Here is a 57,671-nt window from a genome sequence, read left to right as displayed (position 1 = left end):
ATACTCCGGGTCAATGAATTCCGGGCGACCCCAGCCCCAGCCGAATTGCCAGTGGTGCGCCATTTGGCTGGGAAACACCCTCAAGGCGTCCGCACGCGCGAGCGAGCCGACGTCGCGGCCGGCGAAGGCCGACGTCAGGCGTTCGCGGACGGCGGGTGTGAGCAGCGCGCCCGCAGCAACCAGCAGACCAAGGCCGATGGTCGCCGCACGATCACGCGTCCGCATTGCGCCGAACACCAGCACCAAGATGACGCCTGCGGCGACGCTGAAGATGGAGGCGCGGCTCAGCGTCAGGAGCAGTGCTGCCGTGAGGACCAGGATCAGCACGGTGCGTCGCCAGCCTGCGAACAGAAGAATGGCGAGACCCAATGCCAGCGCGAGGTTGAGGCCCGCCGTGTTGGCGTTGACCCACGTGCCGCCAAGTCGGATGGTCCCCGTCACCCCGTCGGCGCCCTGGGCGTAGATGGGGGTGATGGCCTCCGGCAGATAGCCGAACGGCTGGAAGATGCGCAGCGCGGTGTTGTTCTGGTCGAACGCCACCATGTACATGCCGAAGAGACCGTTGCCCGCGGCGACGACCGTGAAGACCTGGCCGAAGCGCTTCAAGTTCTCGCGGGGCAGCTGAACGAGGGCGAGCAATACCATCGAGGCAATCAGCCAGCGAATGTAAAGCGAATAGTCGACGAACCCGTGTGCATTTATCGCCATGGTCAAGCCGCTGGTCACGATCAACGCAATCCAGGCGAATTCCAACGGGTGCATGGACCGTGCGAGTCGCGGATGAAAGTACGACGCGACCACGGCTCCGAATGCCAGCGGCAGATAGATGGGGAGACTAATCCCCGGAATTCGTCCGAATTGCAGGCCAGCCATGATGGCGGCAAGCCCATAAAATAGCCACAGCGGGTGCCGGACGCCGATGTAGGCGCCGATCAACAGTCCGATGAGCCCGACGATGCCGATGAATGAAAGCTTTCCAAATGAAATAGCCACCCAGACCACCGCCAGGGTCACTGCAACAATCAGGACGGACACCGTGATGTTGCGAATGGTTTCCCTGCTGGGGTTCACGATGACCATGGTCGCAGGTCGACCAGCTAAGCTCAACACGCGGGTCCGGCCGCGTTCCATGGCTCGTGCGTGGAGGGCGGCGACTAGCCTCTTGACACGTTGCATGGCAATTACCGAGGAGTCCGACGTTGGAGATCAAGGAATACCTGCGAATCTTTAGCAGGTACTGGTGGGTCATCGTGGTCCTCGCCGTGATCGGTGGTGCCATCGGATGGGCGACATGGCAGTTCGGCACCCGCGAATACCAGTCCACGGCAACGTTGTTCGTGGCAACGCAGAACGGCACCACGGTGACCGAGGCGTATCAGAACAATCTCTTCTCCACCGACCGCGCGAACTCCTACGCCAGTCTCGCGACCAGTGAACAGGTGGCCGCCAGGGCGGTCGACCAGTTGAAGGGCACGATCACGCCCGAGGAGCTCAAGAGCAAGATCACCGCGGTAGCCGCGCCCAAGACCGTCCTCTTCAACGTCGCCGTCACCGACGCCGATCCCGCCATGGCGCAGACCTACGCCAACGCCGTGACCGATCAGCTCGTCGGGCTGATCAGCGAACTCGAAACTTCGCGCAGGGGCGGCACTCCGGCCGCCGGGGCCGTGGTGGTCGACGAAGCGGACTACCCGGTCAAGCCCGTGGGAATGTCAATGGTCGTCAGGATCGGCCTCGGTGTCGCGGGAGGGTTGCTGCTCGGCATTCTCGCGGCCGTCCTCGTCGGGGCGCTCGACCGGCGGGTGCGTGGCCGCGAACCGGTGGCCGACAGCACCGACGCCGCGGTGATCGGCGGGCTGCCCGCAGACCCGTCGCGAGCCAAGGTGGGCGTCGTCGACCTCGACAAGGACGGTCTCTACGCCGAGCGTCTTCGCGAGCTGCGCACGAATCTGCGCTTCGCCAGGTTGACCGACGGTCCCGAGCCGCCAAAGGTCATAGCCGTTACCAGCCCGGCGGCAGGGGAGGGACGCACCACGCTGGCGGTCGACCTCGCGGCCGCGCTGGCCGAGGCCGGGCGTTCGGTGGTCCTCGTCGACGGCGACTTCCGGGGTTCCACACTCGCCGAACGACTTCCGCTCGAAGGCCCCATGAAGAAGGCCGCCGCAACCCGCGGCCTGAGCACCACGATCGCCGGGGAAACCACCGTCGTCGAAGCAATCATCCCCGACGTACCGGTCGGTCATCACCGCGTCTCGTTCCTGCCGACCGGACCCATCCCGACGCGGCCAGGCGAACTCTGGGCGAGCGACCGTGCGACGGACCTCCTCGACGAACTGGGCGACTCCTTCGACTACGTCGTGATCGACACTCCTCCACTGGAGCAGTACAACGACGGCGCGCTCGTCGCGGCCCTGTCGGACGGCGCCTTGCTCCTGGCCAGGATCCGCCGCACGACGAGCGCGAAGTTGCGGCGTGGCGTACAGACGCTGCACGCCGCGAACGCCATCCTCATCGGCACCGTCGCGACGTTCGAACCCGGGCACCGTCGTCGCCTGAACTCGGGAAAGCCTGCCCCCGCGAAGGCGGCACCACCGAAGTCGCCCGCCGCCGGCGAGGGTGACGCACCCACCGAGGGCCTGGTGGGAACGTCCGAGCCTGCAGCGTCCAGGCACGGGTCCGACTGACCGTGCGGTCGCGACTTCTGACCGCCCTGGTCACGTCGGCGGTCGTGTCGGCAGCCGTTCTCTCGGGCTGCGCACCGTCGCCGCGGGCACCGTCAGTCGCACGTGACCTTCCGGCGCGGTCTGACGTGTCGCCCGATTTCCCTGGGGCCCCTGAAATTCCGCCGCCGGACCTGTCGGACACCGGTCCCGGGTCGCTCGTCGACTCCACACCGGTCACCGGAATGTTGGCCTTCGACGACGCCGGCGCCTCCGCGGTCAAGGTGACGTACCGATCGACGAGTCGCACCGGAGCACCGAGTCAGGCCACCGGCGTCGTCGTCGTTCCGCCGGGTCAACCTCCGAAGGACGGTTGGCCGATCATCGCGTTCGGCCATGCCATGACGGGCACCCAGCCGAAGTGCGGCCCAACCCTGGCCGACAAGTACTACGGCTACTCCTCGGCGATCGCCAACCTGCTGGGTCGAGGGTTCGTCGTCGTGTTCCCCGACTATCAGGGGCTTGGTCTCGACGGTCAGGCCCCGCATTCGGCGGTGGACGCGACGACGTTGGGCTACACCATGATCGACGCTGCCAGGGCAGCACACCGGGTGTTGCCGTCGAGCAGCACCCAATGGGCTGCCTACGGACTCGGTGAAGGCGGACTGGCGGCATGGGCGGCGGCCGAACGTGCCGGAACGTACGGCGGCGGCATGACCATGGTCGGCGCCGTGGCTCTGTCACCGTTCGCCGACATGTCGCCGCTGGTGGACGCCGCCGAGAGCGGTGAGCTGTCTGGCGTCGTCGACCTGCGGAACTACATTTGGTCCCTGCAGAGCCTCGCGAACCAGGATCCCAGCCTGGACTTAGACCTGTACCGGTCCGGGCTGGCCCGCGAGCAGTGGGACGTCCTGGCCGACTGCGTTCCCCCCGACCCCGACGCGGCCAAGAAGATCTTCGACGACCTCAAGCCGAGCGATCTGAAACCTCGCGACCGTGCCGCGGCGGACGACTTGCGCCAACGACTTTCGGCCGCAGGCGTGCCCGCGCGGTATCCGACGCCAGGGGCGGCGCCGGTGCTGGTGACCTTCGGAAGCCTGGACGCCAGCTCACCGCCCGCGGGTATCCGCCGCGCGATCGACGCCGCCTGTGCCAAGGGCGAACAGATCGAGGTGCTCGAGCGCGCCGGAAGCACCGAGGCATCCAATGACCAGGTGATCGAGAGCGCCATCGGCTGGTTGTACGCCCGGTTCGGCGGCCAGCGGTTGGGCAACGTCTGTGTGGGGGCGTCGTGATCTCGCCCCCGGACGCGCCCCGCCTTGGGGACTACCTACAGATCGTGCGCAGGGGATGGCTGGTCCTCGTGTGTGCGACGGTTCTCTCGATCGGGACGGGGTGGGTGGCGTGGCACACCAACACACCGGTGTACGACTCGACCTCGCGGGTCATCGTCAAGTCCACCGGAGACGCGACCACACTCGACGCGTTCTACGGGCAGGTCAACTCCAAGACCCGCGTGCTGACCTACCAATACCTCGCACGAAGTGAGCGGGTGACGGGACCGACCGTCGACCAGCTGGAACTCCCGCAGACCGGGCAGGATCTCGCAGGCCGCATCAGCATCGCCCCGTCGTCGACTCCGGTGCTGGACATCGTGGTCAAGGGCACCAATCCCGACGAGACGCGCGAGGTGGCCACCGCTGTCACCGCCAACCTGATCGCCGCGTCGGGCGAGCTGGCGAAGGTCGACGGCGGTGGAACGGAGTTGGTGCTCGTCGACGAGGCGGGGCCCGCGAAGCGAGAAGGCTCGCTGACGCGGAACCTCGTCCAGGCTGGCGGGCTCGGATTCTTCGTCTCGCTGGTGCTGGTTCTGGCATGGGGTCTGCTTCAGGACCAACTTCTTGGACGGCGCCAGCTCGGCCGAGTGATTCACGGTGCCGGGCGATCTCGATGACCGGCGATCTGGATGACTGAGGCCAGGGGCCACTCGACGTCGAGGTGGGTGCTCGTCCTGTTGGTGGTGATCGCCATCGTGTCGTCGGCCTGCGGATCGACCGGCAACGTCGCGGTCGGCGAACAGCCGACTGCCATCCCGTCGGCCGACCTCACCGGTTCCGGCCCGGGGTCGCTGATCAGCGCGACGTCCATGCCCGCATTCAGTCGCTCGCCGGAGGGACAACTCGTCGACGCGGCCCGGGTCGTCTACCGGTCGACCAACGGTGACACCGGCCAGCAGACCGAGGTCTCCGGATCGGTGTTCACCCCGAAGGGGGACGCGCCCGAGGGCGGTTGGCCGGTGATTTCGTTCGGCCACGGCACCACTGGTCTCGACGAGCCCTGTGGGCCTTCGGTTTCCAACACGCTCCTGGGGTTCTCCTCGATCATCGTCGGGTACGTGAGCAAGGGGTACGCGGTCGCCCTCGCCGACTATCAGGGTCTCGGCTCGCCGGGCGTCCATCCCTACACCGACGCGAAGACCGCTGGTCTCAACATGATCGACGCCGTCCGCGCGCTGCGGCACACCTTCGACGGCGTCTCGGCGCGCTGGGCCGCCGTCGGTGGCTCGCAAGGCGGCGGTGCGGCGTGGGCCGCCGACGAGCAGGCCGGCTCGTACGCCCCGGACTTGGATCTGGTCGGTGCCGTGGCGTACGTGCCGGCGGCCGACGTCACCGGTCTGGTCGACAAGGCCGTCGCGGGAACGATGTCGAAGGATCAATCACTCGCATTCCAAGCCGTTGTGGAGTCCCTGGCACGGCTGCACCCCGACGTCGTCCGAGACGACTATCGGCGCGGTGCGGCCGTCACCTACTGGGACGTGTTGTCGGCGTGCTCCGGGCCGAAGGCGGCCAGTCGGGCGACGGCTGCCGAAGCCGTCGGATCCCGAGACTTCACCCCCGCCACGCCTGCCGCGGCCGATCGCCTGCGCTCGTTCTTGCGCGCGTGGGCACTGCCACAGCAACGGCTGACCGCCCCGCTGTCGGTCACCTACGCGGGGCGCGACGAGTTCATCGACGCGCAGTGGACCACCGATGCAATCGCGCGGGCCTGTGCGCTCGGCGGCAACGTCGAGTGGGAATTGCAGCCGGACAAGGGACATGGCAACGTCGACCTCGCGTCCCGATTCGATTGGATCGCAGACAGATTCGCGGGCAAGCCGGCGACCAACCAGTGTCCGCCGGGTGGCGGCGGATAGGGTGGCTCGACATGAACTCGACCACGCGGGCTGCCTCGTCGGGCGCGGAAAGCTAGCGTGACCGGCGTGCTGAAGCGAGTCGTCCTGCCGGTGGTCATCGTGGTGCTCGTTCTGGGAATTGCCTACGCGGCGTTTCCGTTCGTGCCAGTCATCGGGGTCTGGGCGTACGACCAGGTCGCGCCGTCGGCTGGACCGCCAGAGAAGGTCGCATCGGCGGAACTGAACGGCTCGGAGCCGGGTTCGGTGCTGCAGGCGACGACATTGCCCTTGGTGACGCGCAAGTGGGAGGGCCGCGGATTACGGGCCGCGCGGGTCGTCTACCGGTCGACCTCGGGTGACGACATGTCACCGACGATCGTGTCCGGGTCGGTGTTCGTGCCGAACGGGGACGCCCCCGACGGCGGCTGGCCGGTGGTGTCCCTCGGACACGCGACCCTCGGCATCGACACTCCGTGCGCACCGTCACTCGATTCGGGCCTGCTCGGCTTCCTCAGGTACGTCAACGTCTTCACCGGCATGGGCTACGCGGTGGCCCTCGCCGACTTTCAAGGTTTGGGCGCCAAGGGGATTCATCCATATTCGGATTCCCGCACCGCCGGGCTGAACATGATCGACGCGGTACGCGCGCTGCGGCACACCTTTCCCGACGTGTCAGACAGGTGGGTTGCCTTCGGGGACTCGCAGGGCGCAGGCGCGTCGTGGGCGGCCGACGAGCAGGCCAAGGACTACGCACCCGAGCTCAAACTGCTTGGTGCGTTGGCCGCTTCGCCGCCAGCCGACATGACGGGGATCGTCCAGAAGGCCCAAGACGGCACCCTCACCTCGGAGCAGCGCGGTGTCATCCAGGCGATGATCGAGTCGCTGGCCCGGCTGCACCCCGACCTGAACCGCGACGACTTCCGCACAGCTGGGGCCAAGCACTACTGGAACGTCCTCACCGATTGCACCCCCGCCAACGCCTACGCCCGCAGCCAGGCCGTCAACGGCGTCGGGCCGCGGGACTTCGCGCCCAAGACCCCTGCGGCCGCCGACCGCCTGCGGGGGTTCTTGAAGGACTGGGCGCTGCCGCAGAAACCGCTGTCGGAGCCGCTGTACGTCTACTACGGCGGCAAGGACCCGTTCATCGACGCCGCGTGGACCACGGCAGCGATCCAACGGGCCTGCGCACTCGGCGGGAGCATCACCATCCAGTACGACCCCGCCGGCGGACACAATCCGAGCGACGCCCTGGACGCAATCCAGTGGATGACCGACCGATTCGATGGGAAGCCCGCCAAGAATGACTGCTGACTCCACCCGCCGCCCGCTCGACGAAGCGGCCCTGCGCGCCGCCGTCGTGAATCCGGCAGGCTGGCGCAGGCTCGACGTCGTCGCCGAAACCGGGTCGACCAACGCCGACCTCGTCGCCCGGGTCGCCGCCGGTCAGGACATCACCTGGTCGGTGCTCGTCGCGGAGGACCAGACCGCGGGCCGCGGCCGTAACGGCCGCAACTGGTCGGCGGTGCCGCGCGCGCAGATCAGCATGTCGGTGGGGGTGCCCACCGACGGATTGCCCGCCACCGCATGGGGATGGGTACCGCTTGTCACCGGCCTCGCCGTCGTGGAAGCCGTCGCCGAGGTGACCGGAGTCGACGTGGGCCTGAAGTGGCCCAACGACGTCCTCGCCCGGCACGACGGTCGCAAGCTCGCAGGCATCCTCGCCGAGGTGGCGTCCCCGGCCGCGGCGATCGTCGTCGGGGTTGGAGTCAACGTCTCGCTCGGTGCAGACGAACTTCCCGAGCCCACGGCCACCTCGCTGCGGGTTCTCGGCGTCGAGGACCCCGACCGCGGCGCACTGGTGGTCGCACTGTTGCGGCAGTTGCGGCGACGAGTCGACGGTCTGACGGCGGCGGGCGGGGCGGATGCCGGTCTCGTCGCCGACTACCTGGCCAACAGCCTGACCGTCGCTTCCCGGGTGCGGGCGACGTTGCCCGGCGGCCGGGAGGTGGTGGGCGAGGCCGTGTCGGTCGACGATCAGGGTCGTCTGCGCATCGACACCGGCGGCGACGTCACCGTCGTTTCCGCAGGCGACATCGTGCATCTTCGACCCGTTTAGCCGATCGCGGCTGGGTAGAGTCTGCCCCGTGGGATACCCCGACAACGTGCTTGCCGGCGACGAACGCGTCGTCCTGCACCGTCATCCGCACTGGAAGCGGCTGATCGGTCCGGTCTTCGTGCTGCTGCTGGCCACTGCGGTCGCGGGTTTCGGGCTCGGCGTGGTCAACCGCATGACCTGGGATCAGACGGCGAAGAACATCGTCATGATCGTCATCGGGGTGATTTGGCTGATCCTCGTCGGATGGCTGGTGGCATGGCCGTTGCTGAACTGGCGCTCGACGCACTTCGTCATCACCGACCGACGGGTGATGTTCCGCCACGGCGTCATGACGCGTTCCGGCATCGACATCCCGCTGGCACGTATCAACAGCGTTGAATTCCGTCACGGCCTCGTCGACCGGGTACTCCGCACCGGAACGTTGATCATCGAGTCGGCGTCGCAAGATCCCCTGGAATTCCACGACATTCCGCGCGTGGAGCAGGTTCACTCACTGCTGTATCACGAAGTCTTCGACACTCTCGGGTCGGAGGAGTCGCCAAGCTGATCGTCGCGGCGGGCGCGTCGGCCCCGTAGCGAGGCGACCGAGCCCGCGTCGTGCGCCTTCTCGGCCACGTCCTCGAGCGCCTCGGCGATGCCGCCTGCGGTGATGGACGCCTCAACGGCCTTGTCCGGGTTGCGGCCGAACTCGTCGGGGAAGACCCAGCGCCGGAACGCCCAGAACCGGAACGCCATCTGCAACAGGTTGCCGATGACGTAGGCGGAGATGAAGTCGGCGATGTTCTCCATGGTGAGGCTGACCATGGGCACGCGGAGTTCCAGCACGTAGCTGGACACCCACAGCGGCACCATGCAGATCAGCACGCCGATGCCGCTGACACCAAAGAACAGCAGGGCTTCGTGGTGGCGTTCGCGGCCACCTCGATCGCGGAAGCTCCACTCGCGGTTCAGTATGTAGGAGGCGATGACGGCGACGATGCCGGAGATGATCTTCGCCGTCACCGGCTTGGGCTCGAGGATCGTCAGCTTCAGCGTGTAGAAGATCGCGGAGTCGATGATGAAGGTCGTGCCGCCGACGATCGCGAACTTGATGAGCTCGTGATGCTGTTCGAAGAACGGCCGAATCGCGCGCGGCAGGCGCGCAATGGTGGCATCGGTAAAGGACACGGGAGCCGATTCTACGTAAACGGGCCATGCTACGCGTAGCCGTGCAGGTCGCGACGGGTGCGGCCGGTACCTGAGGCCGTGACAACATAGGGGCCGTGAGCGCTTCTCCAGTCGTAGCCATGGTCGGCGGCGGACAGTTGGCCAGGATGACCCACCAAGCCGCGATCGCCCTCGGCCAGACGCTGCGCGTGCTGGCCGCCTCCCCGGATGATCCCGCAGCTCTGGTGACCCGCGACGTGGTCATCGGTTCGCACACCGACGCCGACGCACTGGCCAGGGTCGCCGAGGGGGCCGCGGCCCTGACGTTCGACCACGAACACGTCCCCACCGAGCTGTTGCAGGCACTGGTCGACGCCGGCGTGAACGTCGCACCGCCGCCGCAGGCGCTGATCCACGCGCAGGACAAGTTGGTGATGCGCCGCCGGCTCGAGGAGCTGGGCGCCCCCGTTCCCCGGTTCGCCGAAGCGCTGGACCCATCCGACGTGGACGCCTTCGCGGCTCGGATCGACGGACCGATCGTCGTCAAGACCGCCCGCGGCGGGTACGACGGCCGGGGCGTGACGCTGGCCAAGGACGTCGCCGAGGCACGTGCGGTGACCGAGCGCTACCTGGCCGACGGCGCGTCGGTGCTGCTCGAGGAGCGGGTGAACATGCGGCGCGAACTGTCGGCGCTGGTGGCCCGGTCACCCTTCGGGCAGGGTGCGGCGTGGCCGGTGGTGCAGTCGGTGCAGCGCGACGGCATCTGCGTCGAGGTGATGGCCCCGGCGCCCAACCTGGGCCGCGACCTGGGTGCCGCGGCCGAGCAACTGGGTCTGCGGCTGGCCGGTGAGCTGGGTGTCGTCGGTGTGCTCGCCGTGGAACTGTTCGAGACCGTCGACGGCGCACTTCTGGTCAACGAGTTGGCGATGCGACCGCACAACACCGGCCACTGGACCATGAACGGCGCCGTCACCAGCCAGTTCGAGCAGCACCTCCGCGCGGTTCTCGACTACCCGCTCGGGTCCACCGCCCCCATTGCCCCGGTCACGGTGATGGCCAACGTGCTCGGTGCGCCCCAGGCGCCCGCGATGACCATGGACGAGCGCCTACATCACCTGTTCGCGCGACTGCCCGAGGCGAAGGTGCACCTCTACGGCAAGTCGGAACGGCCGGGCCGCAAGATCGGCCACGTGAACGTGCTCGGCGCGGCGGGTGGTTCGGTCGACGACGCGGAGTACGTCGCGGAGGTCCGGGAACGGGCGGTACGTGCCGCGCACTGGTTGTCGCATGGTGAATGGACGGATGGATGGGATGAACATGCCGAGTAGCACGCCCCGGGTTGGCGTCATCATGGGCAGTGACAGCGACTGGTCGGTGATGGAGGACGCCGTCACCGCGTTGGCGGAGTTCGAGGTGCCTTTCGAAGTCGGTGTGGTGTCCGCCCATCGCACGCCCGGCCGGATGCTGGACTACGCCCGCGGTGCCGCAGGCAGGGGTATCGAGGTCGTCATCGCAGGCGCGGGTGGCGCAGCGCACCTGCCAGGCATGGTCGCCGCGGCAACCCCGCTGCCGGTGATCGGCGTGCCGGTGCCGCTCGCGCGACTGGACGGCTTGGACTCGCTGCTGTCGATCGTGCAGATGCCGGCCGGGGTGCCCGTCGCGACGGTGTCCATCGGCGGCGCCCGCAACGCGGGCCTCCTGGCGGTTCGCATCCTCGGCGCTTCCGACCCGACTCTGCGCGAGCGGATGGAGGCCTTCCAGGCGGGCCTGGAAGAGATGGTGCTTCAGAAGGATGCAGCGCTGCGGGATCGGCTGCTGGGAACGTAGGATCAGCGTCGATGAAGCGCACATTCGAGCGGTACAGCAACGTTGGCTATCGGTTCGTCAGTGGCTTTCTCGAGCCAGGAAACCTCCCGGTCCTGAAGGTTCTCGACGACGCCCAGCGGGCACGCAACGTCGCGGGCGCCGTCGCCGAGATCGGGGTGCACCACGGCAGGCTCTTCATCCCGCTGCACCTGCTGCAGCGGGGGACGGGCAAGTCGGTGGCCATCGACCTGTTCGGTGACCAAGAGCTGAACATCGACAAGTCCGGCAACGGCAACCTCGACAAGTTCACCGACAACGTGGCGCTCTGGTCGACGACCGACGGCCTCGTGCTGCATCAGGGTGACTCGACCAAGCTCGAGGCCGCGGTGCTGACGGAGAAGGCCGGCGGCCCGATCCGGTTCTTCAGCGTCGACGGCGGCCACACCGCCGAGATCGTCTACAGCGACATGCGGCTGGCCGAGGAGACCCTCTCCGAGGGCGGCATCGTCATCGCCGACGACATCTTCAACCAGCAGTGGCCCGGCGTCGCGGTCGGCACGCTGAAATACCTCGACGACGGCGCCAAGCTGGCCCCGTTCGCCATCGGGTTCAACAAGGTCTACTTCACCCAGCCCGAGTTCTGCGACGCCTACCGGGCCGAGCTCGAAGCGGCGTTCGTGGGCAGCCTGCGCATCCAGACGGATTCGACGGTGTTCGCCGGTCATTCGGTGCTCTACCTGGCGCCCGTGACGGCCGTCGACCTGTTGCGCCGCAGCGAGACCGCGCGGTCGGTCTACCACGCGTCGTACAAGCAGTTGGTGCGTGGAATGCAGCTCGTCTCGGGCAAGGCCACACCGGACCGATAGCGGGTTTCGCGCGCCTCGCAGGTAAAGTTACCGGTGAGTAGCGAGGAGTGGAACATGTCCATCGGTAACCCGTCCTTCGACGTCTTTCAGCTGTCCGACGAGCACGTCGAGATGCGCAAGGTCCTTCGTGACCTGTGCGACAAGGAGATTGCGCCGTACGCGGCCGACGTCGACGAGAAGGCCCGTTATACGGACGAAGCGCTCAAGGCGCTGAACTCGTCGGGGTTCTCGGCGATCCACATTCCCGAGGAGTACGGCGGGCAGGGCGGTGACTCGGTCGCCGCGTGCATCGTGATCGAAGAGGTCGCCCGCGTCTGCGCCTCGTCGTCGCTGATCCCGATCTGCAACAAGCTGGGCACCATGGGCATGTTGTTGCGCGGTTCGGAGGAACTCAAGAAGCAGGTGCTTCCGTCGATCGGGTCGGGGGAGGCCACCGCCTCCTACGCGCTGTCCGAGCGCGAGGCAGGCAGCGACGCCGCCGCGATGCGCACCAGGGCCAAGGCCGACGGTGACGACTGGGTGCTCAACGGTTCCAAGTGCTGGATCTCCAACGGCGGCAAGTCGACCTGGTACACCGTGATGGCGGTGACCGACCCGGACAAGGGTGCCAACGGCATCTCGGCGTTCGTCGTGCACGCCGAGGACCCGGGGTTCAGCGTCGGAGCCAAGGAACGCAAGATGGGCATCAAGGGGTCTCCGACCACCGACCTCTATTTCGAGGACTGCCGCATTCCGGGTGATCGGATCATCGGTGAGCCGGGGACGGGTTTCAAGACCGCGCTGGCCACGTTGGACCACACCCGTCCGACGATCGGCGCGCAAGCCGTCGGCATCGCCCAGGGCGCGCTGGAGGCGTCGATCGCCTACACCAAGGAACGCAAGCAGTTCGGCAAGTCCATCAGCGACTTCCAGAACACCCAGTTCATGCTCGCCGACATGGCGATGAAGATCGAGGCCGCCCGGCTGATGGTGTACTCGGCGGCCGCTCGCGCCGAGCGCGGCGAGCCGAATCTCGGCTTCATTTCCTCGGCCGCGAAGTGCTACGCCTCCGACGTCGCGATGGAGGTCACCACCAACGCGGTCCAGCTGTTCGGCGGGTACGGCTACACCGTCGACTTCCCGGTGGAGCGGTACATGCGCGACGCCAAGATCACCCAGATCTACGAGGGCACCAACCAGATTCAGCGTGTCGTGATGTCCCGCGCCCTGCTGCGCTGAGGCACTTCGGTGGCCGGGAGACCGGCGTCACGTTCTAGTAGTGTGATGCCGGCTACCCGACTCCCGAGCACTGGAGGCCTCGATGCCCCGAGCGCGACCGCCGGGTCTTCGTCGCCTCGGTGCCGCGGTCGCCGTGTGCGTGATGCTGGTGGCCGGTTGCAGTCCCGCGTCGGAAGCGCCTCCCTCGGCGGTTGACCCCGGGACGTCGGCCGCCGCACCGCCGATCGCTCAGCGCCCCACCACGGTCGGCATTGCGGACTCCGATCTGCTTGGGCTGCCCGAGGACCAGGTGGTGAAGGCCGTCGGGCTGATGAAGCAATTGGGCGTCACGACCGTCCGCCTGCTCGTCCCGTGGGCGGCAATCCAGCGCACTCCGGATTCCTACGACTGGACCATGGTCGACAAGACGGTGGACGCCGTTGTCGCGCAACGCATGTCGATCCTTGCCACGTTGAACTCGCCGCCGGAATGGGCGGTGGTCCCCGGGCAACCGGCCATCGTCGGACGGCCTGCGTCGCCCGCGGCGTTCGGGTCCTTCGCAGGCAAGGTCGCCGAGCACTTTCACGGCAAGGTCTCGGCCTACGAGATCTGGAACGAGCCGAACGGGGCGGCGTTCTTCGCACCGGCCCCCGATCCGGCCGGCTACACCGAACTGCTCAAGGCGGCGTACCCCTCGATCAAGGCGGCTGACCCGTCGGCGGTGGTCGTGGCTGCGGGTCTTGGCTCGGTCGTGGACCATTCGACGATCACCATGGATCCGGTGAAGTTCGTCTCGACCATGTACGCATCCGGGGCGAGGGACTTCTTCGACGCGTTGGCGTTCCACCCGTACCAGTACACGATGAAGTTCTCCGAGAGCTTGCATCCCGACGCACCGATCAACCAGTTGAGCGGAATTCGTCAGCTGATGCTCGGCAACGGTGACGCGCAGAAGAAGATCTGGGCCACCGAGTACGGCGAACCCTCCTCCGAGGTTGGCGAAGCAGCGCAGGCGGACTTTCTCGAGGACATGCTTGGCAAGTGGCGCAACCTGCCCTATGCCGGTCCGGTGTACGTCTACACGATGCGGGACCGAAACTCTCAGAGCCGCGAGCCGGACGACACCCTCGGCATCTTCCGGTCCGACGGCACCGCCAAGCCCGCCGAACGCGTGGTGACGTCCTACTTCGGCATGCGGGGGTCTCGCCGCGACGGAGCTAGTCCAGCTCCGCGGTGATCTTCTCGGCCTCGCGCCGACGTACCTGCGCGGACGCGTCGGGATGGGCTACCTGGACCAGGGACCCGCCCGCCACCAACACCGCGAGCACGCGGTCGACGACGGCGTCTGCGGTGTCCCAGGATGCCGAGGACAGCACCCTGCTTGTCGAATCCAGACCACGTGCGGTGGCGGATGTGGTTGCGGCCGAGAGTATTTCGGCGGCGGACAGTTCGTTCAGCGCCGGCCCGGGTTGGCGCTCGGGGGCAATTTGGTCGCCGTGCGCCCGGACCGAGGTCGCGTAGTCGGTGATGCCGAAGGGGACGTCGGGTACCGGTTTGCCGAAGGCGTCGAGGGAGAACACGACGACGTCGCCCATCGGCCCGACGGCGGCGTCCGCCTCGTCCAGTCGGTCGACCGTGCAGCAGGCGATGTCGCAGCCGTCCTGTCCGAAAACGACTTCCGCGCCGATGAACCAGATGCCGAGTAGCACGCCGAGGGTCTGCCAGTGGGCGGGTAACTGGACGGCCACCCGGCTCCCCGGCCCGGCGCCGAGCTCGTCGCGCAGCAGGTTGCCCGTCTTCGCCGCCCAGTTGGCCAGGGTCACCGTCGAGAGCTCGATGCGCTCGCCCGTCGCGTCGTCGTAGTAGGTGATGCGGGGCGCGGAGGGAAGGGCAAGTAGCGGATCCAGCACCGCCGAGCCAAGATTCGTCAGTTTACGCACTCCGGTCCATCCGAGCCCGCGGTGATGATGGGCGGTGCGGGCAGGGGAACGTCGGTGGACGAAGCGGCGGCCGGGTCGACGGAATCGGTGGAATCGCCGCTGGCGACCTCGTTCCCGAGGCCTGACCCGGGGCCGGTGTAGTCGCTGGCGAGAACCACCTTGACCGAACCGGGAACCATCGACGGGTCCTCGACCACGGGGAGATTGCCGAGTTCCTTCGAGACCGCTTGAGCGCCAAGGTCGTCGACCTTGGCGGCTCGGATCTGGCTGCTCGCCACGCGTTCGGCTTCGTTGTTGCCGACGTTGCCCTCGACGAACCCCTTGGCGGTGAGCACCTCCGACACCGAGGCGGCCAGACCGTTGATGTCTGAGTCGTTCACCACGTCTGCGGTGGTCTTGCTCGGCGAGTACGCGAGCACTTCGGTCTTACCCTCGTCCTGGTCGTGCAGCAGGCCTGAGACGAAGTCCTGGACCTGCGTGGGGTCAACGCGCACGACGCTCTGCATGCCGTCGTCACTCCACCCGTCCTCCTGCAGGACGGGAATGGTCGCGAAGGCGACGTTTCCGCCTGCCAGCTTCTGCATCTGGGTGACGAAGTCCATGATGTCCCATCCGGCGGACAGCACCACCGAGCGCTGCACCGCGTCCTGCAGCCGGTTGAGCGTCGCGGGGCTCGACAACGTCTTGCTCGAGATGACCTGGTGGGCCAATGCCGCCATCACGGCCTGCTGACGCGTCACCCGGTCGAGGTCACCCCGGGGCAGGTCGTGGCGCTGCCGGACGAAGCTCAGCGCCTGCGGGCCGTCCAGTTTCTGCGGGCCTGCGGGGAAGTCGGCGCCCGAGAGTGGCTCGTAGACGGGGTCCTTGAGGCAGACGTCGACGCCGCCGAGTGCGTCGGTGATCAGCGCGAAGCCGAGCAGCCCGATCTCGGCGTAGTGGTCGACGGTGACGCCGGTGAGGTTCGCCACGGTGTGGATCAGGGCCTCGCGGGCGGCTTCGGTCGCCTTCGGTTCGGCGACGGCGGCGTCCTCTCCCTGCTGTTCGACGAGCTCCTTCATCTTCTCCAGCTTGACCTGGCCGAAGACGCCGTTGATCTTCGTCTTTCCAAGGTCTCCGGGCGCCTCGACGTAGGAGTCGCGCGGGATCGAGATCGCGGTCGCGGACCGGCCGTTGTTCGGGATGCGGACGAGGATGATCGTGTCGGTGTTGGTCGAGACGTCGTCGCCAGCGCGCAGCGTGGCGAGTTCCTCGGCCGACAGGGGGTTGCCGTGTGCGTCGGTTCTGCTGTCCATGCCGACGAGCAGGATGTCGATGGCGCCGTCCTCGCCGCCACCGCCCAGCGACGCAGCCGTCACGTGGTTGATGCCGTTCTCGAAGGACCGGATCTTGCCCCACGCCACCCCGGTACCGATGACGATCACCGCTGCCGCGACTACGGCAACGATGCGGGATAGGCGACCTGGCATCAGCCCAGGCTACTGGCGAGTCGCCCGAAAGCGGGGTAACGCGGGTCCGCGTGCCAGACTCTTCAGACATGTCTGAGCGTTTGGTGATCACTGGTGCCGGAGGTCTCGTCGGGCGAGCACTGGCTGCCGAGGCGCGACGGCGGGGGCATCGGGTGCTGGCGTTGAGCTCGGCGGAATGCGACATCACCGACCCCGCGGCCCCGGAACGGCACTTCGCCCCCGGCGACGTGGTGGTCAACTGTGCCGCCTACACCAAGGTGGACCAGGCCGAGGCCGACGAGGCCAGGGCCCGCGCCGTGAACGCCGCCGGCGCGGAGAACGTCGCACACGCTTGCGCCAGGGCGGGAACCGAACTCGTCCACGTCTCGACCGACTACGTGTTCAGCGGCGACTTCGGAGGAGGTCAGCCGCGCCCGTACGAGATCGGGGACGAGACCGGCCCGACCAGCGTGTACGGCCGCACCAAGCTCGAGGGCGAATTCGAGGTGCTGTCCGCGATGCCCAACGCGCACGTGGTCCGCACCGCCTGGATCTACGCGGGCAGCGAGAGCGGAAGCGACTTCGTCTCCGTCATGCGGAGGTTGGCCGCCGGCGACGAAACCGTCGAGGTCGTGGCCGACCAGATCGGGTCGCCGACCTACGTCGGGGACCTCGTCGGTGCGCTGCTTCAGGTGGCCGGGGGAGCGATCGAAGAATCGGTTCTCCACGCCGCCAACGAGGGCGCGGTCAGCCGGTTTGACCAGGCCCGCGCGGTGTTCGATCTGGTGGGCGCCGACCCCGAGCGCGTCAGGCCGGTCGGAACGGACCGGCATCCCCGCCCCGCCCCACGGCCGACCTACTCGGCGCTTGGGTCCGAGCAATCGGCGGTCGCCGGCCTGACCCCGTTGCGCCCCTGGCGCGACGCTCTCGCCGAAGCCCTGTCGGACGGCCCGCTACCCTCTACGCCGTGACTCCGAGCCTGATCGTGGTGACGGTGACCTATTCACCGGGCCCTCACCTCGACCGGTTCCTCGCCTCACTTGGCCATGCCACGGAGCGGCCGGTGACTGTGGTGATGGCCGACAACGGGTCCACCGACGGGGTTCCGGAGGAGGCGCTGGAGAGGTACCCGAACGCCCGGCTGCTGCATACCGGCGCGAACCTGGGGTACGGGTCGGCGGTCAACTTGGCGGTGCGCAAGTACGTCGCGGATGGCGCCGAGGACGGTTCGGCGGACTGCGATCCCGAGTTCTTCATCGTCGCCAACCCCGACGTGGTCTGGGGCCCCGGCAGCATCGACGTCCTTCTCGAGGCGGCGCAGCGGTGGCCGCGGGCTGGCTCGCTGGGTCCGCTCATCCGCGATCCCGACGGGTCGGTGTACCCGTCGGCGCGTCATCAACCGAGTTTGGTCCGCGGTGGCATGCACGCCGTGGTCGGTCCGGTCTGGAAGTCGAACCCGTGGACGGCCGCCTACCGCCAGGAGCGACTGGAGCCCAGCGAACGTCCCGTCGGCTGGTTGTCCGGCTCGTGTCTGCTGCTGCGCAGGCAGGCGTACGACGCGATAGCCGGGTTCGACGAGCGCTATTTCATGTACATGGAAGACGTTGACCTCGGAGATCGTCTCGCCGCGTCGGGTTGGCAGAACGTATACGTGCCGTCGGCGGAGGTGCTCCACGACAAGGGGCACTCGACGGGCCGCGACCCTGCCCGCAACTTGGCTGCCCACCACACCAGCACCTACACTTTCCTGGCCGACCGACATCCTCACCGGTGGCAGGCTCCGCTTCGGTGGGCCATCAGGTCGGCCCTCGCAGCTCGGGCGGCGCTGGTGGTCGGCAACTCTCGGCGGAACACCAGAAGACGATGAAGAGATGGGGCTGGCGATGGGAAGTTCGGTCAATCCGGCAGAGGTCGACGCCGTCGTGCTCGTCGGCGGGCAGGGCACGCGCCTCCGTCCGCTGACGCTGTCGGCGCCGAAGCCGATGCTGCCAACGGCGGGGCTTCCGTTCCTGACTCACCTGTTGTCGCGGATCGCCGCGGCTGGCATCCAGCACGTCGTGCTGGGAACGTCGTACAAGGCCGAGGTGTTCGAGGCCGAGTTCGGTGACGGGTCCAAGCTCGGTCTGCAGATCGACTACGTCGTCGAGGACGAACCGCGCGGCACGGGCGGCGGCATCGCGAACGTGGCGTCGAAGCTGCGGTACGACACCGCCTTGGTGTTCAACGGCGACGTGCTCTCCGGTGCGGACCTCAACGCCCTGCTGGACAGCCACCACGACCGCGACGCAGACCTGACGTTGCACCTCGTCCGGGTCGGCGACCCCCGCGCATTTGGCTGTGTGCCAACCAATTCCGACGGTGTGGTCACCGCGTTCCTCGAGAAGACCCAGGATCCGCCGACCGACCAGATCAACGCCGGCTGCTACGTGTTCAAGCGTGAGGTCATCGAACGGATCCCGAAGGGACGCCCGGTCTCGGTGGAGCGGGAGGTGTTCCCGGCCCTGCTGTCCGACGGGCTCAAGGTGTGCGGTTACGTCGACGCCACCTACTGGCGTGACATGGGCACGCCGGATGACTTCGTGCGCGGCTCGGCCGACCTGGTCCGTGGCATTGCACCCTCACCCGCGCTGAACGGTCACCGCGGTGAGGAACTCGTTCACGACGGTGCCTCCGTGGCGCCGGGCGCCCTTCTGATCGGCGGAACGGTCGTCGGTCGAGGCGCCGAGATCGGTCCCGGCGCACGACTCGACGGCGCGGTGATCTTCGACGGAGCGAAGATCGAGGCCGGGTCGGTCATCGAGCGTTCCATCATCGGCTTCGGGGCACGGATCGGCCCGCGGGCGTTGATCCGCGACGGCGTCATCGGCGACGGCGCGGACATCGGTGCGCGGTGCGAACTGCTCCGCGGGGCCAGGGTGTGGCCGGGGGTGCGCATCCCCGACGGCGGCATTCGCTACTCGACGGACGTCTGAGACGCCGCTCGCGCCAATTGCCGCAGGCCGAAGTCGGACCCTTCCGGCAGGGCGTCGAGTGGCCACCAGCGAAGGTCGAGCGACTCGTCGCTGATCGCAATGTGTGCGTCCACGGGCGCACGGGCGACGAACTGTAGGTCGAGGTGGTGGGTCGGCACGCCCAGCGAACAGGTCAGCGCGTGCACGTGCAGGGCCACGGGCAGATCGCCGACGATCAGACCCTCGATCCCGGACTCCTCCGTGGCTTCGCGCGACGCGGCGGCTGCGACGTCGACGTCGGATTCCTCGCAGTGACCGCCGAGCTGGACCCAGCGGCCGATCCGCGGATGCAGGGTCAACAGCGCGTGGGTGCCGGTGTGGTCCAGCACCATGGTCGACGCGGTGACGTGGCCTGGGGCACATGACCTCCGACAGGCGTCGTCTCTGGCGAGGACGAAGGCGAGCACCGCGTGGCGCAGCGAATCCTGAGCGGGATCGCCGGGTTGCCAACGGGTCAACGCGTCGACGACGGATGCGTGCAGGCTCATCGGATCGTCAGCAGGCCCTCGGTCGGCACGGGGTCGCGCGGGGCAGGGGGCTCCTCGGGGTGGCCGATCGCGATGGCGCCCAACGGTTGCCAGTCCGAGGGCAGGTCAAGAACCTCGCGCGCCAACTCCGCGGCGAAGATCGTCGAGCCGATCCAGCAGCTTCCGACGTCACGGACTGCGAGCGCGACCAGGAGCGCCTGTACGGCCGCGCCTGCGGCGACGGTGAACATCGTGGTCTCGGCGGCCGTTCTGGTGGCGTCTGGGTAGGAGTGCGCCCCGTCGGGCACCATGAATGGGATCACCAACTCCGGGGCGTCGTAGAGGATTTGGCCGCGGCTGACGCGTCGTTCGACGGCGTCGGGGGATCGGCCGTCGCCGAGCAGATCGGCGCGCCACCGGTCCGACATCGCGTCGAGCAGACGTAGGCGCACCTCGGGGTCGCGGACCCACACGAAGCGGACGGGGCGGGTGTGATGTGGGGCTGGCGCGGTAAGTGCCTCGGCCACAGCAGCTTCCACCACTGCGGGGTCGACGGGCTCGGCGGTGAAGGAGCGAACGGATCGGCGGAGCAGCTGCGCTTGCCGCCGTCCCATCGCGGTCGCCTCTTCGGTGCCGAGCCAGAACAGGTCCTCTTCGCCGGCTCGAACCAGGGTGTGGCCGTTGGAGCCGTCGTCGTGCAGCGTCAGCCCGCGCACGACGGCCACCGGGATGCCGGTCAGCTTGCCCTTCACCAGATCCGCTGCGGCGGCAATCTCGTCGGCGACCGCGACCTCGGTCACCACCAGTTCGTTGCCGTGGTCGTCGTGTGCACCGCCGTACCCGTGCAGCACGGCCAGGCCCGCTGCTCCGATGGCAGCGTCGGTCTGGCCGTTGCGCCAGGCTCGCCCCATCGTGTCGGTGACGACGACGCCGACGGTGACGCCGAGCATCGTCGCGAGTCGATTTCGAAGTAGCGCGGCGCTGCCGTCGGGATCGACTGGCAGCAGTGCCAATTCGGCCGTGTCGACGTTGGATCCGTCGACCCCGGCTGCGGCCTGGATCAATCCGATCGCGTTCTCGGTGATCAGCGTTCGTCCCTTGCGAGCCAGCACCCGGACGGCTTCGGAGTCGACGAGCCTGCGGCGCAGGGCGTCTCGCTCCTCCGGGTCCGTCGGTGCCGCGACGATGCGTCCTTCGCTCTTGGAGAGCACCTTGCTGGTGACCACGACGACGTCGTCGTCGCGTAGCCACGGCGCGGCGGAGGCGATCGCGGCGGCCACGTCGTCGCCGGGCCGGAACTCGGGCAGGCCGGGCACGGGCAGGATCTCGACGGCGGCGGCGGCCCCGTGCTCGGTGGTCCGATCGGAGCCCGTCACGAGCTCGTCTCGAGACCCGCGAGTTCGATTCCGTGGCGCACCATTTCGGCGGTTGCCTTCGGGTCGGTCATGAGCAGCGGGACGGAACGGACGGCGACGCCGTCGACGGTGGCGGTGTCACCGTCGTCGACGAGCCAACCGTCGAGTAGCCCGGTGCCCGATCGTGCTCCGAAGTGTGCGCCGACGGCTTGCGACGAGGTCTCGACCCCGATGACGGTGAGGCACTCGTCGGCCATTCCGCGCAATGCTCGACCGGCGACGATCGGGGAGTAGCCGATTACCGGTGCGGCCGTCGACCGAAGTGCGCCACGGATTCCCGGCACGGCGAGAATCGCGCCGACGCTGACGACCGGATTCGACGGGGCGAGGAACACGACGTCTGCCTCGGCGATGGCCTCCAGCACGCCCGGTGCGGCCGTTGCCTTGTCGGCGCCGACGAACGCGAAGTCATGGGTGGGGATTTGGGCGCGGTAGCGGACCCACCACTCCTGGAAGTGGATGGCGCGCCGGCTGCTTTGATCCCCGGGTCGCTCCGCTCCTGCCCGCCGGTCCGCTTCCGCTTCCACGTCGGGATCGGTGACGACGACGTGGGTTTCGCTGCGGTCGTCGGTGGCCGGAATCAGCAGGGCTCCCGGCTTCCATCGCGCGCACAGCGCCTCGGTGACTTGCGACAGTGGGTAGCCGGCTCTGAGCATCTGGCTGCGGACCAAGTGGGTGGCGAGGTCGCGGTCGCCGAGTCCGAACCAGTCGGGTTGCACGCCGTAGGCGGCGAGTTCCTCCTTGGCGTGCCAAGTTTCGTTGGCGTGGCCCCAACCCCGCTCGGGGTCTATACCTCCACCTAACGTGTACATGCAGGTGTCGAGATCGGGGCAAATGCGCACACCGTGCATCCATGCGTCGTCGCCCACGTTGACGATCGCGGTGAGATCGTGCTCACCGGAGGGCCCCGTTGCGGTACCGGCGAATTGGCCGAGACCTAGGTACTGCTGGACGCCGAGCAGAAAGCGCGCGCCGCCGACGCCGCCCACCAGAACAGTGACTTTCACATCGATCGACACTAGGCGCTTCGGAGCGGACGTGGCCCACCGGACTTTCTTTTTGGCGCCGACTTAGTCACTTTCGCGACACGCCAGGTATCCGACGCGCCGACATTTGATCACGGGATGGTATGAAATCCGCCCCCTGCGCTTGACCCTCGCAGCTAACGCGTGTCTAATCACATCAGTGTCATTTCCCGGTTGGCTTCCGGTTCCAGTGTCGCAGACCGAGATTCGATCACTTGTTCGAATTACTGGGGCCACTAGGGTGCGTGGTGGGGATGAAGCAGGGAATTTCTAAGACAGGTGAGGAGGCGGAAGATGTCTTATGAGCACGTAGATTTCGATCGTGTCATCCGATTCGACAATCGGATGCTCGGCTCAGTAGGCAACGAACCGCGTACCAATACCGGGCCGTCGCAGGGTGGGGTGATCGGCCGTCCGCAGTTGAGTGTCGTGCCCGAGCAGGCAGGCGTCTTCGGCGATCAGGAACTCGACGACGAGCAATGGCAGGAGCGCGCGCTGTGTGCGCAGACTGACCCCGAGGCATTCTTCCCGGAGAAGGGTGGCTCGACACGCGAGGCGAAGCGGATCTGCCTCGGCTGCGAGGTGAAGGACCGGTGCCTCGACTACGCCCTCGCCCACGACGAACGCTTCGGCATCTGGGGCGGTCTGTCGGAGCGCGAGCGTCGACGCCTCAAGCGCGGCATCATCTGACCCAGCGCTGACCCCTAGTGGGTCAGTCGTCCTCGATCGTCGGGTCGATGACGGAGGGTTCGACGCCGAGATAGGTGGCCACTTGGGCCACCAGGACGTCGTGGAGCAGGTCCGACAAGTCGAGGGTGTCCTTGGCTCGTCGTTCAATAGGCTTGCGGAACAACACGATTCGCGCGCGAGTGCTGTTTCCTCGCACGTCCACCCCGGCAGGTATCAGCCGGGCAAGGGCGATCGGCCCGTCGGCGATCACCTCGGGTGGCCACTGGATGTTGTCCGGGTCCTTGGGGGAGAGTCGCGGAATCTCGTCGACTGCGACGTCGAGCCCGGACAGCCTGTCCTGCCATTGCCGTTCGATCGGTTCGTAGGCCTCGAGCACCGCCATGTCGAACCGTTCGGCCCGGCTGCGCCATCCGGGCACCGTGGGAGGAAGTAGTGGACCCCGCATCTCTCGACGTCCGCGACGCGCACGTGCGGGTTGCCGGTCGACCATGCGGCGATCGTAACGGTTGGAGATCGACGCGTTGCGTACTGCGCGTGTCGCGGACCCGAGACGTCCCCGCGCGATAGCCTCGTGTCCGTGAACGTTCCCCGTCGCTGCTGCAGGCCCGGGTGCCCGCACTACGCCGTGGCGACGCTGACCTTCGTCTACAAGGACTCGACTGCCGTCGTAGGACCGCTCGCCACCGCCTCCGAACCCCATTCCTGGGATTTGTGCGTGATCCATGCCGGACGGATCACCGCGCCACGCGGCTGGGAGCTGGTCAGACACGCGGGTCCGCTGCCGTCGCACTCCGACGACGACGACTTGGTGGCGCTCGCCGACGCAGTGCGGGAAGGGCTCCCCGCGGTGTCGGCCGCACCCGCCGGGTTCTCCGACCCGGTGACCGGTGTGCGCGGAGGCGCGCTGATGGCGCCCCCGGTGCAACGCGCCGAACAGAACGGCCGTCGGCGTGGCCACCTGCGTGTCTTGCCGGACCCCCTGGACTGAACGAGTCCGTCGTGACGCTCGCCTCCGAATGATTTGCGCGAGCGCGGATGACCGTCGGCGGGACGGAAGCTCAGCCGATAGGCTTGTGCCAAGTGTTCCCTGTGCGAGGAGATCAATGTCGAGGCCTGCTGCGGCTGTCAACCGCGTCATCAAGGCGTATGACGTCCGTGGACTGGTCGGCGAAGAGATCGACGAACAGTTCGTCGCCGAGGTCGGCGGAGCGTTCGCCAGGCTGGTCCGGGACGAGGGCGCCGACCGGGTGACGATCGGCTACGACATGCGCGACAGCTCGCCGTCGCTGGCGGCGGCGTTCGCCGACGGCGTCGTGGCGCAGGGTCTGAACGTCACCAGGATCGGGTTGGCGTCGACCGACCAGCTGTACTTTGCCTCCGGTCTTCTCGACTGCCCCGGCGCGATGTTCACCGCGAGCCACAATCCGGCGGCGTACAACGGGATCAAACTCTGCCGAGCCGGCGCCAAGCCCGTCGGCAAGGACAGCGGACTGACCACCATCAGCGACGAGGTCATCACCGGCGTGCCCACCTTCGACGGCGCACCAGGAACGATCGACGACCGCGACGTGCTCGGCGACTACGGCGACTTCCTGAGGTCTCTGGTGGACATCTCCGCGCTGCGACCGCTGCGGGTTGCCGTCGACGCGGGCAACGGCATGGGTGGCCACACCACGCCTGCCGTGCTGGGGCCCCTGACGTCGATCACGCTGTTGCCGTTGTTCTTCGAACTCGACGGCACGTTCCCCAACCACGAGGCCAACCCGCTCGATCCGGCCAATCTCGTCGACCTGCAGCGCCACGTCGTCGACTCCAAGGCGGACATCGGGCTCGCCTTCGACGGCGACGCCGACCGGTGCTTCGTCGTCGACGAACGCGGCCGTCCGGTATCGCCGTCGGCGGTCACCGCGCTGGTGGCGGGTCGCGAACTCGGGCGTGAGATCGGCGCCACCGTCATCCACAATCTGATTACGTCGCGGGCGGTACCCGAACTCATCGTCGAGCGCGGTGGCACCGCCCTGCGCTCACGGGTCGGGCACTCCTACATCAAGGCGTTGATGGCCGAATCGGGTGCGATCTTCGGCGGTGAGCATTCTGCGCACTATTACTTCCGCGACTTCTGGGGTGCCGACTCGGGAATGCTCGCCGCGCTCCACGTGCTCGCCGCGCTCGGCGAGCAGGACCGACCACTGTCGGAGATGATGGCCGACTACCAGCGGTACGAGGAGTCGGGCGAGATCAACTTCACCGTGGCCGACGCCCCGGCATGCGTCGACGCGGTGCTCAAGTCCTTCGGCAGCCGCATCCAGGCGATCGACCACCTCGACGGCGTCACCGTCGACCTCGGCGACGGCACCTGGTTCAACCTGCGCACGTCCAACACCGAGCCGTTGCTACGGCTCAACGTGGAGGCGCGGAGTTCCGAGGACGTCGCGGCGCTCGTCGACGACATCGGCGCCCAGATCGCCGCCCAGACAACCGAAGGCGGGACCACGAGGTGAGCGCTCCGCACGCGACCATCGACCTCGACGACGTCGAGGGTCTGCTCGCGGCTGACCGAGAGGGTTTGCTGCGTGCGGCGTCTATGGCGGGTGCACAAATGCGGGCCACCGCAGCCGCCCTCGAGGAGGGGGCTCTGGCGTCGCTCCACGGGGATCACCCACCGCGCACCGTGATCTGGGTGGCCACCCGGGGCGCTGCGGAGGGTGCTGGCGCGATGCTCGCCGCCGCATTCGGTGGCTCGACGGGAGCGCCGATCGTGGTTGCCTCCGAGGTGCCACCGTGGATCGGTGCGCTCGACGTCATGATCGTCGCGGGTGACGACGCCGCCGATCCGGTGCTGGTGGCGACCGCCGCAAGTGGAATCCGGCGTGGCGCAAGAGTTGTCGTGGCGGCCCCCGACGAGGGACCGCTCCGCGAGGTGGCGGCGGGCAAGGCGGTGGTGTTGGCGCCACGGCTTCTGGTGTCCGACGAGTTCGCGCTGGTTCGCTATCTTGCCGTCGGGTTGGCCGTTCTGCACGTCGTGCTCCCGGGGATGAGCGTCGACCTCGCCGAGTTGGCCGACGCGCTGGACGCCGAGACCCTGCGCAACAGCGCGGGCCGCGACCTGTTCACCAACCCGGCCAAGTCGCTGGCCGAGCGGATGTCGGCCCGCGACGTCGTCCTGGCCGGTGGCAATGCGGCAAGCGTGGCGCTCGCCAGGCATGCCGCGTCGATCTTGCTTCGCGTCGCTCAACTGCCCGCGGCCGCAGTCGGCCTCGCCGACGTCATGACGGCGCTGAGACGTGGGTTGTCAAGCGGCTCAGCCACCTACGAATCGTCGATCTTCCACGACGACGAGATCGACGGTCCGCAGGCCAAGCGGGTGCGCACCATGGTGCTCGCCACCGACGAAGAACGACCTGCGATGGTGGCGGCACTCAGTGGTTATGACGACGTGGACGTGGTCAGCGCCGACGACGTCGGTGAGGACGTGGTGTCCCGACCGAGTGGCCGCCGTGAACAGCAACTCGTGATCTTGGCCGTGCGCTTCGAGATGGCTGCGGTCTACCTGCGATTGGTCCGAGGTTAGCCAGTGGACGTGTTACGTGGTGCGCTGCGCACCTACGCATGGGGCTCCCACACCGCCATTGCCGAATTCACCGGAAGGCCCAGCCCCACACCGCATCCCGAGGCCGAACTCTGGTTGGGTGCCCACCCGGGCGACCCGGCCCGGCTCGAAGGCGACGGCGGCGAGCGGTCGCTGCTCGACACCATCACCGCAGATCCCGAGGGCCAACTGGGAGCCGCCACTCGGAAGAGGTTCGGCGACGCACTGCCGTTCCTCGCCAAGGTGCTCGCAGCTGAGGAGCCGCTGTCGCTGCAGGCGCATCCCAGTGCCGAGCAGGCAATGGAGGGCTTCGCCAGGGAGGATCGCCTCCACATCCCGATTTCGGCGCCCATCAGGAACTACCGCGACCGAAGCCACAAGCCCGAGCTGCTGGTGGCCCTCGGTCCCTTCGAAGCGCTGGCGGGATTCCGTCCGGTCGCACGCAGCATCGAGCTGCTGCGCGCGCTTACGGTGGCGGACCTTGACCCCTTCGTCAACCTGCTGTCCGGCCAGGCCGACGCGGACGGGCTGCGCGCACTGTTCACGACCTGGATCACCGCGCCGCAGGCTGACCTCGACGTGCTGGTGCCGATGGTGCTGGACGGCGCCGTCACCTATCTGCGTTCCGGTGCAACGGAATTCGCCGGTGAGGCGAAGACCGCGCTGCAGCTGGGTGAGCTGTACCCTGGCGACGCCGGCGTGTTGGCCGCCCTGCTGCTCAACCGGATCAGTCTCGCGGCGGGGGAGGGCATCTACCTGCCCGCCGGCAATCTTCATGCCTATCTGCACGGCGTCGGCTTCGAGGTGATGGCGAACTCCGACAACGTGTTGCGTGGTGGTTTGACACCAAAGCACGTCGACGTGCCGGAGCTGCTCCGCGTCCTCGACTTCACCCCGACCGACGAATCCGCGTTGCGCCCGCGGTCCACGCGCGAGGGAATCGAGATCGTCTACGACACACCGGCACCCGAGTTCGCGGTCACGTTGCTGCGCCTCGACGGTGCCGATCTCGGGCACGAGATCGACGCACCTTCGCGTCATGACGGCCCGCAAGTGTTGTTGTGTACCGAGGGCTCGGTGCAGGTGCACGGGAAGTCGAGTGTGCTGACCCTCGATCGCGGCGCCGCAGCCTGGGTGGCCGCCGATGACGGGCCCATTCGCCTGGTGGCCGATCAGCCGGCGGCGTTGTTCCGTGCCACCGTGGGCATCTGAGGAAGGTCGACGATGTCGGCGTCGGGAAGCAAGCGCGCGATCGTCGCCGCCCTGCTCGCCAACGCGGGCATCGCGGCGGCCAAGTTCGTCGGGTTCCTCATCACCGGCAGCTCGTCGATGCTCGCGGAGGCCGTGCACTCCGTCGCTGACACGTCCAACCAGGGCCTGCTGCTGTGGGGACAGCGGGAGGCTGCCAAGAAGCCCGATGCGTTGCACCAGTTCGGGTACGGCAGAAGCCGTTACTTCTACTCGTTCGTGGTGGCGTTGGTGTTGTTCTCCCTGGGAGCTGCCTTCGCGATGTACGAGGGCTACGAGAAGATCGTCCACCCCCACGAGCTGACGTCACCCGTGGTGGCCATCGTCATCTTGGGGGTCGCAATCTGCTTGGAGTCCTACAGCTTTCGGACGGCAATGGTGGAGTCGCGGCCGCTCAAGGGGTCCGGCAGTTGGTGGCGGTTCATCCGGAGCTCGCGCAACCCCGAGCTGCCGGTCGTGCTCTTGGAGGACACCGGCGCGCTCATCGGCCTCGCGTTCGCCCTGGCCGGGGTCGGCCTGACGGTCCTCACCGGCAACCCGGTCTGGGATGGCGTCGGCACGCTTTGCATCGGTGGGCTGCTGGCGGTGATCGCCGTCATCCTGATGGTCGAGATGCACAGCGCTCTCATCGGTGAGGGCGCAACGCCTCGGGAGGACGAGGCGATCAGGTCCGCCCTGGAGCAGACCACCCACGTCGACCGCGTGATCCATCTGAGGACGCAGTACATGGGTCCGGACGACATGCTGGTCGGTGCGAAGATTTCGCTTGCTCCGAAGACCGACCTGGCCACCGTGGCCGCGACGATCGACGCCGCCGAGGCGGCGATCCGTGCCGCGGTGCCCGCGGCTACGGTCATCTACTTGGAGCCGGATCTCGATCGCGCACTGAGGAGTTAGCCCTCTTGGTCCGGACATACGTCTTGGCCCGGCCGTACTTCTCGGACAGCAGCAAGCCCATGTTGTGTCGCACCGTCCGGCCCAGCGTCCTGGCATTCGGCACCATGTAGAGACTGTCCAGCAGGCTGAACCGTCGTAGGAACCACTCGGCAAGGTCGGCGTCCGTCTCCGCCGCGCTGAGGAACTGTTCGAAGAGATTTCCGACCGTCATGTACCACCACGGCGCGTGGTCGGCGGTGGCGTTGTGCATCGCCACGTCGCCGATGGCGTTCATCGTCCACACCGGCCAGGTGGTCTTCTTCGTCGCACGCGACAGCTCGCCGGCGATGTCGGGTTTCGCGGACTGCAGCACCGACCTCAGGTTGCGCGCCTGAATCGACGTCATCGTCATGCCTTGGCCGTAGGTCGGGTTGAAACTGACCACGGCGTCGCCGAACGGGATGACGCCGGCGGGGAAGCGGTCCATCTGGTCGTAGCGGCGCCACCTGCTCGCGGGGTACTTGTGAAAGGCCATGTCGCCCACGGGTTCCCCAGCGCGGAGCGCACCGCTGAGGTGGGGCGGCAGCAGAACGTCGGCCACGTCGCAGATGTCGACGAAGCTCTGCGGCGGAGCCACCTTGCCGGTGCCGAACGACGTGGCACTCCACAATCCGTCCTCGTACAGGAGCATGCCGAGGCCGACGGGCTGCTCTCGTGATGCGCCGGCGACCACGACCTTCTCCACGATGGCGTCGGCGGGGATGCGCACCCGATGCGTCGCATAGTCGATGCCGACGTCGACGGTGTCCTCCGTCGGCCGTCCGAAGCCCCACTGGTCCAGCCATGCCGGCAACCGGGTGCCACGGCCTGTGGCGTCGACCACCAGGTCGGCGGCGACCGCACTGGCGGGGTCTCCGGCGTCGAGGAGGACGCCCGTGACGCGTTGCTCGTGGGGGACGTATCGCAACTCGGCGACGCTGGCATGCACCAGGTCGACGTTCGGGATGGCCAGCGCGCGTTCGCGGATCTGCCATTCCAGGTGGGGTCTGCTGGGCACGTAGGCGGTGAACTCCCGCTTGAGCGTGGTGGTGGTGCCCAGCACGTGCCCTGCGGCGCCGAAGTGGATGCAGTCGGGTCGGTTCGCCAGTTTCGGGACCCCCGCGGCCACCATGTCGTCGAGCAGGCCGGGAAACAGTTCTTCGAATTCCGCCGCACCACGGGCCATCAACAGATGCACGTGTCGACCCTGCGGCACCGCGGTGCGATTGTTCGGCTGGTCGGGGAGTGCGTCGCGTTCGTAGATCGTGACCCGGTCGTAGAAGTCCGACAGCACCCTGGCCGCGCAGAGCCCGGCGAGGCTGCCACCGATGACTATCGCGTGATCGCCCATGGTTTGGACGGTAGTGGGTATGTTCCCGGTCACACGACCAGAAGAGGGTGACCAAATATGACGGATCGGTGGCGTATCAAGTCGGTCGAACAGTCGATCGCCGACACCGACGAACCGGACACGCGTCTCCGAAAGGACTTGACCTGGCGTGATCTGACCGTCTTCGGCGTCTCCGTCGTCATCGGCGCGGGCATCTTCACCATTACGGCGTCCACCGCCGGTGACCTGACCGGCCCTGCCATCTCGGTGTCGTTCGTCATCGCCGCCGTCACCTGCGGCCTCGCGGCGCTGTGCTACGCCGAGTTCGCCTCGACGGTGCCGGTGGCCGGCAGCGCGTACACCTTCTCCTACGCCACCTTTGGCGAGTTCACGGCGTGGATCATCGGCTGGGACCTGATTCTGGAGTTTGCGGTGGCGGGGGCCGTGGTGGCCAAGGGGTGGTCGTCGTATCTGGGCACCGTGTTCGGGTTCTCCGGCGGCACCGTCGACCTCGGTCCCGTCACGTTGGACTGGGGCGCCCTGCTGATCATCGGCGTGATCTGTCTGTTGTTGGCGCGGGGGACGAAGCTGTCGTCGAACGTCAGCGCCGTCATCACCGCCGTGAAGGTGGCCGTCGTGCTGTTGGTCATCGTCGTCGGTGCGTTCTATGTCAAGGCGGCCAACTACACGCCCTACATTCCGCCTGCCGAGTCCGGCGGCGAGGCGGGCTCTGGCATCGACCAGTCGGTGTTCTCGTTGATCACCGGCGCCGAGGGCAGCACCTACGGCTGGTACGGCCTGCTGGCGGGCGCGTCGATCGTGTTCTTCGCTTTCATCGGCTTCGACATCGTGGCCACCACCGCGGAGGAGACGAAGAATCCGCAGCGCGACGTGCCGCGCGGCATCCTCTATTCGCTCGGGATCGTGACGACGCTCTACGTCGCGGTGACGGTGGTGCTGTCGGGAATGGTGTCCTACACCGATCTCAAGACGGGCCCCGACGGACAGGCCAACCTGGCGTCCGCCTTCTCCGCCAACGGCGTCGACTGGGCGGCGACCGTGATTTCGATCGGCGCCTTGGCGGGCTTGACCACCGTGGTGATGGTGCTGCTGCTCGGCCAGATCAGGGTGCTGTTCGCGATGTCGCGGGACGGACTGCTGCCGCGGCAGCTCGCCAAGACCGGTCCGCGCGGTACGCCGGTGCGCATCACGGTGCTCGTCGGGGTGGTGGTCGCGCTCGCTGCCTCGGTGTTTCCGATCGACCGTCTGGAAGAGATGGTCAACGTCGGCACCCTCTTCGCGTTCGTGCTGGTGTCGGCAGGGGTGATCGTGCTGCGCAGGACTCGGCCCGACCTGGAGCGCGGCTTCCGGGCGCCGCTGGTGCCACTGTTGCCGATCGTGTCGATCGTGGCGTGCGTGTGGCTGATGTTGAACCTCACCGGGTTGACGTGGATTCGCTTCGGCATCTGGATGGTCGTCGGTGTGGCGGTGTACCTGCTGTACGGCCGCCGCAAGTCGGTGCTCGGTCAACGGGATTCCGCCGACGCTCAGAGCTGACCCAGCTTCGCCGACTTCTGCGGGACGGCTGCGCCCGCACTCGATTCACGACCCGACGGCAGATCTCGGCGACCGCGTGCGCATCGATACTTTACAAAACATGGCTCCGTGTCTAGACGTGAGACAAAATTGCGCCTACAGTCAACCGCAGTTGGTGATGGCACTCACATGGAGGTGAAGCGGTGACGACACACGTGGAATCGGCGGACGGCACGGTTCCGGTCGATCGATGGCGGGACAAGAAGCGGTACCTGTGGCTGATGGGGCTGATCGTGCCCACCGCGGTGTTGGTGATGCTCCCGGTGGTGTGGGCGCTCAACCAGCTCGGCTGGCACGCGGCCGCGCAGGTGCCCTTCTGGATCGGCCCGATCCTGGTCTACGTCGTCCTGCCGTTGCTGGATCGGCGCTTCGGCCCCGACGGAGAAAACCCGCCCGACGCGGTGATGGAGCGGTTGGAGAACGACAAGTACTACCGCTACTGCACCTACAGCTTCATCCCCTTCCAGTACGTGACCGTCGTCCTCGGGGCCTATCTGTTCACGGCGTCCGACCTCGGTTGGCTCGGTTTCGACGGCTCGTTGGGATGGCCGGCCAAGATCGGTCTGGCGCTGTCAGTCGGAATGATGGGCGGCGTCGGCATCAACACCGCGCACGAATTGGGGCACAAGAAGGACACTCTCGAACGCTGGCTGAGCAAGATCACTCTGGCGCAGACGTGCTACGGCCACTTCTTCATCGAGCACAACCGAGGCCACCACGTGCGGGTGGCGACACCGGAAGACCCGGCGTCGGCCCGGTTTGGTGAGACGTTCTGGGAGTTCCTGCCGCGCAGCGTGTGGGGGAGTCTGAAGTCGTCGTGGGAACTCGAGGCACAGCGGATGCGGCGGTTGAACCGGAGCCCGTGGCATCCGTCCAACGACGTCCTGAATGCCTGGGCGATGTCGGTGGTGCTCTACGGCGCGCTGATCGCGTTCTTCGGCGTTGCGCTCATTCCGTACGTGGTGATCTCGGCGGTGTTCGGCTTCGCGTTGCTCGAGACCGTCAACTACCTCGAGCACTACGGGCTGCTCCGGCAGAAGACCGCGAGCGGACGCTACGAGCGGTGCGCGCCCGAACACAGTTGGAACTCAGATCATTTGGTGACCAACCTGTTCCTCTATCACCTGCAGCGGCACAGCGATCACCACGCCAACCCGACGCGCCGCTACCAGACCCTGCGCAGCATGGACGGTGCGCCGAACCTGCCAAGCGGCTACGCCTCGATGATCGGGCTCACCTACTTTCCGCCCTTGTGGCGCAAGGTCATGGACCACCGCGTGCTGGCGCACTACGGCGGCGACCTGAGCCGGGTCAACATCCATCCGCGGGTGCGGGCCAAGGTGATGGCGAAGTACGGGGCGGCCCAATGAGCGCCTTTCGCTGCCCCGGTTGCGATTACGTCTACGACGAAGTGAAAGGTGCTCCCCGCGAGGGCTTTCCGGCGGGAACGTCGTGGAGCGACGTGCCCGACGACTGGTGCTGCCCGGACTGTGCGGTTCGGGAAAAGGTCGACTTCGAACCCGGGGCGAGCGAAGCGACGGGAAATGACACAGTGAGGGTGACGCCATGAATTTCAAGTTGTTCGTCTGCGTGCAGTGCGGATTCGAGTACGACGAAGAGAAGGGATGGCCCGAGGACGGCATCGCCCCGGGCACCCGTTGGGACGACATCCCCGAGGACTGGAGTTGCCCGGACTGTGGCGCGGCGAAGTCGGACTTCGAGATGGTCGAGGTTGCACGGGGTTGACCGCCCCTCGAACCGATAGTCTCGCGCGTATGAACAGTCCGACCGACCGGCGTACGGCCGCACGCGTGCCGTACGCCGAGGCGTCGCGAGTTCTGCTCCGCGGGTCGATCCTCGACGGCATGCGGGACATGCTCCTGGTCCGGGACTGGTCCTCCATCACGCTCACCGACGTCGCCAAGGCGGCCGGCATCAGCCGTCAGACCATCTACAACGAATTCGGATCACGCCAGGGCCTGGCCGAGGGCTACGCGCTGCGGTTGGCCGATCGTCTGGTGGACGCGGTCGCCATCGCCATCGAGGCCAACGTCGGCAACGTCTACACCGCGTTCCTGGAGGGCTTCCGGGCCTTCTTCGCCGAGTCGGCATCCGACCCCCTGGTCATCTCGCTTCTGACCGGTGCGGCGAAGCCCGACCTCCTTCAGATCATCACCACCGATAGTGCGCCCATCATCACGAGGTGTTCGCAGCGACTCACCTCGACCTTCATGCACAGCTGGGTCCGCGCGAGCGAAGAGGACGCGGGAGTGCTGGCCAGAGCCATCGTGCGGCTCGCGATGAGCTACGTCTCGATGCCGCCGGAAGCCGATCACGACGTTGCCCGTGACCTGGCCCGTTTGATGACACCGTTCGCCGAGCGATACGGTGTCATAGACACCTCCTAGCCGGCAGTGCGCCATAGCGCCTGTCCCGCGAGTCCGCAGGCTTCGGGTGTCGCCGGCGCACCGTGCGTGCGCGCATGGCATTTGACGACCCGAGATGACCAACGAAGTAAGGGCTCTACATGACTGCACCAGCACTGACCGCCGATGTCCGCAACGGCGTCGACTACAAGGTCGCCGACTTGGAACTGGCCGAATTCGGCCGCAAGGAGATCCGCCTCGCCGAGCACGAGATGCCCGGCCTGATGGCGCTGCGCCGCGAATACGCCGACGTCGCACCGCTCAAGGGCGCCCGGGTATCCGGCTCGCTGCACATGACCATTCAGACTGCGGTGCTGATCGAGACCCTGGTGTCTCTCGGCGCTGAAGTCCGCTGGGCGTCGTGCAACATCTTCTCCACCCAGGACCACGCCGCCGCGGCCGTCGTCGTCGGCCCGCACGGCACCGTCGAGGAGCCCAAGGGCGTCCCCGTCTTCGCCTGGAAGGGCGAGAGCCTCGAGGACTACTGGTGGTGCGCCGACCAGATGCTGACGTGGCCGGGTGAGCCCGCCAACATGATCCTCGACGACGGTGGCGACGCAACCATGCTGGTGCTGCGCGGCGCGCAGTTCGAGAAGGCCGGCGTCGTGCCGCCCGAGGAGGACGAGCACTCCGACGAATACAAGGTGTTCCTGAACCTGCTGCGTCGTTCGCTCGAGGCCGACAAGACCAAGTGGACCAAGGTCGCGGAGTCGGTCAAGGGCGTCACCGAGGAGACCACCACCGGCGTGCTGCGGCTGTACCAGTTCGCCGCCTCCGGCGAGCTGTCGTTCCCTGCCATCAACGTCAACGACTCGGTCACCAAGAGCAAGTTCGACAACAAGTACGGCACCCGTCACTCGCTGATCGACGGCATCAACCGCGGCACCGACGTCCTCATCGGCGGCAAGGCCGCGCTGGTGTGTGGCTACGGCGACGTCGGCAAGGGTTGCGCCGAGGCGCTCAAGGCGCAGGGCGCCCGCGTCGCGGTCACCGAGATCGACCCGATCAACGCCCTGCAGGCGCTGATGGACGGCTTCGAGGTCAAGACCGTCGAAGAGGCCATCGGCTGGGCCGACATCGTCATCACCGCCACGGGCAACCAGGGCATCATCACCCTCGACCACATGCGGTCGATGAAGCACCAGGCCATCCTTGGCAACATCGGTCACTTCGACGACGAGATCGAAATGGCTCGCCTGGAGCGCGACAAGGACATCCGCCGGATCAACATCAAGCCGCAGGTCGACGAGTTCATCTTCCCCGACGGCCACTCGATCATCGTGCTGTCCGAGGGACGTCTGCTGAACCTGGGCAACGCGACCGGACACCCGTCCTTCGTGATGAGCAACAGCTTCTCCAACCAGGTCATCGCCCAGATCGAGCTGTGGACCAAGAACGACGAGTACGACAACGAGGTCTACCGCCTCGCCAAGCACCTCGACGAGAAGGTCGCCAAGATCCACGTCGAGGCACTCGGCGGCTCGCTGACCAAGCTCACCAAGGAGCAGGCGGAGTACATCGGCGTCGACGTCGACGGCCCGTACAAGCCGGAGCACTACCGCTACTAAGGTAGCCGCGTCGAACGAGAGCCCCTGGCACCCCGTGTGCCAGGGGCTCTTTGCGCTGTTGATAATCCCTTTTCAGTCATCGGAGTTGGCCGCAGGCACTAGCCTCTGGGGACGCCTGAGACTGGGGAGATTCATGGCATCGCTCGCTCCGTTCAAGGTCGCCGCCGTCGAGTTCAATCCCGAGCTGTTCGAGCTGGAACGAAACATCAAGCGAGCGTGTGCAGTCGTCGACGAAGCGGCGGCTGCCGGAGCGAAGCTCATCGTGCTGCCGGAGGCAGCCCTCTCGGGGTACATCTATCGCGATCTCGAGCAGTTCCTGCCCTACATGGACTCCGTGCCAGGCGCCGGCACCGATGCGGTTGCGTCGGTCTGCGCCAAGTACGGCTGCCACGTGGCCATCGGTATCGCCGAGATCGACCCCGCGACGACGCTGACCTACAACACCGGTGCGCTCATCGGACCCGACGGTTACATCGGCAAGTACCGCAAGAATGGGCTGAACCCCAGCGACGTCATGTGGTTCACCCCCGGCAACACCGGCTACCCGGTGTTCGACACCGAGCTCGGCCGAATCGCCATGGTCATCTGCTATGACGACACCTACTGGGAACCGGGCCGATTGGCCGCACTCAAGGGTGCCGATCTGATCGCCTACATCTGCTCCAGCGATCGGGTACTCACTCAGCTCACTGCGGAGTCGGCAGGCAACCACTCCACGATCGCCGCCGTCCAACAGCTGGCGGCGTGGAACGGTCTGGCGATGGTGGCCGCCGATCGCAACAACGTGGAAAGCAATCCCACGACTGGGATTTCGGTGGTCTACGGTGGTTCGGCATCGATCTGGCAGGGTGACGGCCGGCGGACGGGACACCTGCCCGCGACCCAGCAGAACCTCACTGCGGCCAACCCGGGCGCCATCCTCTACGGCGAGATCGACCCCTCCCTCTACGTCAACGACCAGAAGGCCACGCTGACCCGGCGTCGACCGGAGCTCTACGGCGATCTCGCATTCTTCAAGTCGCCCAGCGACACTCGGGCATCCCGGGAGTCCCACGCGATCACCGTCACGGCCGTGCAATATGCCGTCGTCGCCGGCGACGGTGACGGCAACATCGCCCGGGCGAACGAGCAGGTTCTCGCGCTGCAGTCGGTCGAGACCACCGGTGGGCTGGTGGTGTTCCCCGCATTCACCATCCACGGCGTCCCGAAGGATGCCGCTGCGGCGGCGGACGTGGCCGAATCTGGATTCGGACGCACTGTGCAGGTGTTGTCGGACTTCGCAGTTCGGCTTGGCAGCTTCGTGGTGGGTAGTCACGTGGAGCGCGCCGACGGCCAACTCTTCCACACCGCGCTGCTCGTCCAGCCAGACGGCAAACTGGCGGGAACCTATCGCCAATGCCATCTCGACGCGTCCTACGGATGGGCCAATCCTGGCGACGACCTACCGGTCTTTGAGACCGACATCGGACGGATCGGCCTGCTGCTGTGCGAAGACCTACGGTTTCCCGAGGCGAGCGGCGTGCTCAGCGTCCGTCGGGCTGATCTGATCGCGGCTCCGACGAACTGGACCGGTAATTACGGCGGACCCCTGCAGGAATCGGAAGGCCTCTTCGCACACGGCTTTCCGGCCAACACCATGTGCCTGTGGTACGCCGCGGCCAAGACCAGTCAGGCCTACTGCATAGTCGCCAACGCGGTGGGCAACGGGGCCCAAGGCTCCAGTGGGGTGTTCACCGTCAACCCGGTCGACGCCGAGGCCCCGGTCGTCGCATCCGTCGACGCGGCGGAGGTGGTGAGCTTGGACATCGTGACCGGCGCCCACCCGCAGTGGTGGATGGATCAGCAACGGCTCGTCGCCGGCCGACGTAGCGATCTGGCCGTTCCACTGATGCTGCGCACCGATTCCGCCGTATTCGCCGAATGGCAAACCAATGCCGGTTACGCCCAGACCTGGGCGGCGTACTCACGATGACCGCAGTGTGCTGGGTGAGAAAGGGATGACACATGACCGCGAGGCTCGACCGCAACGCACATTCGCTCTCGCTGCTCGACGGCGAGATCGTGGAGGAATCGGATCTGGGATCCATGCGCCGCGTCACCGCCAACGAACTGCCCATCCTGGCGGGGATGTCGATCAAGCATTTGGTGATCAACCCCGGTGCCATGCGCACCCCGCACTGGCATGCCAACGCAAATGAGTTGACCTACTGCATTTCCGGCACGTCACTGGTGTCGGTGCTCGACAGCGGCAGCCAGTTCTCCCCGTTCGTCGTCGGCCCGGGGGAGATGTTCCACGTCGACTCGGGCTCACTGCACCACATCGAGAACATCGGAGACGACCCGGCCGAATTCGTCCTCGCGTTCCGGCACGAGCGCCCGGAGGACTTCGGTTTGGGGGCCGCATTCGGTGCGATGACCGATGCCGTACTCGGCAACACCTACGACCTCCCGGCGTCTGACTTCGCCACCATGCGTCGCGACACCGGCGACCGACGCCTGGCGGCACGCGTCGGCGACCCGGTGATACCGCCCAACGCCCACTTCAACGACCCGCACAAGTTCGCGGTCGAAGCGCAAAGCCCGCCGGTGGGAAGCGCCGTCGGTTCGGCCCGGCTGGCTCGCGTGCAGTTCTGGCCGGCCCTCAAGGACCTCTCGATGTACTCCCTGAGGATCCGCGAAGACGGCATGCGCGAGCCGCACTGGCACCCGTCGACGGCCGAGATGGGCTACGTCGCAACCGGAAGCTCGCGGATGACGCTGATGAATCCCGATGGCTCACTTGACACCTGGTATCTCAAAGAGGGGGACATGTACTTCATTCCCCGCGCCTACCCGCACCACATCGAGGTGTTCGACGCCCCGGACCTGCACTTCGCGATCTTCTTCGACCAGCCGACGCCGGCCGACATCGGTTACCGCGCGTCTGCCAGTGCGTACTCGAGGGAAGTGCTGGCCGCCACGTTCAACATGCACGTCGACGACTTGCCGCGGTTCCCGTTCACCAATGCCGACCCGCTTATCGTCAACCGGATCAATCCCGTCGATCCGCGCGACTGAGGTGCTGCCCTGCTCGTCCGGGGCGATCGGCGCACGCGGGGCATCCGGCGTACCGGCTTCGCCCGCCGCGCTGACGACGGCGCCGGGCAGGACCGTTGTCCGCCCCCGGCCGCGCGGACGCCAAGCCCGAGTACTGCGACGAGTACTACCGCTTATGTGTGCGGTTGCTCTGTAGCAGCTCCTGAAGGCCTTGCCCCACTTCGGTGGGTCGGGGCCGTTCGTCCGTCTCGACTGGTGTCGGCCAATGCCGTTTTGTCATAGGCATTTTCGCGCGGTGGCTCGTTGAACGCCGGACGAAAGCACACCAAGTGTTACGGTACGGCCATCATGCACCGGGTAGCGGGAGTTCTGCTTGTCCTCTTGTCGATGGCAACCCTGGTGGCGGCGCCCTCGTCGCATGCGGATCCCACCAACGACGTGCGTGATCCGAAGTACAACGAAGACGAGTACACCGCGTTCTACACTCCGCCCGAACCGTTGCCGCCCGGGCAGCCCGGCGACCTGATTCGCACCGAGCCCTCACGGCTGGTGCTCGAGCCCTCCGGGCAACTGGGTGCCATCATGGCGACCGGTACGCGAATCATGTACCGCAGCACCGATGCTCGCGGCAATCCGATGGCCGTCACCGGAACGTACTTCGAGCCGTTCAACGACTGGCCGGGGCGCGGCCCACGTCCGCTGATCGTCTACGGACCCGGCACGCAGGGGCAGGGTGACCAGTGCGCGCCGTCGCGACAGTTCAACCAGGGCATTCACTTCGCCCCGTATCTGGACTTCTCCTTCAACTACGAAGAGCTGTTCGTCGCGACGATGGTGGCCCGTGGTTTCGCCATCGTCATGACCGACTACCAAGGACTCGGTACGCCCGGCCTGGACGCGGGCCGGGCGGCGATGCGCTTACCCGATACGTCCTTGGATCCCCATGGCCCGACTGCCTTTTGGGGATATTCGCAGGGCGGGGGAGCGGCGGCGTCGGCGGCAGAACTCGCACCGACCTACGCTCCCGATCTCACGATCGTGGGAACCTACGCGGGTGCGCCACCCGCCGACCTCAAGGAACTCTTCCCGTACGCCGACGGCAGCGCGTTGGTCGGGGTGGTCGGCTACGCACTCAACTCGGTCATCACGACCTATCCGGAATTCGGCGACGCGATCCGGTCGAAGATGACGCCGCGCGGCGCCGATCTGCTGCAGAAGGTGCAGGACCAGTGCATCGCGGAGACAGCCTCCAAGTTCATGTTCCGGCACCTACAGCCGTACTTCACCGAGGACATCACTGCGCTGGTCGCCGAGGAGCCGTTCAAATCCCTGTTCGACATGCAACGCCTCGGATATCTGAGGCCGACGACACCAGTGTTGATCAACAGCAACCGCTTCGACCCGTTGGTGCCGTGGACCGCGGCGAACCAGCTCGGCCGGGATTGGTGCGCCAAGGGCGCCGACGTCGAGTTCCGCACCAACGAGCAGCCACCATTCCTCAACAAGATGGTGATCAACCACGCCCTACCGATGCTCGTCGACGGCGAATCCGCGATGCAGTGGATCGCCGACCGGTTCAACGGCGTGCCGACTGCGCCCAATTGTGGGACGTTCTAACTCTCGGCGGAGATGAGCTGTGCTGTATGGGCTTTGGCGTCGTCGACCTGCTCTGGTAGGGCCGTCGTAAGAGACCGACCGGGACATCTGCATCAGCTGCTTCAGTGGGAGTCGCCGATCTGGATCCTGCAGTCGGGCCCTTGGTGAAGCCATGGTGGCGCGTAGGCGGAGGCAGCCGCGCCCTTCCATCCCGCGCCCAGCAACTGCGTGGTCTCGTCGTTCACGCTCGACAACCCGTCGCGCAGGCTCTGCGCGGCAGCTTTCCGTCGCGCAGATGCCGAGGCCAACTCCGACACCACGACTTCCACCGACTGCCCCACTCGTCCGAGCCTATCGGCGCACGAGGGGCGTCAACCGCACCAGTTACGCTCGCCCCGTGCTCATCGCGATCGAGGGGGTCGACGGCGCCGGGAAGCGGACGCTGACCGACGGCCTGCAGGCGTCCTTCGAGTCGACGGGCAAGACCGTCGCCCGCCTCGCATTTCCGCGCTACCACCAATCCGTGCACGCGGACATCGCAGCCGAGGCGTTGCACGGCCAGCACGGCGACCTGTCGTCCTCGGTGTACGCCATGGCGACGTTGTTCGCCCTCGACCGCGCGGACGCCAAGCCCGAGATCGAACGGCTCTGCGCCGGACACGACGTCGTGATCCTGGATCGCTACGTCGCGTCCAACGCCGCGTACAGCGCGGCGCGGTTGCACCAGGAGGTGGACGGAAGCGTCGTCGCCTGGGTCGCCGAACTCGAGTTCGCGCGGTTCGCCATGCCGCAGCCCGATTGGCAGGTGTTGCTCGCCGTACCGACCGAGTTGGCCGCCGAACGGGCGTTGCGTCGCGAGGCGGCCGACGCCGATCGCACGCGCGACGCATACGAGCGCGACGACGGCCTTCAGCGTCGAACCAGCGCTGCCTACGCCGCGCTGGCCGCCGCGAATTGGCAGGGGCGCTGGGCCGTCGCCGGACCCGACGTGGTCCCCCAGAAATTGGCGCAGGCGCTCACTGCCTGATCTGCGGGCAAAACGCCCGGTGTGGTAACTCAGGTTTGTCGCGTTTCGGTGACACGATGGGCACCATGAGGCAAAGGATTCTGGTCGTCGACGACGATCCGTCGCTCGCCGAGATGCTCACCATCGTCTTGAGGGGCGAGGGCTTCGACACCGCGGTGGTCGCTGACGGCAGCCAAGCGTTGACGGCGGTTCGCGAACTGCGGCCGGACTTGGTCTTGCTCGACCTCATGTTGCCCGGCATGAACGGCATCGACGTATGCCGCGTGCTGCGCGCCGACTCCGGTGTTCCGATCGTCATGCTGACGGCCAAGACGGACACCGTCGACGTGGTGCTCGGCCTGGAATCCGGGGCCGACGACTACGTGATGAAGCCCTTCAAGCAGAAGGAGCTCGTCGCGCGGGTCCGCGCCCGGCTGCGCCGCAACGACGACGGTCCGGCCGAGATGCTGTCGATCGCAGACGTCGAGATCGACGTGCCCGCGCACAAGGTCACCCGCGGCGGAGAGCAGATTTCCCTGACGCCGCTGGAGTTCGACCTGTTGGTGGCGCTGGCACGTAAACCGCGGCAGGTGTTTACTCGGGATGTGCTGCTCGAACAGGTCTGGGGTTACCGGCATCCCGCCGACACCCGGCTGGTGAACGTGCACGTCCAGCGGTTGCGCGCCAAGGTCGAGACGGATCCGGAGAACCCGCAGGTGGTGCTCACCGTTCGAGGAGTGGGGTACAAGGCCGGACCCCCGTGATCTGGGGTTCCCGCCGACGCATTCGGAGCCGCTCGGCTCCGATGCTGCGGGGTCTCGGCACGTTGGGCCGAGCACTCGGCTTCGCGTGGCGACGCTCCCTCCAACTTCGGGTGGTGACGCTCACCATCGGGCTGTCGCTGGCCGTCATCATGGTGCTCGGCTTCGTGCTGACCAGTCAGATCACCGATCGCATCCTCGAGATCAAGGTGCGTGCAGCCACCGAGGAAATCGAGCGAGCCAGCACGACGGTCAGCGGAATCGTCGGAGGCGAGGAAACTCGCTCGTTGGACAGCAGTCTTCAGTTGGCGCGCAACACGCTCGTCGACCGCAAGGTCGATTCGGGGGCGGGACTCGCCGGCGCCTTCGACGCGGTGCTGGTGGTGCCCGGCGACGGGCCGCGAGCCGCCACCGCGGCGGGACCGGTGCAGCAGATCCCTACGGCGCTTCGCGACTTCGTCAAGGCCGGACAGGTCAGCTACCAATACGCCACGGTGAACACCGACGGCTTCTCGGGGCCGGCGCTGATCGTCGGCAGCCCGACGTCGTCGCCGGTCACCAATCTCGAGCTCTACCTGATCTTTCCGTTGAACAACGAGGAGAGCACCATCGCGTTGGTGCGCGGCACGATGGCCACCGGCGGCATCGTGCTGCTGGGGCTCCTCGCCGCGATCGCGCTTCTGGTAGCCAGGCAGATCGTGCTTCCGGTGCGGTCGGCGTCGCGCATTGCCGAGCGGTTCGCCGAGGGGCACCTGACCGAGCGGATGCCGGTACGCGGCGAGGACGACATGGCCCGACTGGCAGTGTCGTTCAACGACATGGCCGAAAGCCTGTCGCGTCAGATCACCCAGCTGGAGGAATTCGGAAACCTGCAGCGCCGCTTCACCTCCGACGTCAGTCACGAGCTGCGTACGCCGTTGACCACCGTGCGCATGGCCGCGGACCTGATCTACGACCACAGCGACGACCTCGAACCCGCGCTGCGACGCGCGACGGAATTGATGGTCAGCGAGCTGGACCGGTTCGAGACGCTGCTCAGCGACCTCCTCGAGATCTCCCGCCACGATGCGGGCGTCGCGGAGCTGTCGGTGGAGTCCGAGGATCTGCGGCTGACGGTGGGAAGCGCCCTGGAGAACGTCGGTCACCTCGCCAAGGACGCCTCGGTGGAGCTGGTCGTGGACATGCCGTCGGAGGCGGTCATCGCCGAAGTCGACGCGCGGCGGGTGGAACGCATCCTGCGCAATCTGATCGCCAACGCCATCGACCATGCCGAGCGCAAGCCGGTGCGGATTCGGATGGCGGCCGACGAGGACACCGTCGCGGTCACGGTGCGCGACTACGGTGTCGGGCTGCGCCCCGGTGAGGAGAAGTTGGTGTTCAGCCGGTTCTGGCGCTCGGACCCGTCGCGGGTGCGCCGCTCCGGTGGGACCGGGCTGGGGCTGGCCATCTCCATCGAAGACGCGCGGCTGCATCAAGGCAGGCTCGAGGCGTGGGGAGAGCCGGGCAAGGGTGCCTGCTTCCGGTTGACGTTGCCGTTGGTGCGCGGCCACAAGGTGACGGCAAGCCCGTTGCCGCTCAAGCCCATTGGCCAGGACAAGCCGTCGGTCACGCCGACGCGCGACCGGGAAACCGCCGGGGAACGCGCGTGAGACGCGCGCTGGTCGCCATCACGCTGATTCTGACTGTCGCGTTGACCCTGACCGGGTGTGCGGGTGTGCCGAGTTCGTCGGCGCCGCAAGCGCTCGGCACCATGGACCGCCCAGCCCCGCCGAGTCTGCCGACTCCGACCCCGGGCATGGATCCCGACGTCCTGCTGCGTGAGTTCCTCAAGGCGACGGCCGATCCTGCGAACCGTCATCTGGCCGCCCGTCAGTTTCTCACCGAGTCGGCGTCCAACGAATGGGACGACGCGGGCAGCGCGCTGCTGATCGACCGGGTCGTGTTCGTCGAAACCCGTCAGCCCGATCGTGTTTCGGTGACCATGAAGGCCGACATCCTCGGGTCCCTTTCCGACATGGGGGTGTTCGAGACCGGCGACGGTGCGCTGCCCGACCCCGGACCGATCGAACTGGTGAAGACCCCGGGCGGCTGGCGAATCGACAAGTTGCCCAACGGCGTATTCCTGGACTGGCAGCAGTTCTTGGCCACCTACAAGCGCAGCACGCTGTACTTCGTCGACCCGACCGGCAAGACCGTCGTTCCCGATCCGCGCTACGTCGCGGTGTCGGATCCGGACCAGCTGCCCACCGAATTGGTGAGCAAGTTGGTGTCCGGCCCGCGGCCGGAGATGGCAAACACCGTGCGCAACCTGCTTGGCGCGCCGCTGCGGTTGCGGGGGCCGGTGACCAGGGCCGACGGTGGAAAGACCGGTGTCGGGCGGGGTTACGGCGGTGCACGGGTCGACCTCGAAAACTTGTCGACGACTGATCCGCATTCACGGCAATTGCTTGCGGCACAGATCATCTGGACGCTGAACAGGGCCGGTGTCAACGGACCCTACGTGATCAACGCCGACGGTGCGGCGCTCGACGACCGGTTCGCCGAGGGGTGGAACTCCTCCGACGTCGCGGCCACCGACCCCGGCGCGGACCCCGGGGCCGCCGCGGGGTTGCACGCTCTCATCGGCGGGTCGCTGGTGTCGCTGGACGGTCAAAAGGCACCGCGGGTGGCGGGCTCCTTCGGAAACCTGCCGGGGCAGACGGCCGCCACCTTGTCGCGCAGCGGCCAAGAGGTGGCATCGGTGGTGACGCTGCGACCGGGTGCCCCGGACATGGCGTCGTCGCTGTGGATCGGCCAGCTCGGAGGGGACTCCTCCCAAGCCATCGACGGCCGCACGCTGTCACGCCCCAGTTGGTCTCTGGACGACGCGATTTGGGTCGTGGTGGACGGCAACAACATCGTCCGCGTCATCCAGGAAGCGGCCTCGGGTCAGCCCGCCCGAATCCCCGTCGACGCCACCGCCGTCTTCACGAAGTTCCCCGGCCCGGTGTCGGAACTTCAACTGTCGCGAGACGGCACCCGCGCGGCGATGGTTGTCAACGGCCAGGTCATCCTGGCCGGGGTCGAACAGACTCAGGGTGGGCTGTACGCCCTGACCTACCCGCGACGACTGGGATTTGGTCTGGGCGACACGGCGGTGTCGTTGTCCTGGCGCACCGGTGACGACATCGTCGTCAGCCGAACCGATCCGCAGCACCCGGTCTCCTACGTCAACCTCGACGGCGTCAACTCCGACGGTCCAAGCCGGAACCTGCTGGCGCCGGTGTCGACCGTCGCGGCGAATCCGTCCACGCTGTACGTCGCCGATCAGCGTGGCGTATTGCAGCTTTCGGGATCGGCCGCCGAGAACGACCTGATGTGGACCGAGGTGCGCCCGCTCATGGTCGCGGGGGCCATTCCGGTACTTCCAGGCTGATTGGAACCCACCAAAATCCTGTGAGTTCGCTGTCAAAAGTGTTCTGATTCAGTGCATTTGGCCCTCTCCGCATCGAGTTACCCTGAACGGGTCGGCGATCTAGCGGGGGTGAATTTCGATGTCGGATCTGCACGTGACGTCATCCGTGCTTGGCGCGGTGGCAGGTGAACTGGAGTCGGTGGCCACCGGATTGCGCGCCGGCCTTGGCTCGCTGGACGGTGAGGTATCCGGATTGCTTGGCCCGGGATGGTCGGGCGAGGCCGCGTCGGCGTACGACGCGGTGTGGCGGGAATGGCACGACGGCGCCCAACAAGTAGTCGACGGGCTCGCGAAGATGTCCGGGCTACTGGGCGACGCGGCGCAACGGTACGACGCATCCGACGCGGCAGGTGCCGCCCGTGTGTCGGAGGTCGGCCTGTGAGCGGCTTCCAAGTCGACCCCGCGGCGCTGCTGGCGGTCGTCGACCGAATGTCGGAATTCGACTCCCAGCTGGAAGCCCACCTGGCTCAGGCCAGGAGTTCGGTCGCCTCGTTGGGCACGTCCTGGTATGGCGACGGCGGGGACGCCGAGCGGTCGGCGCAACAGCAGTGGGATCACGGCGCCCAGGAGATGCGCGACGCGCTCGCGCGTCTGCGTCAGATCGCCGAGGGTGCCCACGAGAACTACTCCAGCGCCGCGCAGGCAAACGTGCGCAACTGGGGCTAGGGCGTGGCACCACCCATCTCGGTGGATCCGGCTGTCCTGGCGGGGATGGGTACGACCGTCGCCGGCGAGGGCGACGCCATTGCCACCGCCGTCGGTTCCCTCGACTCGTCCCTGTCCGGCGCCGGCGCGTTGTTCGGACACGACGCCGCGGGTCTGGTCTTCGCCCAGGGGTACACCTCTTCAGGCAAGGCGCTGCTCGACGCCGCCGCGTCGGCCGTCAACGCGAGCCGCCGGGTGGGATTTGGCATCCAGACCTCCGCGGCGAACTACGGCCACGCCAATGCATCCTCGACCGTCGGGGGAGGCACGTCGGCGGTCCCCGCGCCGGCCACTCCGGCGGGGTTCACCGCGCCGGGCATGCCGCCGCCGCTGGGTTCCGGCATCGCCGCGCCAATGGGCTGGGCGCTGGTGGAGGCGTTCGTCGGCGACGTATGGCCCGACGGCAACCCCGGCGAGATGCGCGCCGCCGCGGGCGCCTGGCGAACCTTCGCCACGACGATCACCGGCCTCGCCGGGCAGGTCGAGGCGGCGGGGCCCGGCCTGAGCGCCCAGCAGATTCCCGAGTCGGGCCAGATGACCGACGCTCTCGGGAAGATCAGCGGCGGCCTGACGAATATCGCCAGCGGAGCACAAACGTTGGCGACCTCCGTCGACGGATTCGCTGGCACGGTGGAAGGCACCCAAAACGCCGTCCGCAACCTTCTGCATCAGCTCAGTCCGGCCGGGGTGCTGGAGACCATCGGCGGCATCTTCACCGGACACAACCCGCTCGACGAGATCAAGAAGATCGCCGACGAGATCAAGACCGTGCTCGGCAACATGAAGCGCGAAGCGGACGCACTCACCAAAGTGTTCGACCAGGGGATCAACGAGCTGGACTCCGCGACCAACTCGCTCGAGGCGTGGGCGACCAAGGAGTTCACCAGCGTCCTGGGTCAGGACGTCGGAGGTGCGCTGGCGTTCCAGTTCAACGCGATCGTCGACGGGTCCGAGGGGGCCCTGAAGTTCGTCGCCGAGACCGCTCAGGGCATCGGACAATTGGATCCGACGCGGTTCCTCTACGACCCGTCCGGAGCGGCGAAGACGTGGGAGGGATTGGGCGAGACCGCCGCCGTCTTGACGAATCCGGCCCTGTTGGCCGAGAAGATCGCTAGCGACCCACAGGGTGCTCTCGACGCTGCGAAGGGTGTCTTCGACTGGAAGGACGTAGAAAACGGGCATCCCTTCCGCGCCTTGGGGTACAACGCGGCCCAGGTTGCCTCGTTCTTGATTCCCGGGGCAGGCGAGGCCGACGCTGCCGCCGACGGCGCTGGGATCGCGGGACGGGCGGCCTCGGCCGAGGAGCGGGCGGCGGCCGGTGCTGCCCGCGACGGGATTCCCGGTCTCGGGGTCGCGTCCGGCGAATCGAAGTCCATCGCCACTCAGGCCGGCCGTGTCGGCAGTGACCTCGACGGCATCAAGGTGCCCGAGAGTTCGAGGCCGGGCGCCGGGCCGGGGGAGTCGGCGCCGACGGGGCGGCCGCCGGTGGACGCTCCGGCCGCCCCCGGCCCGGACGCTTCCGGTGGGCGTGCACCGGTCGACACCGCGCCGCATCCGACTCCTGCACCGGAACCGCATGCGGCAGAGCCGGTTTCGCCATCGCCAGCAGAGCCCGCGCCAGTGCGCGGTGATGCTCCCTCCGCGCCGCATGCCTCGGAACCCCCGCCGCCGCATGCCGACGCACCCCTGCCCCCACCTCATGGCTCCGAGCCGGCGCAGGTCGCGGAAAGCAATCCCTCGCGCCCACCGGGAGGCCCCTTCGAATCAGGGCCTGCCATGAGTGAACCTCCCGCTGCGGCCAGCCACGACGGTGGGCTGTCCTCTTCTGCCGGGGCCGACGACAAGGTTCCCGTCAGCGTCGGCGCACACAGCGGAGAGTTGGGCGACGGTGCCGGTGGTTCGAGCGGGTCCGGGCACGGGTCGGGCGACGGCACGGGACATGGCAGCCATGACTCGTCGGGAGGCGATCACGGTGGACATGGTGGTGGCGACCATTCGAACGGTGGTGTCCACGATCCGGTGCACTCGCATGAGGCGGACGGTGATGGCTGGCATCGAATTGACGACAAACCCGACGATCCACATTACGGCGAGCCGCTTGAACGCCATTGGATCGGCGACGACTATCCCAGTCAAACTGAAATCAACAGCAGAACGTTCGATCTAGTCGAGCATCCCGACGAGCCCTATGGCCACGATGTCGATGGAACACCTTTTACCAAAGACCAGTATGAGGACAGGTATAACAAGCTCGGCCCTGACGGTGAACAATGGCAGGCGTACCCGCCCAACGACGGTGCCGTCCCGGGTTCTCGAGTAATTTACGACTCCGGCGACGCGTACCTCCGAGACTATGGGCCGTACCTCGATCGAATCGGTGACGACAATGGCGCTTATCTTGGAGTCATGCCAGACGGGGTACCGCCGTCGTTCGAAGAGCGAGGCCTGCCGGTTGCCTCATTGAACGAGCCCTACAACGATTTTCGCCTTGTCAACCTGCCTGACGGTTGGAAGATCGAGGTCTCGGAGATTGCCCCCGCGTTTGGGCGTGATGGCGGAGCGCTCCAAGTGCTAATTTACGATGAATTCGGTCAAAAGGTACCGATTCGGAAACTCGATGGGGTTCTGGAGTGACACGAGTAAAAATATCCAACGAGCTCATCGAATGGGCGGCGATGGCAGGTTACGGTTTTACTCCTGCAGGATCGTCTGACGCTGCCATATTTTGGACGAATCCGGGCGGAGAGATCCGATTCTATATCCGGAGCGACGGAGAAGACTCATTCACGCTTTCCGTGGCCGAACGTTCGCTCCCAGAGCAGTTCGAGCTTTACGCAACTTCGTTGCGGACCATTGAGCGGTATCTCTTCGGTGTCTTCGGAGCGAGTGTGCGTGCTAAGCGCGGGCTTGCTCGTCTCAAGTTCGCTGCAGGGGAGGAGCAGCTAGCGCCCGGCTACTCAATCGATGAACCGGACGCGGACGGGTATGTGTCCCTCCGTAACTCGGAAGACTTGGTAGCCAAAGCGCGGGGGCGTATCGGCGTTGCCGTGCTGGTGAAGCTCTCGCACCTGTTGTCGGGATCGGTCCAAGACCTACTTGCGACTTTCGAAGGTCCTGCAGGCAGCCCAGCCCGTTGAGCGACTTGTCCGCCCCTCGCCGCCTTGTGTTCGGGGTGGATTGAATGCTGCGAGATTTGCATACGCGCGCGATGGAAACACTTCGACCAAAGCCCCCGCGAGTGTGAAGTTGTTCGCGCCATTTCGCCGAAATGCGTGGCATGACTTCACACTCGGCGGGAAGAACGAGCCGTGTCGGACCCGGCCGCCACACTTACCCCATGCTGCTCGACCTCGTCCTTCCGCTGGAGTGCGGCGGATGCGGCGCGCCGGGCACGCGATGGTGCGAGACCTGCGCGCGAACGCTGACCGTGCACACCGACGAACCGTTGGTGATCACCCCGCGCCTCGACCCGGGCGTGCCCGTGTTCTCCCTCGGCCGCTACGCAGGGCCGCGGCGCGCAGCGATCATCGCGATGAAGGAACACGGCCGCGCCGACCTCGTCGGGCCACTCGCGACGGCGGTCGCCGCGGGACTGACTCGCCTGCTGACGTGGGGCGTCGTCGAGGCGCCCCTGACGCTGGTCCCCGCGCCCACCAGGCGATCGGCGGCGCGTCGGCGGGGTGGTGACCCGGTGACGGCCATCGCAGAAGCCGCCGCCGTCCCAGGGGTCGTCGTCGTCGCGGCCTTGCGGATGCGGGCCTTCACCCGCGATTCGGTGGGGTTGTCGCCCGGGCAGCGGGAGCGGAACATCGCTGGCCGGCTCAGGGTCCGCGGGGCCGTGGGTGGGGAAGTGCTTCTGATCGACGACGTCGTGACGACGGGTGCCACCGCCCGGGAGTCGGTCCACGTCCTGCAAACGGACGGAGCGCGCGTTGCCGCGGTCCTCGCGGTCGCACACGCCTGATCCCGCGTCCGGCGGAGCCGTCAAATTACCGTGAGATCAAACCGGAATGAAGAACTAAAAACACGTGTGCCGAATATGTGGCACAGGCGGGTGAACACGGACTACCGTCGGGACCAACCACCCGTGAACGACTCACGGCGGCGTCTAGAACCATTGGCGCCACATCGCCCGAAAAGCGAGGAGGTGAGCTCTCGACACCTTGCGCCGCGGGCGGACTTCGTTCGGGTTCCCTCGCTGCGCTCCTGTTATTTGTCGGCACGCCTCAGCGCGTGCTCCGCCGAAGAGGAAGCGAGTTGCCAAGTATGTCAATACAATCCGTGGACACCAACCAGTCAACGATGGTGGGCGCTGAGGAGGAGTCGCACGACGGCCCCCACGCCGAGGTCGTCGTCAAGGGCCGCAACGTCGAAGTTCCCGATCACTTCCGAACCTATGTCTCCGAGAAGCTGGCTCGCCTCGAGCGCTTCGACCGCACCATCTACCTGTTCGACGTCGAACTCGACCACGAACGCAATCGCAGGCAGCGCAAGAACTGCCAACACGTCGAGATCACGGCCAGGGGCCGAGGACCCGTTGCGCGCGGCGAAGGCTGCGCCGACAGCTTCTACGCGGCGCTGGAATCGGCGGTAAGCAAACTCGAGAACCGACTCCGGCGCAGCAAGGACCGTCGCAAGATTCACTACGGGGACAAGACGCCCGTCTCGCTCGCCGAGGCCACCGCGATCACCCGTCTCGTCGAGCCGCTGTCGGCGCCCGTCGAAGACGAGAGCCCGGCCCTCGATGACCACGAACCCGGTCGGATCGTGCGGACCAAGGAGCACACCGCCACACCCATGACCGTCGACGACGCGCTTTACGAAATGGAGCTCGTCGGCCACGACTTCTTCCTGTTTCACTGCAAGGAAACCGACAAGCCGACCGTCGTCTACCGGCGTCACGCCTACGACTACGGACTCATCCGGCTGTCCTAGCCGGTAGTCACCCGCGGCCGGCGCGACCGCCCTGTGCGGCGCGTTCGGCCGGCCGGGTCGGCCGGTCACCTACGATGGACCTCGTTTGAAGCGATTCGAGGCCCATCGAGGCCGCATCCAGGCTTAGGGGAAATTAGCGTGCTGTCGAAGTTGCTCCGTCTCGGCGAAGGCCGCATGGTCAAGCGCCTCAAGAGGGTCGCCGACTATGTCAACTCCCTGTCCGACGAGGTGGAGAAGCTCACCGACGACGAACTGCGCGGTAAGACCGACGAGTTCAAGAAGCGCGTCGCCGGTGGTGAGACGCTCGACGACATCATGCCGGAGGCGTTCGCCGTCGCCCGTGAGGCCGCGTGGCGGGTGCTGAATCAGCGGCCGTTCGACGTCCAGATCATGGGTGGCGCCGCCCTGCACTTCGGCAACGTCTCCGAGATGAAGACCGGTGAGGGCAAGACCCTGACCTGTGTGCTGCCGGCCTATCTGAACGCGCTCTCCGGTGACGGCGTGCACGTCGTCACCGTGAACGACTACCTGGCCAAGCGCGACAGCGAGTGGATGGGTCGCGTGCACCGCTTCCTGGGCCTCGACGTCGGCGTGATCCTCGGCCAGATGACGCCCGACGAGCGGCGCGTGGCGTACGCAGCCGACATCACCTACGGCACCAACAACGAATTCGGCTTCGACTACCTGCGCGACAACATGGCGCACACCGTCGAGGACATGGTGCAGCGCGGCCACAACTTCGCCGTCGTCGACGAGGTCGACTCGATCCTCATCGACGAGGCCCGTACTCCGTTGATCATCTCCGGGCCCGCCGACGGCGCGTCGAACTGGTACGTCGAGTTCGCGCGTCTCGCCCCGCTGATGGAGAAGGACGTCCACTACGAGGTGGACATCCGCAAGCGCACCGTCGGCGTTCACGAGATCGGCGTCGAGTTCGTCGAGGATCAGCTCGGCATCGAGAACCTCTACGAGGCCGCCAACTCACCGTTGGTCAGCTATCTGAACAACTGCCTCAAGGCCAAGGAGCTGTTCCAGCGCGACAAGGACTACATCGTCCGCGACGGCGAGGTCATCATCGTCGACGAGTTCACCGGCCGCGTGCTGGTCGGCCGCCGCTACAACGAGGGCATGCACCAGGCGATCGAGGCCAAGGAGCACGTCGAGATCAAGGCCGAGAACCAGACGCTGGCCACGATCACGCTGCAGAACTACTTCCGCTTGTACGACAAGCTCTCCGGCATGACCGGCACCGCCCAGACCGAGGCCGCCGAGCTGCACGAGATCTACGGCCTCGGCGTCGTGCCGATCCCGACCAACCGGGACATGATCCGCACCGACCAATCCGACCTGATCTACAAGACCGAGGAAGCCAAGTACATCGCCGTCGTCGACGACGTCAGCGAGCGCTTCGAGAAGGGGCAGCCGGTCCTCATCGGCACCACCAGCGTCGAGCGCTCGGAGTACCTGTCCAAGCAGTTCACCAAGCGCCGGATCCCGCACAACGTGTTGAACGCGAAGTTCCACGAGCAGGAGGCGAACATCATCGCCGAGGCGGGACGGCGCAACGCCATCACCGTCGCCACGAACATGGCCGGCCGCGGTACCGACATCGTGCTCGGCGGCAACGTGGACTTCCTCGCCGACAAGCGGCTGCGCGACCGTGGGCTTGACCCCGTCGAGAACCCCGAGGGGTACGAAGCCGCCTGGGACGACGTGCTGCCTCAGGTGAAGGCCGAAGTCGAGGCGGAGGCCAAGGAGGTCCGCGAAGTCGGCGGCCTGTACGTGCTGGGCACCGAGCGTCACGAATCGCGCCGCATCGACAACCAGCTGCGTGGTCGCGCGGGCCGTCAGGGTGACCCCGGCGAGTCTCGCTTCTACCTTTCGCTTGGCGACGAGTTGATGCGGCGCTTCAACGGCGCGACGCTCGAGTCGCTGCTGACTCGCCTCAACCTGCCCGAGGACGTGCCGATCGAGGCCAAGATGGTCTCCCGGGCCATCAAGAGCGCGCAGACGCAGGTCGAGCAGCAGAACTTCGAAGTCCGCAAGAACGTCCTCAAGTACGACGAGGTGATGAACCAGCAGCGCAAGGTCATCTACGCCGAGCGGCGGCTCATCCTCGAGGGCGAGGAAGTGCAGCAGCAGGCCAAGCAGATGGTCGAAGACGTCGTCAACGCCTACGTGGACGGCGCGACGTCGGAGGGCTACTCGGAGGATTGGGACCTCGGCGCGCTGTGGGACGCGCTCAAGCTGCTCTACCCGGTGGGAATCGACTACCACGACCTGGTCGACTCGGACGCGGTCGGCGAGCCCGGTGAGCTGACGAGTGAGGAGCTGCGCGAAGCGCTCATCGAGGACGCCCGGCGGGCCTACGCGGCGCGCGAGGCCGAATTGGCCGCCATCGGCGGCGAGGGCGCCATGCGGCAGCTCGAGCGCAGCGTCCTGCTCACCACGATCGACCGCAAGTGGCGCGAGCACCTCTACGAGATGGACTACCTCAAGGAGGGCATCGGGCTCCGCGCCATGGCGCAGCGCGACCCTCTGGTGGAGTACCAGCGCGAAGGTTACGACATGTTCATGGGCATGCTCGACGGGCTCAAGGAAGAGTCGGTCGGTCTGCTGTTCAACGCCCAGGTCCAGGCGGCGCCCGCCCCGGCGTCGCAGGTGGGTGCGACGGCAGCGCCGCCGAACCTGGCGCAGTTCGCCGCAGACGCCGCCGCCAGGGCGAGCCAGGTGGACACCCTCACCGACTCCGACTCCGACGAGGTGGTCCCCGAGCCGGTCCGACAGGCGCCAGCTGCGTTGCGGGTCAAGGGAATCGACGACGAGCAGTCTCGGCCGATGACCTATACGGGTCCGGCCGAGGACGGTTCGGCCGAGGTTCAGCGCGACGGTGGCGGCGGCAGGCACGCGGCGCCCACGGGTAGCTCACGGCGCGAGCGTCGGGAAGCGGCGCGTCGCCAGACGCGGGGCGGCCCACCGAAGGCTCGCCGCGGCTGAGCCGCGAATCGTGCCGGAGCGGCTGAACGCGGGTCGGGGGAATCAGCCGACTTGCAGGGCGACCACCATCCATCGCCCCTTGACGAGTTCGACGCGCCCGGCGATGGCGCGGACGCGCCGCCCACGCGAGTAGGTGGCGAACACCTCCGCGGCCGCCGCCTCGCCGTCGAGCACGTGCACCGCTCGCAGGCGCACCCGTCGAAGGACGGCAGCGCCGTCGCGTGAACCGGCTCTGGTGAACGCCGCCACCGCGTCCAACAGTGCCGGTGCGACGAGTGGCCGCAACTGGGCGACGGGGCGGCGTCGATCCGACACCTCGAGAACCCGCCGAAGGGCGGTCTCGGCGAAGACGGCGGCGGCCTGCGGCGGGGGTGGTTCTCCGTCGTGCGGGGTGGCGGCGGGTACCGCCCGTAGTGGTCGCGGGGCGTGACGGCGGTGCATGGCCGCCGATGTCGGCGGCGGGCACGGTCCGATCTGAGGCGAGATCGGCGGTGGCTCGTAGTCGACGACCGGTGAGGTGAACGAGGTACGACGAGTCGGTATGCGTGATGCGGTCACGGCAGCTCTCCAGCGGTCGATGCGGGTGGACGACATCTGCTGGAGAGGAGCAGACGATTCATGATCCCACGGCCTGGGGACACGTCCACGCACCCGTAATGCGGCGCACGGGTTTCGCCGGTTACCGTGACGGGGATCGGGAGTGGAGCGAGGGAAGGTGGCGGTCATGGTGACGAGGTTGTCGGCCGCCGACGCGTCGTTCTATCACCTCGAGAACACGTCAACCCCGATGTACGTGGGGTCGCTGTCGATCCTGCGCAAGCCGCGCAACGGCTTGAGCTACGAGACTCTGTTGGCGACGGTCGAACAGCGCTTGCCTCAGATTCCGCGGTACCGGCAGAAGGTGCGCGAGGTGGTCAACGGGCTGGCGCGCCCGGTGTGGATCGACGACCGCGACTTCGACATCACCTATCACATTCGGCGGTCGGCCCTGCCGTCTCCTGGCAGCGACGCGCAACTGCACGACTTGGTGGCGCGGCTGGGCTCGCGGCCGCTCGACAAGTCCCGCCCGTTGTGGGAGATGTACCTGGTCGAGGGCCTGGCCAAGAATCGCATCGCGATCTACACGAAGTCGCATCAGGCGTTGGTCAACGGCATGACGGCGTTGGAGATCGGCCACGTGATCGCCGACCGCACGCAGAAGGCTCCCGAGTTCGGTGAGGACATCTGGATTCCGGCGCGGGAGCCCAGCGACGCCTGGTTGACCGTCGGCGCCGTCGGTGAGTTCGTCGCCCGGCCCGGCACCCAGTTGGCGGCAGTGCGTTCGGCGGTCGTGGAGACCATCACCAGCACCGGGCAACTGGCCGAGACCGGCCGAAGGTTCGCCGACGTCGCCCGGACGCTGGCGCGCGGGACGGCGCCGAGCAGTCCGCTGAACACGACGGTGTCCCGCAATCGTCGCTTCACGGTCGCGGGGCATCAGCTCGACGACTACCGGAAGCTGCGCGCGCGCTACGACTGCGACGTCAACGACGTCATCCTCGCGGTGATCGCCGGGGCGTTGCGCAACTGGCTGCTGTCGCGCGGGGAGCCGGTCACCACGACGTCGACGATCCGGGCGATGGTGCCCATGTCGGTGTACCCGGAGGCAGAGCTCGACGTGTCGGGGCCAGGCCAGGCGATCAGTGAGGTCTCGCCCTTCCTCGTCGACCTGCCGACCGGTGAGGGCAACGCCGTGGTGAGGTTGTCGCAGATCGCCCATGCCACCGAATCGCATTCGACGGCGGCCAGCCTCGTCGACGCCAGGACCATCGTCACGCTGTCCGGGTTTGCGCCACCGACGTTGCACGCCATGGGAACTCGGGTTGCGACCAGTTTCTCGGCACGACAGTTCAATCTGTTGATCACCAACGTGCCTGGCGCGCAGAAGCAGATGTACGTCGCGGGCACCAAGTTGTTGGAGACCTATTCGGTTCCGCCTCTGCTCAACAAGCAGGTGCTCGCCATCGGTGTGACGTCCTACAACGGCATGCTCTACTTCGGCGTCAACGCCGATCGTGACGCGATGAGCGACGTCGACATGCTGCCCACCCTGTTGCGGGAGTCGCTCGACGAGCTGCTGGAGGCCGCGCAGTAGCTGCCATGGCATTACGATTCGGCGATGGGCAAGAGCAAGGCTGCGAAGAAGTCGAAGCAGTCGAAGAACCCGAAGATTCCCAGCGCCGTCTACGAGGCTGAACTGTTCCGTCTCCAAACCGAATTCGTGAAACTGCAGGAGTGGACCCGCCACACCGGGGCCCGCGTCGCGGTCGTGTTCGAGGGTCGGGACGCGGCGGGCAAGGGCGGCACCATCAAACGCATCACCGAATACCTGAGTCCCCGGGTCGCAAGGATTGCCGCCCTGCCTGCGCCCAACGACACCGAACGCGGCCAGTGGTACTACCAGCGCTACGTTGCGGAGCTCCCCGCCAAGGGCGAGATCGTGCTGTTCGACCGGTCCTGGTACAACCGCGCCGGGGTCGAGAAGGTCATGGGTTTCTGTACACCCGAACAACATTCACTGTTCCTGCGTCAGACGCCGGTCTTCGAGCAGATGCTCCTGGAGGACGGCATCATCCTGCGCAAGTATTGGTTCTCCGTGTCCGACGACGAGCAACTGCGCCGGTTCAAGTCCCGCATGGACGATCCGCTCAGGCAGTGGAAGTTGAGCCCGATGGACCTGGAGTCGGTGTACCGCTGGGAGGATTACTCGCGGGCGAAGGACGAGATGATGGCGCACACCGACATCCCTGCGAGCCCCTGGTACGTGGTGGAGTCCGACGTGAAGAAACACGCCCGGTTGAACATGATGAGCCATCTGCTGTCCACCATCGACTACCACGAGGTGGACCTTCCGAGGGTGACGCTGCCGGAGCGACCCGTCGTCAGCAGGACCTATGAGCGACCGCCGCGTTCGTCGTCGACGTACGTGCCCGACCATGTCGCGACGTTGATCGGGGACAGGGAGTAGCCAGCTAGTCTGCCCTGGTGCGTGTCTACATTCCCGCGACCCTGGCCATGCTTCAGCGCCTCGTCGCCGATCAGTCCATGCACGCCTTGAGCGGGACGGCGTTCGCCGTCACTCCGACGCTGCGGGAGTCCTACGCAGAAGGCGACGACGACGAACTCGCGGAAGTCGCGTTGCGGGAGGCTGCGCTGGCGTCCTTGCGACTGCTGGCGGCCGAGGGGGGAACCGATGGTGGGCTGCCGCTGCGGCGGGCGGTGTTGGTGGCCGACGTGGATGGCGCGACGATCCGTCCGGATCTCGACGACGCCGTGGTGAGGTTGGCGGGTCCGATCGGCGTCGGCGACGTCGTCGCCGCGTACCTCGACAACGCGTCGGCGGAGCCGGCCGTCAGGGCGGCGATCGAGGTGGTCGACCTGGCGGATTTCGGTGACGAGGATGCCGAGCTCACCGTCGGTGACGCGCAGGACCACGACCTGGCCTGGTACGCCACCCAGGAGCTGCCGTTTCTGTTGGAGCTGCTCTGAGGCCTGGCTGGCACGCGGTAAGTTA

General features: G+C 67.0%; 55 protein-coding genes (1 of these 55 only partly in view). 44 read left to right on the top strand and 11 right to left on the bottom strand.

Annotated features, from left to right (window positions below):
• Positions 1–1,080, bottom strand: partial view of an O-antigen ligase gene (locus tag B1790_RS12915; RefSeq protein WP_079923598.1) — the 5' portion only. It extends 348 nt beyond the left edge of the window; only the first 1,080 of its 1,428 coding nucleotides appear in the window; it begins with the start codon at positions 1,078–1,080; its stop codon lies off the left edge, out of view.
• A gap of 119 nt (positions 1,081–1,199) precedes the next feature.
• Between B1790_RS12915 and B1790_RS12910 the strand changes: the two genes are divergently transcribed.
• From B1790_RS12910 to B1790_RS12880, 7 genes are all read left to right on the top strand, one after another.
• On the top strand, positions 1,200–2,684 hold the full coding sequence (locus B1790_RS12910) for a polysaccharide biosynthesis tyrosine autokinase (RefSeq protein ID WP_079923597.1): 1,485 nt from the start codon (positions 1,200–1,202) through the stop codon (positions 2,682–2,684).
• Between the two features lie 125 nt (positions 2,685–2,809).
• Positions 2,810–3,955 (top strand): lipase family protein, encoded by a 1,146-nt coding sequence (locus B1790_RS12905; RefSeq protein WP_142271280.1) that lies wholly within the window; start codon positions 2,810–2,812, stop codon positions 3,953–3,955.
• Positions 3,952–4,614, top strand: a complete 663-nt coding sequence (locus B1790_RS12900) for a YveK family protein (protein WP_158083814.1) — start codon at positions 3,952–3,954, stop codon at positions 4,612–4,614. Before B1790_RS12905 ends, B1790_RS12900 begins: the two co-directional genes overlap by 4 nt.
• A 12-nt stretch (positions 4,615–4,626) precedes the next feature.
• The gene (locus tag B1790_RS12895; protein WP_079923594.1) at positions 4,627–5,853 is read left to right on the top strand and encodes a lipase family protein; all 1,227 of its coding nucleotides are present in this window, start codon (positions 4,627–4,629) and stop codon (positions 5,851–5,853) included.
• Positions 5,854–5,919: 66 nt separating this feature from the next.
• Positions 5,920–7,143, top strand: a complete 1,224-nt coding sequence (locus B1790_RS12890) for a lipase family protein (protein WP_233165083.1) — start codon at positions 5,920–5,922, stop codon at positions 7,141–7,143.
• On the top strand, positions 7,133–7,948 hold the full coding sequence (locus tag B1790_RS12885) for a biotin--[acetyl-CoA-carboxylase] ligase (protein ID WP_079923593.1): 816 nt from the start codon (positions 7,133–7,135) through the stop codon (positions 7,946–7,948). The genes B1790_RS12890 and B1790_RS12885 overlap by 11 nt, the downstream gene beginning before the upstream one ends.
• 28 nt (positions 7,949–7,976) lie before the next feature.
• Positions 7,977–8,495, top strand: coding sequence for a PH domain-containing protein (locus B1790_RS12880; RefSeq protein WP_079923592.1), 519 nt, complete (start codon positions 7,977–7,979; stop codon positions 8,493–8,495).
• Here the strand turns inward: B1790_RS12880 and B1790_RS12875 are convergent.
• The gene (locus tag B1790_RS12875) at positions 8,450–9,115 is read right to left on the bottom strand and encodes a GtrA family protein (RefSeq protein ID WP_079923591.1); all 666 of its coding nucleotides are present in this window, start codon (positions 9,113–9,115) and stop codon (positions 8,450–8,452) included. The genes B1790_RS12880 and B1790_RS12875 overlap by 46 nt on opposite strands.
• Before the next feature lie 119 nt (positions 9,116–9,234).
• On the opposite strand from B1790_RS12875, the gene B1790_RS12870 reads away from it, so the two are divergent.
• The 5 genes from B1790_RS12870 to B1790_RS12850 all read left to right on the top strand — a co-directional run bounded on the left by B1790_RS12870 (position 9,235) and on the right by B1790_RS12850 (position 14,200).
• The gene (locus B1790_RS12870; RefSeq protein ID WP_233165101.1) at positions 9,235–10,422 is read left to right on the top strand and encodes a 5-(carboxyamino)imidazole ribonucleotide synthase; all 1,188 of its coding nucleotides are present in this window, start codon (positions 9,235–9,237) and stop codon (positions 10,420–10,422) included.
• A complete protein-coding gene (purE, locus tag B1790_RS12865; protein ID WP_079923589.1) occupies positions 10,406–10,921 on the top strand; it encodes a 5-(carboxyamino)imidazole ribonucleotide mutase in 516 nt (171 codons plus the stop codon). The genes B1790_RS12870 and purE overlap by 17 nt, the downstream gene beginning before the upstream one ends.
• Positions 10,922–10,932: 11 nt before the next feature.
• A complete protein-coding gene (locus B1790_RS12860; protein WP_079923588.1) occupies positions 10,933–11,766 on the top strand; it encodes a class I SAM-dependent methyltransferase in 834 nt (277 codons plus the stop codon).
• 54 nt (positions 11,767–11,820) lie between these two features.
• Positions 11,821–12,984 (top strand): acyl-CoA dehydrogenase, encoded by a 1,164-nt coding sequence (locus tag B1790_RS12855; RefSeq protein WP_079923587.1) that lies wholly within the window; start codon positions 11,821–11,823, stop codon positions 12,982–12,984.
• A gap of 82 nt (positions 12,985–13,066) precedes the next feature.
• A complete protein-coding gene (locus B1790_RS12850; protein WP_142271278.1) occupies positions 13,067–14,200 on the top strand; it encodes a cellulase family glycosylhydrolase in 1,134 nt (377 codons plus the stop codon).
• Here the strand turns inward: B1790_RS12850 and B1790_RS12845 are convergent.
• Together B1790_RS12845 and B1790_RS12840 are read right to left on the bottom strand one after the other, a co-directional pair.
• Positions 14,181–14,903 carry a TIGR03089 family protein gene (locus B1790_RS12845; protein ID WP_079923738.1) on the bottom strand — a complete coding sequence of 241 codons (723 nt, stop codon included), beginning with the start codon at positions 14,901–14,903 and terminating at the stop codon, positions 14,181–14,183. The genes B1790_RS12850 and B1790_RS12845 overlap by 20 nt on opposite strands.
• The gene (locus B1790_RS12840; RefSeq protein ID WP_079923585.1) at positions 14,891–16,369 is read right to left on the bottom strand and encodes an LCP family protein; all 1,479 of its coding nucleotides are present in this window, start codon (positions 16,367–16,369) and stop codon (positions 14,891–14,893) included. Before B1790_RS12840 ends, B1790_RS12845 begins: the two co-directional genes overlap by 13 nt.
• Positions 16,370–16,437: 68 nt before the next feature.
• Between B1790_RS12840 and rfbD the strand changes: the two genes are divergently transcribed.
• The 3 genes from rfbD to B1790_RS12825 are packed head-to-tail and all read left to right on the top strand — an operon-like array spanning position 16,438 to position 19,320.
• A complete protein-coding gene (gene rfbD, locus B1790_RS12835; RefSeq protein ID WP_079923584.1) occupies positions 16,438–17,319 on the top strand; it encodes a dTDP-4-dehydrorhamnose reductase in 882 nt (293 codons plus the stop codon).
• Positions 17,316–18,215, top strand: a complete 900-nt coding sequence (locus tag B1790_RS12830) for a glycosyltransferase family 2 protein (RefSeq protein WP_079923583.1) — start codon at positions 17,316–17,318, stop codon at positions 18,213–18,215. Before rfbD ends, B1790_RS12830 begins: the two co-directional genes overlap by 4 nt.
• A 16-nt stretch (positions 18,216–18,231) precedes the next feature.
• The gene (locus tag B1790_RS12825) at positions 18,232–19,320 is read left to right on the top strand and encodes a sugar phosphate nucleotidyltransferase (protein ID WP_079923737.1); all 1,089 of its coding nucleotides are present in this window, start codon (positions 18,232–18,234) and stop codon (positions 19,318–19,320) included.
• Here B1790_RS12825 and B1790_RS12820 read toward each other — a convergent pair.
• The 3 genes from B1790_RS12820 to cofD are packed head-to-tail and all read right to left on the bottom strand — an operon-like array spanning position 19,302 to position 22,248.
• Positions 19,302–19,847 (bottom strand): NUDIX hydrolase, encoded by a 546-nt coding sequence (locus B1790_RS12820; RefSeq protein WP_079923582.1) that lies wholly within the window; start codon positions 19,845–19,847, stop codon positions 19,302–19,304. The two genes, B1790_RS12825 and B1790_RS12820, sit on opposite strands and share 19 nt — an antisense overlap.
• Positions 19,844–21,202, bottom strand: a complete 1,359-nt coding sequence (locus B1790_RS12815; RefSeq protein WP_079923581.1) for a coenzyme F420-0:L-glutamate ligase — start codon at positions 21,200–21,202, stop codon at positions 19,844–19,846. The genes B1790_RS12820 and B1790_RS12815 overlap by 4 nt, the downstream gene beginning before the upstream one ends.
• Positions 21,199–22,248: a 2-phospho-L-lactate transferase gene (gene cofD, locus B1790_RS12810; protein ID WP_079923580.1), complete on the bottom strand. Its 1,050-nt coding sequence runs from the start codon at positions 22,246–22,248 to the stop codon at positions 21,199–21,201. Before cofD ends, B1790_RS12815 begins: the two co-directional genes overlap by 4 nt.
• 438 nt (positions 22,249–22,686) lie before the next feature.
• Between cofD and B1790_RS12805 the strand changes: the two genes are divergently transcribed.
• Positions 22,687–22,956, top strand: a complete 270-nt coding sequence (locus B1790_RS12805; protein WP_185934661.1) for a WhiB family transcriptional regulator — start codon at positions 22,687–22,689, stop codon at positions 22,954–22,956.
• 22 nt (positions 22,957–22,978) lie between these two features.
• Here the strand turns inward: B1790_RS12805 and B1790_RS12800 are convergent, their stop codons facing one another.
• Complete coding sequence (locus tag B1790_RS12800; RefSeq protein ID WP_056557456.1) at positions 22,979–23,401, bottom strand: metallopeptidase family protein; 423 nt, start codon at positions 23,399–23,401, stop codon at positions 22,979–22,981.
• Positions 23,402–23,533: 132 nt separating this feature from the next.
• Between B1790_RS12800 and B1790_RS12795 the strand changes: the two genes are divergently transcribed.
• The 5 genes from B1790_RS12795 to B1790_RS12775 all read left to right on the top strand — a co-directional run bounded on the left by B1790_RS12795 (position 23,534) and on the right by B1790_RS12775 (position 28,690).
• Positions 23,534–23,944 carry a DUF3499 domain-containing protein gene (locus B1790_RS12795; protein WP_079923735.1) on the top strand — a complete coding sequence of 137 codons (411 nt, stop codon included), beginning with the start codon at positions 23,534–23,536 and terminating at the stop codon, positions 23,942–23,944.
• A gap of 115 nt (positions 23,945–24,059) precedes the next feature.
• Positions 24,060–25,457, top strand: a complete 1,398-nt coding sequence (locus B1790_RS12790) for a phosphomannomutase/phosphoglucomutase (protein ID WP_079923579.1) — start codon at positions 24,060–24,062, stop codon at positions 25,455–25,457.
• A complete protein-coding gene (locus B1790_RS12785) occupies positions 25,454–26,527 on the top strand; it encodes a TobH protein (RefSeq protein ID WP_079923578.1) in 1,074 nt (357 codons plus the stop codon). The genes B1790_RS12790 and B1790_RS12785 overlap by 4 nt, the downstream gene beginning before the upstream one ends.
• Before the next feature lie 3 nt (positions 26,528–26,530).
• Positions 26,531–27,757 carry a mannose-6-phosphate isomerase, class I gene (gene manA, locus B1790_RS12780; RefSeq protein ID WP_079923577.1) on the top strand — a complete coding sequence of 409 codons (1,227 nt, stop codon included), beginning with the start codon at positions 26,531–26,533 and terminating at the stop codon, positions 27,755–27,757.
• 12 nt (positions 27,758–27,769) lie between these two features.
• Positions 27,770–28,690 (top strand): cation diffusion facilitator family transporter, encoded by a 921-nt coding sequence (locus B1790_RS12775; RefSeq protein ID WP_079923576.1) that lies wholly within the window; start codon positions 27,770–27,772, stop codon positions 28,688–28,690.
• Here the strand turns inward: B1790_RS12775 and B1790_RS12770 are convergent.
• On the bottom strand, positions 28,647–30,059 hold the full coding sequence (locus B1790_RS12770) for an NAD(P)/FAD-dependent oxidoreductase (protein WP_079923575.1): 1,413 nt from the start codon (positions 30,057–30,059) through the stop codon (positions 28,647–28,649). The genes B1790_RS12775 and B1790_RS12770 overlap by 44 nt on opposite strands.
• Positions 30,060–30,116: 57 nt before the next feature.
• On the opposite strand from B1790_RS12770, the gene B1790_RS12765 reads away from it, so the two are divergent.
• From B1790_RS12765 to B1790_RS12725, 9 genes are all read left to right on the top strand, one after another.
• On the top strand, positions 30,117–31,595 hold the full coding sequence (locus tag B1790_RS12765; RefSeq protein ID WP_079923574.1) for an APC family permease: 1,479 nt from the start codon (positions 30,117–30,119) through the stop codon (positions 31,593–31,595).
• Positions 31,596–31,777: 182 nt separating this feature from the next.
• On the top strand, positions 31,778–33,004 hold the full coding sequence (locus tag B1790_RS12760) for an alkane 1-monooxygenase (RefSeq protein WP_233165082.1): 1,227 nt from the start codon (positions 31,778–31,780) through the stop codon (positions 33,002–33,004).
• Positions 33,001–33,204, top strand: coding sequence for a rubredoxin (locus B1790_RS12755; RefSeq protein ID WP_079923573.1), 204 nt, complete (start codon positions 33,001–33,003; stop codon positions 33,202–33,204). Before B1790_RS12760 ends, B1790_RS12755 begins: the two co-directional genes overlap by 4 nt.
• On the top strand, positions 33,201–33,380 hold the full coding sequence (locus B1790_RS12750) for a rubredoxin (RefSeq protein ID WP_079923572.1): 180 nt from the start codon (positions 33,201–33,203) through the stop codon (positions 33,378–33,380). Before B1790_RS12755 ends, B1790_RS12750 begins: the two co-directional genes overlap by 4 nt.
• Before the next feature lie 29 nt (positions 33,381–33,409).
• The gene (locus B1790_RS12745; RefSeq protein WP_079923571.1) at positions 33,410–34,042 is read left to right on the top strand and encodes a TetR family transcriptional regulator; all 633 of its coding nucleotides are present in this window, start codon (positions 33,410–33,412) and stop codon (positions 34,040–34,042) included.
• Between the two features lie 119 nt (positions 34,043–34,161).
• Complete coding sequence (gene ahcY, locus B1790_RS12740; protein ID WP_079923570.1) at positions 34,162–35,628, top strand: adenosylhomocysteinase; 1,467 nt, start codon at positions 34,162–34,164, stop codon at positions 35,626–35,628.
• Between the two features lie 133 nt (positions 35,629–35,761).
• Complete coding sequence (locus B1790_RS12735; protein WP_079923569.1) at positions 35,762–37,600, top strand: nitrilase-related carbon-nitrogen hydrolase; 1,839 nt, start codon at positions 35,762–35,764, stop codon at positions 37,598–37,600.
• 32 nt (positions 37,601–37,632) lie between these two features.
• The gene (locus tag B1790_RS12730) at positions 37,633–38,685 is read left to right on the top strand and encodes a cupin domain-containing protein (protein WP_079923568.1); all 1,053 of its coding nucleotides are present in this window, start codon (positions 37,633–37,635) and stop codon (positions 38,683–38,685) included.
• A 327-nt stretch (positions 38,686–39,012) separates the two neighbouring features.
• Positions 39,013–40,281 carry a lipase family protein gene (locus B1790_RS12725; RefSeq protein WP_079923733.1) on the top strand — a complete coding sequence of 423 codons (1,269 nt, stop codon included), beginning with the start codon at positions 39,013–39,015 and terminating at the stop codon, positions 40,279–40,281.
• A 101-nt stretch (positions 40,282–40,382) separates the two neighbouring features.
• On the opposite strand, the gene B1790_RS12720 is transcribed toward B1790_RS12725, so the two are convergent.
• Positions 40,383–40,601, bottom strand: coding sequence for a WXG100 family type VII secretion target (locus B1790_RS12720; protein ID WP_079923567.1), 219 nt, complete (start codon positions 40,599–40,601; stop codon positions 40,383–40,385).
• A 56-nt stretch (positions 40,602–40,657) separates the two neighbouring features.
• Between B1790_RS12720 and B1790_RS12715 the strand changes: the two genes are divergently transcribed.
• The 11 genes from B1790_RS12715 (at position 40,658) to secA (ending at position 54,118) form a co-directional block, all read left to right on the top strand.
• A complete protein-coding gene (locus tag B1790_RS12715) occupies positions 40,658–41,287 on the top strand; it encodes a dTMP kinase (protein WP_079923566.1) in 630 nt (209 codons plus the stop codon).
• Positions 41,288–41,343: 56 nt separating this feature from the next.
• Positions 41,344–42,030 (top strand): two-component system response regulator MtrA, encoded by a 687-nt coding sequence (gene mtrA, locus B1790_RS12710; RefSeq protein ID WP_056556032.1) that lies wholly within the window; start codon positions 41,344–41,346, stop codon positions 42,028–42,030.
• Positions 42,027–43,676: an MtrAB system histidine kinase MtrB gene (mtrB, locus tag B1790_RS12705; protein WP_079923565.1), complete on the top strand. Its 1,650-nt coding sequence runs from the start codon at positions 42,027–42,029 to the stop codon at positions 43,674–43,676. Before mtrA ends, mtrB begins: the two co-directional genes overlap by 4 nt.
• A gap of 17 nt (positions 43,677–43,693) precedes the next feature.
• On the top strand, positions 43,694–45,442 hold the full coding sequence (gene lpqB / locus B1790_RS12700; RefSeq protein ID WP_369832346.1) for an MtrAB system accessory lipoprotein LpqB: 1,749 nt from the start codon (positions 43,694–43,696) through the stop codon (positions 45,440–45,442).
• 118 nt (positions 45,443–45,560) lie between these two features.
• Complete coding sequence (locus tag B1790_RS12695) at positions 45,561–45,863, top strand: WXG100 family type VII secretion target (RefSeq protein ID WP_079923563.1); 303 nt, start codon at positions 45,561–45,563, stop codon at positions 45,861–45,863.
• A complete protein-coding gene (locus B1790_RS12690) occupies positions 45,860–46,147 on the top strand; it encodes a WXG100 family type VII secretion target (RefSeq protein WP_158083812.1) in 288 nt (95 codons plus the stop codon). Before B1790_RS12695 ends, B1790_RS12690 begins: the two co-directional genes overlap by 4 nt.
• A 3-nt stretch (positions 46,148–46,150) precedes the next feature.
• Complete coding sequence (locus tag B1790_RS12685) at positions 46,151–48,820, top strand: TNT domain-containing protein (protein WP_142271276.1); 2,670 nt, start codon at positions 46,151–46,153, stop codon at positions 48,818–48,820.
• A 41-nt stretch (positions 48,821–48,861) separates the two neighbouring features.
• Positions 48,862–49,323 carry an Imm61 family immunity protein gene (locus B1790_RS35860; RefSeq protein ID WP_079923560.1) on the top strand — a complete coding sequence of 154 codons (462 nt, stop codon included), beginning with the start codon at positions 48,862–48,864 and terminating at the stop codon, positions 49,321–49,323.
• Positions 49,324–49,526: 203 nt separating this feature from the next.
• On the top strand, positions 49,527–50,150 hold the full coding sequence (locus tag B1790_RS12675) for a ComF family protein (protein WP_079923732.1): 624 nt from the start codon (positions 49,527–49,529) through the stop codon (positions 50,148–50,150).
• A gap of 338 nt (positions 50,151–50,488) precedes the next feature.
• Positions 50,489–51,121 (top strand): ribosome hibernation-promoting factor, HPF/YfiA family, encoded by a 633-nt coding sequence (gene hpf, locus B1790_RS12670; RefSeq protein WP_198951996.1) that lies wholly within the window; start codon positions 50,489–50,491, stop codon positions 51,119–51,121.
• 138 nt (positions 51,122–51,259) lie between these two features.
• On the top strand, positions 51,260–54,118 hold the full coding sequence (gene secA, locus B1790_RS12665; RefSeq protein WP_079923558.1) for a preprotein translocase subunit SecA: 2,859 nt from the start codon (positions 51,260–51,262) through the stop codon (positions 54,116–54,118).
• A gap of 42 nt (positions 54,119–54,160) precedes the next feature.
• Here secA and B1790_RS12660 read toward each other — a convergent pair whose 3' ends face one another.
• Complete coding sequence (locus B1790_RS12660; RefSeq protein ID WP_079923557.1) at positions 54,161–54,712, bottom strand: Rv3235 family protein; 552 nt, start codon at positions 54,710–54,712, stop codon at positions 54,161–54,163.
• A 130-nt stretch (positions 54,713–54,842) separates the two neighbouring features.
• Between B1790_RS12660 and B1790_RS12655 the strand changes: the two genes are divergently transcribed.
• From B1790_RS12655 to B1790_RS12645, 3 genes are read left to right on the top strand one after another with little or no spacing between them, the layout of a single operon-like run.
• Entirely contained in the window at positions 54,843–56,252 is a 1,410-nt protein-coding gene (locus B1790_RS12655; protein ID WP_079923731.1) for a wax ester/triacylglycerol synthase family O-acyltransferase, read from the top strand.
• A 24-nt stretch (positions 56,253–56,276) separates the two neighbouring features.
• A complete protein-coding gene (gene ppk2, locus B1790_RS12650) occupies positions 56,277–57,125 on the top strand; it encodes a polyphosphate kinase 2 (protein ID WP_079923556.1) in 849 nt (282 codons plus the stop codon).
• A gap of 14 nt (positions 57,126–57,139) precedes the next feature.
• Entirely contained in the window at positions 57,140–57,646 is a 507-nt protein-coding gene (locus B1790_RS12645; RefSeq protein ID WP_142271274.1) for a hypothetical protein, read from the top strand.
• Positions 57,647–57,671: the final 25 nt, after the last annotated feature.

The organism is Mycobacterium sp. AT1, from assembly GCF_002043095.1.
Lineage (GTDB): Bacteria > Actinomycetota > Actinomycetes > Mycobacteriales > Mycobacteriaceae > Mycobacterium.
This window is presented reverse-complemented; position numbering and strand designations above follow the sequence as displayed.

Excerpts from the sequence above, each read along its gene's own strand:
- B1790_RS12895 (WP_079923594.1), top strand. The coding sequence starts at position 4,627 with ATGACTGAGGCCAGGGGCCACTCGACGTCGAGGTGGGTGCTCGTCCTG.
- B1790_RS12885 (WP_079923593.1), top strand. The coding sequence starts at position 7,133 with ATGACTGCTGACTCCACCCGCCGCCCGCTCGACGAAGCGGCCCTGCGC.
- B1790_RS12870 (WP_233165101.1), top strand. The coding sequence starts at position 9,235 with ATGGTCGGCGGCGGACAGTTGGCCAGGATGACCCACCAAGCCGCGATC.
- purE (WP_079923589.1), top strand. The coding sequence starts at position 10,406 with ATGAACATGCCGAGTAGCACGCCCCGGGTTGGCGTCATCATGGGCAGT.
- B1790_RS12860 (WP_079923588.1), top strand. The coding sequence starts at position 10,933 with ATGAAGCGCACATTCGAGCGGTACAGCAACGTTGGCTATCGGTTCGTC.
- B1790_RS12855 (WP_079923587.1), top strand. The coding sequence starts at position 11,821 with ATGTCCATCGGTAACCCGTCCTTCGACGTCTTTCAGCTGTCCGACGAG.
- B1790_RS12850 (WP_142271278.1), top strand. The coding sequence starts at position 13,067 with ATGCCCCGAGCGCGACCGCCGGGTCTTCGTCGCCTCGGTGCCGCGGTC.
- B1790_RS12840 (WP_079923585.1), bottom strand. The coding sequence starts at position 16,369 with ATGCCAGGTCGCCTATCCCGCATCGTTGCCGTAGTCGCGGCAGCGGTG.
- rfbD (WP_079923584.1), top strand. The coding sequence starts at position 16,438 with ATGTCTGAGCGTTTGGTGATCACTGGTGCCGGAGGTCTCGTCGGGCGA.
- B1790_RS12825 (WP_079923737.1), top strand. The coding sequence starts at position 18,232 with ATGGGAAGTTCGGTCAATCCGGCAGAGGTCGACGCCGTCGTGCTCGTC.
- B1790_RS12820 (WP_079923582.1), bottom strand. The coding sequence starts at position 19,847 with ATGAGCCTGCACGCATCCGTCGTCGACGCGTTGACCCGTTGGCAACCC.
- B1790_RS12800 (WP_056557456.1), bottom strand. The coding sequence starts at position 23,401 with ATGCGGGGTCCACTACTTCCTCCCACGGTGCCCGGATGGCGCAGCCGG.
- B1790_RS12790 (WP_079923579.1), top strand. The coding sequence starts at position 24,060 with ATGTCGAGGCCTGCTGCGGCTGTCAACCGCGTCATCAAGGCGTATGAC.
- B1790_RS12775 (WP_079923576.1), top strand. The coding sequence starts at position 27,770 with ATGTCGGCGTCGGGAAGCAAGCGCGCGATCGTCGCCGCCCTGCTCGCC.
- B1790_RS12770 (WP_079923575.1), bottom strand. The coding sequence starts at position 30,059 with ATGGGCGATCACGCGATAGTCATCGGTGGCAGCCTCGCCGGGCTCTGC.
- B1790_RS12765 (WP_079923574.1), top strand. The coding sequence starts at position 30,117 with ATGACGGATCGGTGGCGTATCAAGTCGGTCGAACAGTCGATCGCCGAC.
- B1790_RS12755 (WP_079923573.1), top strand. The coding sequence starts at position 33,001 with ATGAGCGCCTTTCGCTGCCCCGGTTGCGATTACGTCTACGACGAAGTG.
- B1790_RS12750 (WP_079923572.1), top strand. The coding sequence starts at position 33,201 with ATGAATTTCAAGTTGTTCGTCTGCGTGCAGTGCGGATTCGAGTACGAC.
- B1790_RS12745 (WP_079923571.1), top strand. The coding sequence starts at position 33,410 with ATGAACAGTCCGACCGACCGGCGTACGGCCGCACGCGTGCCGTACGCC.
- ahcY (WP_079923570.1), top strand. The coding sequence starts at position 34,162 with ATGACTGCACCAGCACTGACCGCCGATGTCCGCAACGGCGTCGACTAC.
- B1790_RS12735 (WP_079923569.1), top strand. The coding sequence starts at position 35,762 with ATGGCATCGCTCGCTCCGTTCAAGGTCGCCGCCGTCGAGTTCAATCCC.
- B1790_RS12730 (WP_079923568.1), top strand. The coding sequence starts at position 37,633 with ATGACCGCGAGGCTCGACCGCAACGCACATTCGCTCTCGCTGCTCGAC.
- B1790_RS12725 (WP_079923733.1), top strand. The coding sequence starts at position 39,013 with ATGCACCGGGTAGCGGGAGTTCTGCTTGTCCTCTTGTCGATGGCAACC.
- mtrA (WP_056556032.1), top strand. The coding sequence starts at position 41,344 with ATGGGCACCATGAGGCAAAGGATTCTGGTCGTCGACGACGATCCGTCG.
- B1790_RS12695 (WP_079923563.1), top strand. The coding sequence starts at position 45,561 with ATGTCGGATCTGCACGTGACGTCATCCGTGCTTGGCGCGGTGGCAGGT.
- B1790_RS35860 (WP_079923560.1), top strand. The coding sequence starts at position 48,862 with ATGGCAGGTTACGGTTTTACTCCTGCAGGATCGTCTGACGCTGCCATA.
- hpf (WP_198951996.1), top strand. The coding sequence starts at position 50,489 with ATGGTGGGCGCTGAGGAGGAGTCGCACGACGGCCCCCACGCCGAGGTC.
- B1790_RS12660 (WP_079923557.1), bottom strand. The coding sequence starts at position 54,712 with ATGTCGTCCACCCGCATCGACCGCTGGAGAGCTGCCGTGACCGCATCA.
- B1790_RS12655 (WP_079923731.1), top strand. The coding sequence starts at position 54,843 with ATGGTGACGAGGTTGTCGGCCGCCGACGCGTCGTTCTATCACCTCGAG.
- ppk2 (WP_079923556.1), top strand. The coding sequence starts at position 56,277 with ATGGGCAAGAGCAAGGCTGCGAAGAAGTCGAAGCAGTCGAAGAACCCG.